Below are 55,638 nucleotides of genomic sequence, written 5' to 3'. Positions count from 1 at the left end.
GAGCCCCCGCCGCAGCCGGCCCTTCGTGGTCGCCGATGCCGGGGTGCTGGCCCACGAGGATGCCGAACTGCTGCTGTTCGGGCGCGATCCGGGGGCGGGGCCGGCGGGCGGGGGCCTGTCGCGCACCGGCCTGATCGAACGCGCCAATGGCGGGACGCTGTTCCTTGACGAGATTGCCGCGGCCAGCAGCGTGCTGACCGCGCGGCTGGCGTCACTGATGGAGAAGCGCGAGGTGTGGCCGATTAGCGCATCGCAGGCGCGGCGGCTCAATATCCGCATCATCATCGCAAGCGCGGGCGAGCAATCCCGCGAAAATGACCGCGATCCGCTGTGGCACCGGCTGGGCGCTGTGCAGATCGCCTTTCCCCCGCTGGCCGAGCGGCGCGAGGATGTGCCCGAGATCTTCCGCCTGTTCGTCGCCGCCCACGCGCGAGAAACCGGCCTGCCCGCACCCTCCATCGGCGAAGCGCAGTGGCGGCATATCCAGTCGCATGACTGGCCGGGCAACCTGCATGAACTGAGCGGCTATGCGCGTGCTTTCGTGCTGGGTCTGTCGGATATCGACACGCCCGGCACATCGCTGGCCGGGCAGCGTCCGTTGCAGCAGATCGTTGCCGATTTCGAACGTACCGTGCTCGAAGACGCGCTGCGCCAGTGCCGCGGCGATATCGCCACGCTGCAGGCGATGCTGCAAACGCCGCGCAAGACCATCTATGACAAGCTGACGAAGTATGATCTCAAGCCTTCGCACTTCCGATGAACGCGGTAAGGCCAGCCGGATTGGATATGGAATGAAGCACGCTGCCTCCTTTGCGCGGTTGCTCCGCACTATGATGGCGATGATCCTCCTCGCCGGGCTGGCTGTGCCGGTGGCCACAACCGCTGCCGGGCCTGTGGCGGAAACGGGTCGTGGGCGCTTCGTCTTCTCGGGCTGGGAAGGGCCGCCGCTGCCGGTGTGGTATCAGCTGCCCGAGGAGGTCACGCCCGAAACGCCGGTGGTGGTGGTGATGCACGGCGTGAACCGCGATGCCGATCGCTACCGCGACGAATGGTCGGAGCTGGCGCGGGAACAGCGCTTCATCGTGATCGTGCCCGAGTTCAGCAATGCCGACTTTCCCGGATCGGGGGGCTACAACACCGGTTTCTTCACCAATGCCGACGGCACCCCGCGCCCGCGCAGCCTGTGGTCCTTTGCCGCGATCGAGCCCCTGTTCGACGACGTCCGCCGCCGCTTCGGCACCGCTGCCGAGCGCTACACGATCTACGGCCATTCGGCCGGCGCGCAATTCGTCCACCGCTTCGTGATGTTCATGCCCGAAGCGCGGATCGAGCAGGCGATTACCGCCAACGCCGGATGGTACACCATGCCCGACCCGGCGCTTGCCTTTCCCTATGGCACCAAGGGCGCGCCGATCACCGGCGAGATACTTGCCGCCGCCTTGGCAAAGCCGCTCACCGTGCTGCTCGGCACGGCAGACACCGATATGGCCGATCCCGATCTGCGCACCACGGAAGAGGCAAACCGGCAAGGACCGCACCGCTTTGCGCGCGGGCAGAGCTTCCACGCCGAAGGGCGCGCGCTGGCCGAGCGTCTGGGGACGCCCTTTGGCTGGCAGATCGATTTCGTCCCCGGCGTCGGCCACAAAAACGGTCTTATGGCGCAGGCCGCTGCCAGGCTCATCGCCGTGCGCAGTGAAGCGCAGGGGAAGTAGAGCGGCCAGAACTGCGTGCTTGCACGGCCCCGCCGCCCCGATTATCTCCCTCGCCACGGGGCCCAGCAACCTCCCGTCCAGGCCGAGAAAAGCCCAAGCGTTGCCTCGTCATCATCCCCTGACGCGCGCGTCAGGGCTCTTTGCGAGGTAGGCATGGCCGAATTGGACGTATCGCATTCCGCGTCTCGGGCGGGGGACACTCCCGAAACCATCGCATTCTCCGATCTCCTGCGCGTGTTCACGCGGATCGGCTTCCTCAGTTTTGGCGGACCGGCCGGACAGATCGCGCTGATGCACCGCGAGTTGGTGGAGGAGCGGCACTGGGTGGCGGAGGAGGATTACCTTCACGCGCTCAATTTCTGCCACCTCCTGCCGGGGCCCGAGGCGCAACAGTTGGCGACGTGGATCGGCTGGCGGCTGCATGGCTGGCGCGGAGGGCTGGCGGCCGGGCTGCTGTTTGTGATCCCGGGCGCTTGCATCATCCTTGCGCTGTCGGTGCTCTACGCACTGGCCGCGAACCTTGGCTGGGTTGCCGCGCTGTTCCTCGGCGTGAAGGCTGCGGTGCTGGCGATTGTGGTGCAGGCGTTGCTGCGGATTGCCGGACGTGCGCTCGATACGAACCTCAAGCGGGGACTGGCGGTCGCAGCCTTTGCAGGGCTGTTCCTGTTCGATCTTCCCTTCCCGCTGATCGTGTTGGGATCGGGGCTGATCGGGATCGCGATTGCCCGGACGCGGCCCGATTGGCTGGCGTTGAAGCCCGGCAAGGCGGGCGGCGCGCTACCCGCGCGGCCATGGCGCACGACCATAATCTCGGTGCTGGTGTGGGGCGCAATCTGGGCCGCGCCGATGGCGCTGATTGCGGCGACGCTCGGGCAGGATCACGTGCTGTGGCAGATCGGCGCGTTCTTCTCACAGCTGGCGATCGTGACCTTCGGCGGCGCCTACGCGGTGCTCGCCTATATGGCGCAGGAGGCGGTGCAGGGCTTTGGCTGGCTTCAGGCGGGCGAGATGGCGGACGGGCTGGGGCTGGCCGAAACCACGCCGGGGCCGCTGATCCTCGTGACGCAGTTCGTCGGCTACCTCGCCGCGTTCCGTGCGCCCGAGCCCTTCTCGCCGCTGGTAGCCGGATTGCTGGGGGCGGGGCTGACGACCTGGGTGACCTTTGCGCCGTGCTTCCTGTGGATCTTCGCCTTTGCGCCATGGATAGACCGGATGGGGCAGGCGGTGTGGCTTAAGGGCGGTCTGGCGGCGGTGACGGCGGCGGTGGTCGGCGTTATTGCGAACCTCACCGTGTGGTTCGCGCTGCACGTGCTGTTTGCCCGCGTCGGCGAGGTCGAGGCGGGGCCGCTGCGGTTCGATTGGCCCGAGCTTGCAAGCTTCGACTGGCGCGCCGGGCTTCTGGCGGCGCTCGCCTTCGCGTTGGCTTTCGGGGCCAGGTGGGGCGTGCTGCGACTGCTCGGCGTGTCGGCGCTTGGCGGCCTTGCGCTCAGCCTTGCTGGTTAGAGCACTTCCCGACCGGAGTGGTCGGGAAGTGCTCTAGATCCAGCCGGCGGCGTAAGCGATCACCACCGCGGCAGGCACCAGCATCACCTGCGCCAGCAGCGTGCCCGCCAGACGGCTGAGCGAGACCCAGATCATCGCACGGCGGAAGGTCGCCTCGCTCACCGAGCCATCGACGACATCGTCGGTCAGCGCGGAAATCTGCGGGTCGATCAGCGCGAACAGCAGGATCGTGGCAAAGCCGTTGACGATCGCGGTCATCTGCGAGGCGGTGACGCGGAATTCGGGGACGAGATAGCCGGCGTAGAGCGATGCGATCACCCCCACCGCCAGCAGCGCCTGCGCCAGCGCGTTGGCGATCAGCACCGACCAGCTCACGCCGCGCGGGCCTTTCAGCGAACGCAGCGTCTCGCCCGAGGGGAGCGCGACTGAATCCCGCAAAGTCCCGAGGCCTGCGGGCGTCATGCTGCGCAGGATCAGCTTGGTGGTCGAACGGTTGGTCTGGAAAAAAGTGATCGCCGCGGCAAAGACCCGCTGCCCGGTCGGCACCAGCACGATCCCCAGCGCCACGGAAGCAGCGGCGGCGAACAGAACCAGTCGCAGTTCCCAGATCAGCGCGTCTCCCCCGCCGCTTGTCAGTGCGGTCTCGATCCGCTTGGCAAGGAAGGGGCCAAGGAACCCGTTCGAGGTGCGCGAGACCAGCAGCAGCACGTTGAACAGCGCAAACGACAGGGCGATGCGTCCGGTGCGCACGCCCGCGATCCGCGCCGCATAGGCGAGCGCGCCAATCAGGTTGATCACGCCGGTCAGCGCGCAGATCAGCAGCAGTTCGGTGTCCATTCCGGCATCCCTCGGCGTGGAAGAGCGGCCCTAGATAATCGGCCCTAGATAATCGGCCACGCCTTGGCGATGCTGTAAGCGCTGGTGATGATCAGCACCAGTGCCACCGCGAGCAAAAGCAGGCGCGGCTGCACCCGGCTCGCCAGCAGCGCGCCGAATGGCGCGGCGACCACGCCGCCGATGATCAAGCCGCCGGTGATGATCGTGAAGGCTGCCGGGCCGAGGGTGATCAGGAAGGTGATCGAGATCGACAGGGTCAGCAGGAATTCGGCGGTGTTGACCGTCCCGATGATCTTCCTCGGATCGCCGCCCTGGATCAGCAGGTTGCTCGTCACAACCGGCCCCCACCCGCCGCCGCCCGCCGCGTCGAGGAAGCCTCCGGCCACGGCGAGCGGGCGGGTGTAGCGCGGGTCTTCGAAGCGGGGCTTGGCCATCCGGATCGCGCGCCACAGGAGGTAAAATCCGATTCCCGTCAGATAGATCATCACGAAAGGCCGCGCCGCCGAGGCATCGACATTCGACAGGACATAGGCGCCCGTCACCCCGCCCAGCACGCCGTAGGGCACCAGCCGCCGGAACAGCCCCCAGTCGACATTGCGGTGCCAAGCATGGCTGAGCCCCGAAGCCCCGGTGGTGAACAGCTCGACCAGATGGACACTGGCCGATGCGCTTGCCGGGGGCACGCCCATGGCGCTCACCAGCAGGGTCTGCGTGGTAACGCCGAAGGCCATGCCCAGCGCCCCGTCGATCATCTGCGCTGCAAAGCCGATGGCGATGAACGGCGCGATGTCGATCAGGAGCTGGATAATGTCGGGCATGAGGCGGTCCTCTCTGCTTGTGGCAGCGGTCAGAAGGTAATGCTGGCGGTCGCGCCCCATGTGCGCGGATCGCCGGGCAGGCCTGCGATCAGCCCGGTATTGCCGGGGCCGACGAACAGCTGCTCGAAGTAGTTCTCGTCAAACGCGTTCCTGACCCAGGCAAAGATGTTGAGCCCATCGTCTGAACGGAAACCAAGGCGGAAATTGGACAGGTGGTAGCCGTCCACGAAGGTATAGGCCGAAGGCGAGGGGTTGGACGAGAAGTTCGACCGGTACGATCCGTCATAACCCAGATAGGCCTCGCCGCTTTTGCCGAGGAAGGTGGCGGGCACATTGCCCTCCGCCCCGAAGGAGAACGCCCACTTCGACACGCCGGGCAGGCGCTGGCCGGAGATGTCGCAATTGGCCGGGCTGATCCCCCCGGGCGTGCCGGGGGCGGAAGGGGTCTGGCCAGCGGTCGCCGTGGTGCCGCCCGCAAGTTCCGGCGGGCAGGGCGCATCGACAAAGCGCACGTACTTCGCATCGGTGTAAGCGCCGCTCGCATAGGCGGTGAAACGCTCGCTCGGGCGGATGTTGAAGTCTGCTTCGATCCCCTGCGAACGCACCTTGCCCGCATTGGCGAGGAACCCGCGCAAAACCCCGAACTGGCCGTTGTTCACCGTCGCCTGATAATCGCGGATGTCGGTGCGGAAGGCGGCCAGGTTGAAGGTCGCGCGGCGATCCCAGAACCGGGTTTTCAGGCCCAGCTCGAAATGATCGACCTTTTCCGGGCGGATCGTCCCTGCCGCTGCAATCGGCTGGCCATTCGCGTCGGTCGGAAGTCCGTTCTGGTTGATCCCGATGGTCTTGAAGCTCTTGGCATAGGTGCCATAGGCCAGCACATCGGGAGCCAGCTCGTAACTCAGCGTGAGGTCGTAAGTGAGGTTCCAGTCGGTGTCCTCAGGGCTGCTCACCTGCGGCTGGAACACCGCCAGCTGTGCGCGGGATCGCGCGTCGGTCTCGGTGCCGGTCAGTTCCGCCCCGGTGCCGGTGAACACGCGGCGTTGATAGAACCCCGCCTTCCTGTCGTAGTTGAGCCGCGCGCCCGGCTGGATGGTGAAGGCGTCCGTCACCTTCCAGCTCAGCTGCCCGAACAGGGCGAGGCTGGTGCTTTCAAGCGACTGCGTGTTGCGCGCGGTCAGCCCGTCGAGCACGGTCGGGTCGAGCGACAGGGCATTGCCCGGCGCGATGTTCCAGCGGCTGGCGGCGCGGCCCTGCGCTTCGGTGCCCTGTGTGTCGATCCGCTGGTCGAAGGCAAAAGCGCCGAGCACGAAGTCGAATGTATCGCCGGTGTAGGCGTAGCGAAATTCCTGCGTGTACTGGTTCTGCTGCGAAGGGTTCTGCGACAGGGCCACGATCGACAGCCCGGTAAAGTCGCGGTCGTTCTCCGGCTTCCAGTCCCAGTACCGCCACGCGGTGACCGAGGTGAAGGTGCCCGGCCCGATGTCCCACACCAGCCGCAGCGATGCGCCCGCGATCACGTTGCCCGCGTTGAGCTGCGAGTCGAGATCGGTCACGCGGTCGAAGGGATTGTCGCTGGGCGGCGCATAGTTCTGCGCGGCGGCGAGTGCGGCAAACTGGCGGTTCAACGGGCGCTGGGTCGCGCCGGTGCGCACGAACACCGATCCGCAGCAATTGGCGTCCTGCTTGTTGTAATCGCCGACCAGCGTGATCTTGAGGTTGTCGGCGGCCTCCCACAAGACCTGCGCGCGCACCCCGAGATTGTCGAGGCTCTGGATGTCCTGCCCGGTGGTAAGGTTGCGGATTGTGCCCCTGCGGCTTGTGCCCGAGAAGGCGACGCGCGCCGCGACATTTTCCGAAAGCGGGCCGGACAGCGCGAGCCGCGCCTGCCGGAACTCGTAATTGCCGAGGCTCAGCTCCGCCCGCCCTTCGAAATCGAAGCTCGGCTGGTTGGTGGTGATGTTGATCGCGCCCGCGGTGGTGTTCTTGCCGTAGAGCGTCCCCTGCGGCCCGCGCAGCACTTCGATCTGGGCGACATCGAGGAAGTCGAAGGTCGCCGAAGCAACGCGCGAATAATAGACGTCGTCGACATAGATGCCGACGCCCTGTTCGAACCCGTCGCTGGTCAGGCCGAACGGCACGCCGAGGCCGCGGATGTTCACCGCCGTGTTGCGCGGGTTCGAGGAATAGAACTGCAACGTCGGGGCAAGCTGCTGGAGCCGGTTGACGTTGAACGCTCCGGTCTCGTCGATTTGCTTGGCGTCGATCACCGACACGGCGAGCGGGATGTCCTGCGCGCTTTCGGAACGGCGGCGGGCGGTGACGATGATGTCATTGCTGTCCTGCTCCTGTGCGTTGGTTTCGGTGTTCGTCGGTCCGGAGGCGTCGTTCTGCGCTGCGGCATGGGTAGCAAGGCTTGCGGCCCATGCCGCGCCGAGCAGCGCGGCGCTGCGGGTGGAAATCGGATACATTGTGTCTCGCCTGAAAAAGCGGGCAATGCATCCGGCTGTCCGGTCTGCGGGTCCCTGTTGGTTGGTTCGTGAAGCGGTGAGGCCTGCCTGTCAGTCGGTCAGCCGCTTCCTTTCGGTAATGTCGATCTGCATGACTTTGCCGTCGTGCACGGTCAGATGGATCGCGCCGTAGCGCAGCCGCCCGAGCGCTTCGCGTACCAGCGCCAGAGCGTCAGGCAGAACCCCGCCTTCGACAGAGCGTTTCTCGCTATGGTCCATGATTGGGCCTTTCGTTGCGCGGGAGGTGCCCGCAACGACCGAATTAAACTCTAGTGATTTGATTGACAATAGGGCGAGCAGGACAGAAATTCTGTTGCAGGCCGAAAGGTGGGCTTTGCGCGCCGGGGCGATCAGCGCGCCTTTGTCAGGCGGTGTCCCCGGCAAAGGACGGCACCGGCGCAATCGGATCGGACAGACGGATAGAGTCGAGAATCTGCGCGGTGCGATCCCTCACATCCAGCAGCAACGCGCGGGTGCGGCACTCGCCTTCCTCCAGGCAGTTCTTGCACTTCTCGTGCGCGTAGCGGCTGGCACAGGGCACCAGCGCAAGGCTGCCACGCATATGCCGGATCAGATCGCCATAGGTGATATCGATCGGCGGGATCGCCAGCCAATATCCGCCATCCCGCCCGCGCTGGGATTCGACCAGGCCCGAACGCGTCAGCTCGGACAGGATCACGGTGAGGAACTTGGCCGGAATCTTCTGTTCATCGGCGATTGCCGCAAGCTGCACCGGGCCTTGTCCGTAAGCATCGGCAAGGTGCTGCATGGCGCGGATCGCATAGCGGGTCTTCTGCGAGAGCATGGAAATTGTCTATCTGCCCGGTAGGCAATGAGGTCAAGATCGGGGCGCGCCCGCAGCAAATAACCCGTTCGTCGCGTAAGCCTGTCGCTTTGCCCCGATGACGCGCTACACCTTGGCACATGGCCACATCCTCCGCCGAATCGTCCGCCGACCCGACAGCCACGGATGCGCCGGATTACTGCGATCTCGATCCGTTCAGCCTGACCGCAGCCGGTCATGATTTCACCTTCTACCCGCATGGACAGGACCGGTTGAAGGGGCTGGTCGATCTGATCGGATCGGCGCAGCAGTCGCTCAAGGTGTTCTATTACCTGTTCGACAGTGATGGTTCGGGCACGATGGTGCGTGATGCGCTGGTCGCGGCGGCGCGGCGCGGGGTGTCGGTCGACCTGATCGTCGATGATTTCGGCAATGACGCCGGCGCGGAGTTCTTCGAACCGCTGATTGAAGCGGGCGGCACCTTTGCAATCTTCTCGCCCAAATGGGGCAAGCGGTATTTCGTCCGCAACCACCAGAAGATCGCCATCGCCGATGATGCGCGTGTGATGACCGGAGGCGCGAACGTCTCGGACCACTATTTTGCGACCCCTGCCGACAACGGCTGGTGCGATCTGTCGGTGGTGATCGAAGGGCCGGTGCTGGAACAATTCGTCCGCTGGTTCGGGCTGCTGCAACGCTGGGTCGCCAACGAGGCAGAGGGGCGGACCCGCCAGCTGCGGGCGCTGCGCGACATCGTCAAGCAATGGGATGGCGGCGACGGACCGGTCCGCCTGCTCGTCGGCGGCCCGCTGGTGCGACAGGGCCACTGGGCCTGGGTCCTGCGCAAGGATCTGGTGACAGCCAGGCGGCTGGACACGGTCTCGGCCTATTTCTCCCCGCCGCGCAGCTTCCGCCGCCTGATTGCGCGCGTCGGGCGGCGCGGACAGGTGCGGATGATCATGGCCGGAAAGTCCGACATTTCCGCCGCCATCGACATGGCGCGCCTGCTGTACGGCAAGCTGCTGCGCGCGGGCGTGAAGATCTTCGAGTTCGGGGTTTGCAAGCTCCACATGAAGCTGATGGTGGTGGACGATGCGAGCTATGTCGGCAGCGCCAACCTCGACAAGCGCAGCTTCCGCATCAATGTCGAGCTGATGGTGCGAATAGAGGATGCCACCCTCGCCGCCAAATTGCGCGAGCTGATCGATCACATGGAAGCCTCGAGCGAGGCGATCACCCCTGCATGGTACGCCCGCCACAGCACCCCGCTCAACCGGCTTCGCTGGCGGATTGCCTACTGGATGAGCCTTGCGGATTACCGGATCAGCAAGGTCAGCGCGTCGTAAGCCAGAATGGTCGGAAAGTGCTCTAAAGGGCAGCGATTTACCAGCTGCTAACCTTGTTCCTTCATAGCGCTGCCCTGAAGAGACGCGGCGCCAACCGGCAAGGGCTGCGATCTCCCCGAGCGGAGCAAATACAGCGTGCGCCAAGCCATCTTGAGCCGTTTTCCCTCGCTCGCTCTGGAGCCTGACGAGAAGGCTGCGCTGGCGCGGTGGCTGCTGGTGTGGGTGGTGCTGGCCAATCTCGCCTTCAGCCTGATGTATCTGGTCGGCTCGCCGCCGCGTGTGTCTTCGATCGTGATCTTCGGCGCTCTCGGCCTGTTCGTCCGGCGTATGCCCTGGCTTATCCAATGCGCCGGGTTCATCGCGGGACTGGCTTATGCGCTCGTGTCGCTGCTGAGCGCGCTGTTCAATTTGCCGATCTACTCACTCAGCCGGTCGGTCGTCTTCATTGGCGAGCTCAACGCGTTCAATTCGCTGGAATACATGCTGATTGGCGTGTTCCTTGCCGGTCTGGTTATCGCGGCCTTCCTTGCCCTGCGAAAGCCCCGTCATTTCGCCGATCCGCGCTCGCTTTTGCTGGCAGCAAGTGCGGTCGCGATGGTCGCGGCGGTCGATTACTACATGACCTACGGGATCAGCGGCCATTACAAGCGCCTGCAGACCGCAGACGCGCCGTTCTCGTCCGCTGTCTCCAACGCGGGACTTGTGCCCGCGAGTGCCGCGCCTCCGCGCCACGTGCTGTTGGTGATGGTGGAATCGCTGGGCGTCCCGGTCGACAATGCGGAAATGCGCCGGCTGATCTTCGAGCGTTACAACGATCCGGCGGTACGCTCGCGGTTCGAGGTGTCCACTGGCACCACCACCTATTTCGGCTCGACCACCGCTGGCGAAATGCGCGAACTGTGCGGGCGCTGGGACGACTACTATGCGCTCGTCGACCAGAGCGATGCGGGCTGCCTGCCTGCCCGGCTTGCTCGCCAAGGCTTCGAGACATCGGCATATCACAGCTTTGATGGCGACTTTTTTGCGCGCAGTGCGTGGTATCCGAATGTCGGCTTCCAGAACCTGATCTTCCGCACGGACCTGTTAAAGGCAGGAGCCGAGGTGTGCGGCGGGGTATTCCCGGGAGCCTGCGACCGCGATGTGCCACGGCAATTGGCCGCGCGCCTGAAGGCTGCCGAAAAGCCGCAATTCGTCTACTGGCTCACCGTTAACTCCCACCTGCCGGTGCCCGCGAACAACAATCTCAACGTCGATGATTGCAAGCGCGTATCCGCCAAGCTGGCAGCCGATTACCCGATGATCTGCCGTCAGATCGCGATCTGGGATTCCATCGACGCGGCGATCGTGAAAGAGATCACCGCCGCCGATTTCCCGCCCACCGATATCCTGCTGGTCGGCGATCACATGCCGCCTTATTTCGACCGTAAGAGCCGCGTGCAGTTCGCCCCGGACCGGGTGCCATGGCTGCTGCTTAAATGGCGCGGCAACTGACGTTGCATCGGTGCGGGTTTGATTAACGCGCATTTTACGGTCTGCCCTTAAGGCCTTTCCAATGAGTGGGGGACTGAGAGCTTTACGGCGGCGGCTGCTGCCGCCGATCCCGGATGCCATCCGGGACGATTTCACCATGCTGCGCGCGCGGCGGGTCGAGACCCAGACGCCGGTGATGTATCTGATGTTGCTTGCCACCACGCCGACCGCGGCATGGGCAGGCTCGGCCGATCTGCACTGGGGTATCAAATACGGGATGCCGGCACTGCTCGCGGTGCTCTGCGTGCTGGGCCTGATCGAAAACAAGATCAGCCGCAGCCGCCACCTGAGCCTTCGGCGAGCGCAGTTGATCGTCAGGAAGACCGCCAGCGTGTCTGGTTGGGTCGGGGTGATGTGCAGCAGTTGGGCGGTGATCAACTGGCTTGCATCGCCGACCAGCAACCACGCGAGCTTCGCCATGATCATCGCGATGGGCGCTTTGGCCACCGCCTATTGTCTTTCGGCGATCCGCTTTGCCGCCGTCCTCAATCTGGTGATCGGGGTCGTGCCGATCTCGGCGCTGATGCTGGCCTCGGGCCGTCCGGCGGAGATGGCAGCGGCAACCAGTCTAATCCTGGGAACCGCGATCCTCGTGCGTTTCATCCTTCAAGGTCATGCGATGCTGGTCGATCTGCTGCAATTGCAGCAGCAGACCCGCGACCTTGCCAACACCGATCCGCTGACCGGGCTGGCCAATCGCCGCGCGCTTGATGCGCGCATCGCGGCCTTGCTGGCCAAGGGCGAGGACGCCCCGGGCTTCCGGCTGGCGCTGCTCGATCTCGACGGCTTCAAACCGGTCAATGACCGCTTTGGCCATGGCTTTGGCGACAAGCTGCTGCGCGCGGTGGCCGACCGTCTGCGCGAGACCATCGGCGATGGCGGATTGGTGGTGCGTCAGGGGGGCGATGAATTCGCGGTGCTGATCCCGCCGCACTCGCCGCTCAGTGCCGCGCCGCTTGCCGAGCGGATCCTGATCGCGCTGGTGCGCCCGCACGTCATCGACGGGGTGCCGGTCAATGTCAGCGCAAGCGTCGGCGTGGCCCAATGGCCGCAAGATGGCGCGCGTGCCGACGACCTTTTCGAATTCGCCGACCGCGCGCTTTACCAGGCCAAGGGCGCAACGCTCTGCGGGCCCACAACTGCCGACCCGGTTGCGGTGACCGCCTGACCTACTCGAACCCGTAGTCCGAATAGTCCTTGTAATTGGGCGAGGTGAACTTGGTGATGTCGCTCTGGAAATGGAGCGGGACGTTGCCGGTTGAACCGTGGCGCTGCTTGGCGACGATCAGCGTCGCGCGGCCCTGAAGGCCTTCGAACTTCTCCTCCCACTGGCGGTACTTCTCCTGCACGTCGGGCGTCGAGGCGGCGTCCGGTGTGTCGGGCTTGACCAGCAGGTGGTAGTAATCGCCGCGGAAGATGAACCACACCATGTCGGCGTCCTGTTCGATCGATCCGGATTCGCGCAGGTCGGACAGCATCGGGCGCTTGTCCTCGCGGCTTTCGACCGCGCGGGACAGCTGCGAGAGCGCAATCACAGGGACCTGCAATTCCTTTGCCAGGGTCTTCAGCCCGCGGCTGATTTCGGAGATTTCGTTCACCCGGTTGTCGTTGGCGCGGCCCGATCCTTGCAGCAGCTGGAGGTAATCGACGATGATCAGCCCGATATCGTGCCGCCGCTTCATGCGCCGCGCGCGGGTGCGCAGGGCGCCGATGGTCAGCGCGGGCGTATCGTCGATGTAGAGCGGCAATTCGGCGAGGCGCTGGCTGGCATAGGACAGCTTCTGGAAATCCTCACGGCTCAGCTTGCCGCTGCGCAGTGCCTCGGACGAAATTTCCGCCTGTTCCGCCAGAATACGCGTCGCCAGCTGATCCGCGCTCATTTCGAGGCTGAAGAAAGCGACCGGCGCCCCGTAATTGAACTCGCCGCCATCACGCTGCCATTCGAGGTGCTTTTCGGCGCAGTTGAAGGCGATGTTGGTGGCGAGCGAGGTCTTCCCCATGCCCGGACGCCCGGCGAGGATGATAAGGTCGGAATTGTGCAGGCCCGAGGTTTTCTGGTCGATGCTCGAAAGCCCGGTGGTCTTGCCCGACAGGCCCCCGCCCGAATTCATCGCCGCTTCGGCAAGCTTGATTGCGTGCATCGCAGCCTCGCGGAAGGTCGCCGCCTCGCGCCCCGTCGCCGCGCCTTCGGCCACGCGGAACAGATCCGCCTCGGCCTGCGCGATGCGGTCCATCGGCGAGGTGTCTTCCGAGGTATCGAGCGCGCCTTCAACCAGCCCGCGCCCCACGCTCACCAGCTCGCGCAGCAAGGCGAGGTCGTAGATCTGCTGGGCCAGTTCGCGCGGCACCAGCAGGCCTGCGCCGCTGGCAGTCAGCTGCGCGAGGTATGACGTGCCGCCCAATTCCTTCAGCGCCTCGTCCGCCTCGAAGAAGGGGCGCAGCGTGACGGGCGATGCGGTGGCGTTGCGCTCGATCAGAGTGAGCACGCGGCCATAGATGCGCGCGTGCAGCGGCTCGAAAAAGTGCTCGGCCCGGATCGGCACCTGCAATTCCTCGATCACCCGGTTGTCGATCAGCACCGCGCCGAGGAACGCGGCCTCCGCCTCGAGATTGGCGGGCAGCTTGCGCACAGGCAGTTCGCCATCGGGGCTTTGCGGTTTGATCGGGGTCACTTTTTCGGGTTCGGCCATGCCGGCCAGATGCGCGCGCTTGCCCCGTTCGCGCAAGGTCTGAAGTGCCCAATATTTATTTCCGACGCTGTGGATAGTGGGGAGAGCGTGTCGAAGTGCTTGAAGTCCGGCCCCCCGATCTGCGAAGGCGTATCCCGATGGCCGATACGCCGCCCGATTCCCTCCCTGTCTCGCCCGCACCCGGTGCTGCGGGGGCGCAGCGCATTGCCCAGGTGACGCTCGACGAGGCGACGATCCTGTGGCGCAATGCCGATGTCGAACAGGAACGCCGCGTCGCGATCTATGATCTGATCGAGGAAAACACCTTCAAACCCGTGCGATCGGCCGAGCGAGGGGCGAGTGGGCCCTATCACCTGCATCTGTCCGTCACCGACGGGCGGCTGGCGATGGACATCCGCGATACCGGCGAGACGCTGCTCGAAACGCTATTGATCGGCATGGCTCGCTTCCGCCGCCCGATCCGCGAATATTTCGCGATCTGCGATTCCTATTATCAGGCAATCCGCAAGGCGACCCCGGCCGAGATCGAGACGATCGACATGGCCCGCCGCGGCATCCACAACAACGCCGCCGAGCTGCTGCTCGAGCGGCTCGAAGGCAAGGTCGAGACCGATTTCGCCACAGCGCGGCGGCTGTTCACGCTGATCTGCGTGCTGCACATCAAGGGCTGAGGGGCATGGCAAAAGGGGGCAAGGGCCGGGCGCGCGCCGGGTCGCGCAATGCGCCGCGCCGCTGGTTGTGGCGGCTTGCAGCGCTGGCGGTGCTGTTCGGCCTCGCCTTTGCCGCGTGGCTGTGGTGGGACATGCGCGAATGGCGCCCTGATCCCGCGCTCTATCCCGAACAGGGTGCGCTGGTTCCGGCGGGCGGATCGCCGGTCAAGTTCGAGACGCTGAAAGCGGTGGGCGCGCAGTTCGCCTATCTCCCGCTGGTTGCAGGGCCGGGAGCGGATTCGCCCGGCGGATTTGCCGACCGTTTCATCCGCGCGCGCGACGCTGGCTTGCAGGTGGGCGTGGTGCTTGAATTCGATCCTTGCGCGGGGGCCGACGCGCAGAGCGGGATGTTTGCCCAGATGGTGCCGCGCGATCCCGAGCTTTTGCCGCCTGCCATCAATCTTGGTCAGCTCGCCACTGACTGCGACCCCAAGGTCAGCGATGCCGCGGTCGAGAGCGAGCTGATGACCCTGATCAACCAGATCGAGATGCACGCGGGGAAGCCGGTCATCCTCAAGCTTTCGCCCGCGTTTCAGGAGCGGCACGGGACCGCAACCACATTGGCGCGAGACCTTTGGCTGGCGCGTGACCGGGCGCGGCCTGACTATGCGGGGCGCCCCTGGCTGCTATGGAGCGCGAATGGTGCGCGCGTGACCGAGGCGAGCGAGGAGCCGGTCGAATGGGTGGTGGTGCAGAAATGACTCTGGATAGCGCACAGGAAAAGGCCCTGATCGGTGCCGCCTTTGCCGCAGCGGAGCATGCTTACGCCCCCTATTCGGACTACCCCGTGGGCGCGGCGCTGCTGTTCGATGACGGGGCGGTGATCACCGGCTGCAATGTCGAGAACGCGAGCTACGGCCTTGCGCTGTGCGCCGAGACAGTCGCCATCGCCAAGGCCATGGGCGAGGGGCGGCGCGGCGGTCTGGTGGCTGTGGCGGTGGTGGGGCTGAAGGCCGATGCCGAACCGATCACCCCGTGCGGCCGCTGCCGCCAGGTCCTCAACGAAGTCGCTGCCTTGGGCGGCACCGATCCGCTGGTGCTGTGCGTGAGCAAGGACGACGTGCGGCGCGTGAGCCTGTCAGCCCTGCTGCCGCACGCCTTTGGGCCGGGGCATCTGGCCTGACACGGGCCGATTTGGATGTTTGAAACCGTCTGACAAACAAGAAACGGGCCGGAAGCGCTGCTCCCGGCCCGTCACTGCGTGGTGTTGCAGAGCTAAACTTAGAACTTGGCGCCTGCAGCAATCATCACCTGGTGGCGGTTGCCGTTCAATCCTTCGCCGAGAACGTCGCTCACGTTGTAGTTCGAATAGCGATATTCGACACGGCCGAAGAAGCCGCCGAAGTTGTGTTCGAAGCCAGCACCGGCGCGGATGCCCTCGAGCTCCTCGTCTTCGTCCACCTCGATGCAGGTGTATCCGCCCTTCAGGTAGATGACGTCGTTCGAGTCCATCTCGTAGCCGAGGCGCAGGCCGAGATAGCCGTCCATGCCGACGCCGTCGCCGATCGACGTGTCGGTCACTTCGGCTTCAACGCCGATAATGCCTTTGCCCGAGACAATGTCGTACCCGGCGGTCAAGCCGGTCACGACGCCGGAGTCGCTCTCGGTCCTGTTGTTTGCTTCAACACCAATCGCGTCAAACCCGAGGACTACGCCGACGGCGAAGCCTCCATTGTCACTCGTTTCTTCCTGCGCCGCGGCGGGCACGGCAAACAGCGACACCCCCAGAGCAAGGGCAATCGAAAACCGCTTCATCTGCATTTCCTTTTATATTGGAATATATTCTTGGCAGAGCGGTCCGCTAGCTCATCGCTTTCACGTTGAGCATCGGTTTCATGTACCAGTTCATGTTAGACTGGCGCTGCATTCCCGGGAGAGCCGCGGCGCTGGCCGCCGGGATTTGATCAGCCTTCGCTGCCCTCAAGCCATTCCACCAGCGCCGCCAGACATTCGCGGCCCAGAAGCTTGCAGCGTTCCGGCGACCAGCCCTGCTCGGGCTCGGGGAAGTCGGCCAGGTCCTTGTATGGCATCTCCAGCGTCATCGCGACCGCGCCGAAGCGTTCGGCAAGCTGATTGGTGCTCATTGTCAGGTTGGCGCGGCCTGCCGGGGCCCTGGGATAGCCCAGCTTCGTCTGGAAATCGGGCGTGCGGCGGTCGAGGATGCGCTGGTAGCGATCATAACCGTCGCCCTGTGCCTGGGTCCACGACGGGATACCGTCGAACCCGGCGATGAACACGGCCGGGATCGCTTCGTCGGCATGGACATCCATCGCGAAATCGACGCCGGTTTCATCCATGCGGTTCCGGATCGCCAGCACTTCGGGCGAGCGTTCTGGGGTGGGCTCGGCCCATTCGCGGTTGAGATTGGTGCCCACCGCATTGGTTCGCAAATGGCCGCGGCGCGAACCATCTGGGTTACAATTCGGAACGATGTGGATGCGGCATTGCTTGCGCAGCGCGCGCGCGACCGGATCAGCCGGATCGATCAGGCACTCGATCGCGCCCTCCATCCACCATTCGGCCTGCGTCTCGCCCGGATGCTGGCGGGCATAGAGCCACACCTTCACATTGCCCTCGCCCATCTCCAGACAATCGATCGGCTGGCCATCGAGCGTGGTGCCGAGACGAACGTAATCCACGCCCTCGCATGACGCCGTCTCGGCAATCAGATCATGGTGACGCTCCATCGAGTAAGGCGCGAAATAGGCGCACCAGAACACGCCGGCCGACGGGACGTAGCGCACTGTCAGCGTGCCGCCGTCCTCATCCTTGTCAAAGGTGCTCGTCGCGCGGGCCCAATAGTCACGGTCTTCGGAGACGCAGGCGTCATAGTCCGGCCAGCCGCCCGGATAGGCGCTGGCATTGAGGCCGGTGAGCTTGAGCACGACCTCCTCGCCCGCAGGTGCGCTGACCCGGAAGTGGAACCACTGGAAGAAGTCCGATGCATTGTCGCGGCGGATCGCAAGGCGCGCTGTGCGTCCGTCAATCCCCAGCACCTCGATATTGCCGCTGTCGAACCCGGCATCGATGAAAAGAGAGGTCATTTGGTTCCTTGAAGCTTCCTGGCGTCGATCGCCACGGTCTCGCCATTGCCACCGGGGAAGTCCCGGAACAACCCGGCCGCGAGCGTGCGCGCGCTGGTATCAACCTGCGAGTAGGGCGATTTCACGCCGGTCGCGATCTGGGAACGGCCTTCCCACAGGGTGTTGCCGTCAGCTGTGCTGATGCGCACCGACAATTCGGTCATGGCTTCCGGGCTTTCGCGCCCGCCGCCCAGATTGATGCCGACACCCATGCCGACACCCGATCCGAAGCCGCCGGTGCCTCCGCCGACTCCGACGTTGACCGGCCCGCGACGGCCTTCGACCGGTGCGGCGGCAATCGGCGCGCGGCTCGTGCGGACTGCTGCGATCTGCCCGGCGGACGAACCTTCCGCGACCACGGTATAGCCGAGCCGCGCCAGCTCGGCACTGACTGCGGCGGCAAAGGCCTGGCGTGCGCCTTCGTTCTTGACCTCGTCAGGGAAGGTGATCGCGATCGTCCCCTTGCCAAGCCCTGCGGGGTTCGGCGCGACAAAGCGCGTGACTTCGACCGGGCCGGTATAGGGAGAGGTCGCGCAGGCCGAGAGTGCCAGCGTAGCGGCGGCAAGGGCGGCGAACGAAGCAGGAAGGGGCAGGCGGATCATGGGGTGGTTCCTTTCGTGGCCTGCACCTTATACGATGCACGGATGAACGTGCACAGACCTCTGCGTTGGAGGGATGTGTGTCTGATTCAGGTTGAGATTTTCTAAGCAGAATTTGTGCTAGAGCGCGCGGCATGACCTCTCAAAGCAAACCATCCGTCCTCGTAACCGGCGGGGCTGGATATATTGGCAGCCACGCGGTGCTTGCCCTGCGCGATGCAGGCTGGCCGGTCGCGGTGATCGACAATCTGACGACCGGCTTCCGATTTGCGATCCCCGAAGGCGTGCCTCTTTATGAAGGCGATATCGAGGATGCGGGCCTGCTGGCGCGGATCTTTTCCGAGCAGAACACCCGCGCGATCATGCATTTCGCCGGTTCGATCGTGGTGCCCGAAAGCGTCTCGGACCCGCTCAAGTATTATCACAACAACACCGCCAAAAGCCGCGCGCTGATCGCAGCGGCGGTGGCAGCGGGCGTGCCGCACGTCATCTTCTCGTCGACTGCGGCAACCTACGGCATCCCCGAGGTCGCGGCGGTGGATGAGGATACCCCGCAGCGCCCGATCAACCCCTATGGCTGGTCGAAGCTGATGACCGAGCAGATGCTCGCCGATGTCGCTGCCGCGCACCCGATGAATTACGGCGTGCTGCGCTATTTCAACGTTGCGGGCGCTGATCCGCAGGCGCGCAGCGGTCAATCGACCGCTGGTGCGACGCATCTCATCAAGGTCGCGATCGAGGCTGCGCTGGGCAAGCGCGAATCGGTCGCGGTGTTCGGGACCGATTACGAAACCCCCGATGGCACAGGCGTGCGCGACTATATCCATGTGAGCGATCTGGCCGCCGCGCATGTGCTGACGCTGGAGGCGCTGATCGCTGATCCGTCGCGCTCGTTGACGATGAATTGCGGCTATGGCCGGGGGTTCTCGGTGCAGGAGGTGCTCGACGCCGTCGACCGGGTGACGAATCGCAAGCTCGACCGCCGGATCGAGGGGCGCCGGGCGGGTGATCCCGATTCGCTGATCTCGAACCCGGCGCGACTCAAGCAGACGCTCGGCTGGGGGCCGCAGCACGCCGATCTCGACACAATCATCGCCCATGCGCTGGCATGGGAGCGCAAATTGAGCGATCTGAGAGGGTGAACGGGTCAGACTCGCATTGACGCCGCAGGCCGGTGTCGCTAACGGCACCCTTCGATTTAACGCGCGTCGGCCTTGTCTGGCGCGCTTCTCTTTTGGAAACGAGCGCCATGAAGATCGTCAACAGCCTCAAGTCGCTGAAGGGCCGTCACCGCGATAACCGCGTGATCCGTCGTCGCGGCCGCACCTATGTGATCAACAAGACCGACCGTCGCTTCAAGGCCCGCCAGGGCTAAGCTGACGCGGCTGCCCGGCATGGGCGGCTGATGGAATTCGCGGCCCGCCTCCTCACCGGAGCGCGGGCCGCAGGCTTTTGGGGCTCAGGCGATTGAGGTTATGATGCGCAAGGCTGCGGTGTTCGATGTCGGGCGGGTGCTGTTCCACTGGCAGCTGGGCGCGTTGTTCGAAAAGCTGATTGATGACCGTGAGGAGCTGGACTGGTTCCTCAGCCATGTCGTCACCGAGGAATGGCATTTCGAACACGACCGCGGCCGCGCGCTGGCTGACATGGTGCCCGAACGGATTGCGCTCTACCCGCAGTATGAAGACCACATCCGCGCTTATGCCTCGCGCTTCAACGAGACCGTGCCAGGGCCTGTCGAAGGCTCGCATGAGCTGGTGGAGCGGCTTGCTGCGGCCGGCGTACCCCTGTTCTGCCTGACCAATTTCGGTGACGAGTTCTGGCAGATGTTCCGCCCCACCCAGGCGATCTTCGATCACTTCGAGGACATCATCGTCTCGGGCGTCGAGAAGGTCGCCAAGCCGCAGGCGCGGATCTACGAAATCGTTGAGGAACGTAGCGGGCGCGAGGGCGCAGCGCTGTTCTTCACCGACGACAACCCCGACAACATCGCCGCCGCCAAGGCGCGTGGATGGGACGCGCATCTGTTTACTGATGCAGGGGCGCTTGAAGCGCAGTTGGTCGCAGCGGGCCTGCTTTAGGCCGCGCGAGTCCCCGCGCAGGCGGGGACCTCAGTCAGCTTCATGCCAGTCCGAACGAGGTCCCCGCCTGCGCGGGGACTCACAGTGGCTCGAGAATCCAAAACCCCCGGCCGCGCCTTGGGGAAAGCGCGCCGGGGGCTCGTGGAGCTCTGTCCGGTTGGAGAGGGGGACGCCGGACAGAGAGGGACTTGTATCAACCGGCCGGTGATCAGCCGTTGCACTTGGCCAGTTCTTCGGCCTCGATCGGCTGACCGAGCACCTTGAAGTTGGCGATTTCGCCCGACTTGCGGTTCAGGCCGCGGCAGATGCGCAGCGGACGCGCGCTTGCCTTGCCGGCAACGCAGGTGGCCCCTTCGCAGGTCCAGGCGACGCCGCCAGCCACGAAGCGGGTTTCGCTCGCCGGGGCAGCCAGGGTGGCGCTGTAATAGGGGGTGCCGGCAGCGTTCAGCGGCGCGCCGCTGGTGGCAACGCCAAAGCTGAGGCCGGTGTAAACCAGCGCCGAAGCGAGGATGGCGAACTTGCCGGTGCGGGGGAGGGAGAGGGTGTTGATCATAGGGGGTATCCTTTGCCTTTTCATTTTCTTGTGGGGCGCCGCCCCATGGTCTCAGTCACCGTCTTTTGCAATGCAACATTTCGATTCGAAACCGGTTGCTATTCGCTACCTAACTAACTAGGTTGTGAGTTGCAACCGAAAACTTAATTTTTTTTGTGAGCCGCGTAAAATCGGTTACACAACACCCCGGAAGGGGAAGGGAAACGATCCATGGGTGAGCTGAGAGAACCGCTGCGCGAACTGATCGAATGCGGATTGCCGCAGGCGCTGGAGGTAATGGGTGAACGCTGGTCGTTCATGATCCTGCGGGCGAGTTTCAATGGTCTCAAACACTTCGAGGAATTCCTGAGCGAGCTCGGGATTGCCCGCAACATCCTCTCCAACCGACTCGCCAAGCTGGTCGAGCACGGCATTCTCAAGCGCGAACCCTGCGCCGATGACCGCCGCAAAATCGAATACCGGCTGACGGAAAAGGGCTTCGATCTGCTCCCGGCGATGCTGGCGCTGCGCCAGTGGGGACAGAAATATGGCGCCGAAACGGTGATCGAGGACCCGGTGCTGGTCGACGAGCATGACCGTCTGCCGATCGGGCCCGTCTCGATCCTCGCGCATGACGGGCGCATTCTCGGCCATCAGGACCTGTGGCTGGTCCGTCCCGAAAACCTCGGCAAGCGGGCGGATGGGACCATCGCGACGCAGGGCGCCAACCTTGGCGAAGGCGATGTCGTCGACCTCGCCTCGAAGAAAGCCGCCCTCCGGTAAGGACGCGCCGGATAATCCGTCGATAGCTTCGCGCGGGCGGGTGCCTTTGCGCCAAGCCATGGGCTAGGGCGGCCCGCATGAGCGTGGCTGCGCCCCCGGAATGTCATGACATCCTGCATCGCACCTTCGGCTTCCCGGCGTTTCGCGGGCAGCAGGAGGCGGTGATCGGGCGCGTGATGCGCGCGCAGCACACCCTCGCGCTGATGCCGACGGGGGCGGGCAAAAGCCTGTGCTATCAGGTGCCGGCGCTGGCGCGGACGGGAACGGCCATCGTCATTTCGCCTCTGATCGCGCTGATGCACGACCAGATCCGTTCGGCCCGCGCGGCGGGCATACGCGCTGCATCAATGACTTCGGCCGATAGCGACAACGCTGCCACCGCCGAGGCGTTTCGCAATGGCGACCTCGACCTGCTCTATGTCGCCCCCGAGCGCGCCTCGACCGCAGGCTTCCACGCGCTCATCGAGCGTGCACCCATCGCGCTCTTTGCCATCGACGAGGCACATTGCGTGTCCGAGTGGGGCCATGATTTCCGCCCGGATTACCGCATGCTGCGCCCGGTGCTCGACCGCTTCCCCGATGTCCCGCGCCTCGCGCTCACTGCCACGGCGGATCAGGCGACGCGGGTCGACATCCTGCGCCAGCTCGGCATTCCTGACGAGGGGCTGATCGTTGCGGGGTTCGACCGGCCCAATATCCGCTACGCAATCACCCCGCGCGATTCGGGGCCGCGCCAGATCACCGAACTACTCCAGCGGCTCGAAGGGGCGGGCATCGTCTACGCGCCCAGCCGCAAGCAGGCCGAAGACCTCGCCGCGCAGATTGCCCGTTCGGGGCGCGAGGCGTCGTTTTACCACGCGGGACTAGAGCCGGAACGTCGCGCGGCGGTGCAGGCGGAGTTCGTCGCCTCGGAAAGCATGGTGATGGTCGCCACGATTGCCTTCGGCATGGGCATCGACAAGCCCGATGTGCGCTTTGTTGTCCATGCCGGTCTGCCCAAATCGATCGAGGCCTATTATCAGGAAACCGGCCGCGCAGGCCGCGATGGCGATCCTGCCGAGGCGCATCTGTTCTGGGGGGTGAGCGACTTTGCCCGCGCGCGGCAATGGCTCGGCGAGGTCGAGCCGGAGCGTCTGCCTGCCGAACAGGCGCGCCTCAACATGCTCGCGCAGCTGGTAGAAGCCCCCACCTGTCGCCGCGCGATCCTGCTGCGGCACTTTGGCGAGCACCCGTCCGCGACTTGCGGCAACTGCGACAATTGCGACAACCCGCCGCAGGTGGTCGACGCCAGCGAGCTGGCGAGGAAGTTGCTGTCGGCGGTCTATCGCACCGGCCAGAGCTTCGGCATCGGCCATATCGAGAAGGTGCTGACCGGGCAGAGCGACGAGCGGATCACCAGCCGCGGACATGATGCGCTGTCGGTATTCGGGATCGTTGGCGCGGGAGAGGCGGCACTGCTGCGCCCGCTGGCGCGCACGCTGGTCGCAAGAGGGATGCTGGCGGCGACCGAGCATGGCGGGCTGATGCTCGGCCCCGATGCACGGCCCGTCCTCAAGGGCGAGGCAGGCGTCACCATCGCTGAACCGCCGCCCAAGCGGGAACGCCGCGGTCGCCGCGCCCGCGCAGGCGGCGAGGCAGCCAACCCGATCGGCAATCCGCTGTTCGAGGCGTTGCGGGCGAAGCGCAAGGCACTCGCCAGCGAGCATGGCCTGCCCGCCTATGTCATCTTCCACGATTCGGTGCTGCGCGACATGGCGCATCAATGCCCCGAGACGCTCGCCGAACTCGGCACGGTGCCGGGTGTCGGGGCGAAGAAGCTGGAGACCTGGGGAGCGGATTTCATCGCGGTGATCAAGGATCACCTGAGGGGTTAGGGCTTGGCTCTGCGCACCGTGTAATCGATCCGGATGCGCACCCAACTGCCGAATTGTTCTCGCCCGCCGACCCGTGCGGGGCGGACCCGGAACTGCCAGGCCGCGGCCAACACCGCCCGCCCGATCTGCGAGCCTTGCGGGCCTTCGCTCAGCAGCTGGCAATCCTCGACATAGTAGCCCGTCACGGTCTTGCAGGCGATCAGCGCATAGCCGGGGCCGTTGGCGGTCGAGAGGTAGCCGCTGAGCTCCTGATCGGAAGGCTCGCGATACCAGCGCGCGGCGTAGAGCGGCTCGCCATTGGCCATCGTTCCGACCTGCTGGCTAACGCCCGCAGTGCGCGGGTTGCCGGTATCGGCCGGGCCGTAGCCCCCTGCATTGGGCCGGATCCGCGCACCGATCTTGGGCGAGGGCCGCGGCTGTGGCGGCTCTGGTTTGGATGGCGGGGCGGCTGGCGGTGGCGATTCAGGCGCGGGCCGGGGCAGCAGCACCTGCGGCGAGGGCTGCGCGGGCTGCGGCAACGGTTGATCGGGCACAGGCTGGGTTTCCTGCGGCGTATCGGCCGCGCTCGCCTCGGCCGCCTGTTCGGGTTCCGGCGCGGGCGGCGCGGCGAATTCGACCGCCGTGAGGTTTGTCACCTTCTCCTTGCCATCCTCGTCCCCCGCAATGGTCACGCCGAGCGTCAGGAGCAGAAGAAGGATCAGCGCCTCGATCGCGAGGGCGATTGCCAGACCCGCCAGCTTGCGCCGCCGCGATGCATCGCGGAAAGCGGCGATCAGCGCGGCAATGCCCCGGGGTTGGTCGTCCACCCAAGCTGTCGAATCGTCCGAAATCGCCGCTGCGCCTTTGATCGGCCGCGTGGAGGGGGCGGCTTGCGCTGTCCCTTAACCTGTCATCAGCCGGTAGGATAGCGCCTCGGCAATGTGGGCCCGGCCAACCGTGTCGGCACCGGCAAGATCGGCGATGGTACGCGAAACCCGCAGCATCCTCGTATAGCCGCGCGCCGAGAGCCGCAGCTTCTCCGCCGCTTGCAGCAACAGTTTGCGCCCTGCCTCGTCAGGATTGGCGAAGGTGTCGAGCTTCTCGCCCTCCAGCTCGGCATTGGAGCGGACGCCGCGTGCCGTCTGCCGCGCGCGAGCGGTCGCGACGCGGGTGGCGACCTCGGCGCTGCCTTCGGCAGGCGGAGGCAGCGCCATGTCGAGCGCGCTGACCGCTGCCACGTGAACGTGGAGGTCAATCCGGTCGAGCAGCGGGCCGGATAGCCGCGACTGGTAGTCGCCGACGCAGCGCGGGTACTTGTTGCAATTGCGCGCGGGGTCGCCCGCATAGCCGCAGCGGCACGGGTTCATCGCCGCGACCAGCTGAACGCGGGCCGGGAAGGTCACATGGGCATTGGCGCGGGCGACATCGACCTTGCCGGTCTCGAGCGGCTGGCGCAGCGAATCGAGCACCGGACGCTGGAACTCGGGCAGCTCGTCGAGGAACAACACGCCGAGATGCGCGAGGCTCACCTCGCCCGGGCGCACCTTCAACCCGCCGCCGGTGAGCGCGGCCATGCTGGCCGAATGGTGCGGCGCGCGGAACGGGCGGGCGCGGCTGATGCGGCCCGCTTCCAACGTGCCCGCCACTGACTGCACCATCGAAACCTCCAGCGCCTCGGGCGGTGTCAGGTCGGGGAGGATGCCGGGCAGGCAGCTGGCGAGCAGGCTCTTGCCCGATCCCGGCGGGCCGACCATCAGCAGATTATGGCCACCCGCAGCGGCAATCTCGAGCGCGCGCTTGGCGGTTTCCTGCCCCTTGACCTGCCTGAGGTCATTGCCCCCGGCCGCATCGGCGACCCCGCCGCGCGGCGGCTCGGGCAGGACGAGGCTGCCTTTCAGATGCCCCAGCAGGCTCGTCAGATCACGCGGGGCAAGCACCGGCACACCGCTGGCCCAACGGGCTTCGGGGCCTTGTTCGGCAGGGCAGATGAGGCCCGCGCCGACCTCGCTGGCATGGAGCGCGGCGATCAGCACACCGGGGCTGGCAACCACCCTGCCATCCAGCGACAGCTCGCCCACTGCGATCCAGTCACCCAGCTGCTCGGCATCGGTTACGCCCATCGCTGCGAGCAGGGCCAGCGCAATGGGGAGGTCGTAATGCGACCCGTCCTTGGGCAGGTCGGCGGGCGAGAGGTTGACCGTGATCCGCTTCGGCGGAAGCGCAAGCCCCATCGCGGCGAGCGCGGATTGCACCCGCTCCCGGCTCTCGCTCACTGCCTTGTCGGGAAGGCCCACCACGTTGAACCGGGGCATCCCCGGCGCGACCTGGCATTGCACCTCCACCGCGCGCGCCTCCAGCCCGAGGTAGGCAACCGTTCTTACCAGCGCGACCATCTGCTTGACCCCTGTCCGCCCCTAGAGGCTGATTGTGCAGGGTTGTGAGGGGCTTGTCGAGCGGTTCGGGCAGGTGCCGCAAGTTCGCGATCTTGGCGCGTATCCGCACCATTGCCCGGGATTAAGGCTTTTCTAAAGCATAAATCTTGGCGAATTCGGAAGGCGCGGCGGGCGACAACGTGGGCCATGACCCGCGCTCTTGCCCTTCTGCTGGCCGCTCTGGCGCTGCTGCTTCCCGGCGGCGGCGCGCTGGCGCAGTCGGGCGCCCGCGTGGTTTCCACGGTCAGCTGGGTCGAGGAATGGGACCCGGTCAGCCAGCAATGGGTGCGCGTCGAGGAGAGCCCCGCCACCATCGCCCCCGCCAGTTACGAGACCGCGACCACCACCGTCGCGCGCGCAGGCGGCGTGACCATCACCGAGACGATTGTCGAGCAGCCGGTGCGCTTCATTGCTCAAAGTCCGGCGGTTTCGGCTCGCATGACCGCGCAGCTCGCCGGTGTCGCCGCCTTCGGTCCGTTCCGCGTGATTGACGGCAAGCGCGCGGCTCTTGTGGCCGCGACCGACGCCGCATCGCCGCAAGCCTTCATCGCAATGCTGGCGGCCTATCCCGGCCTTGAAGTGATCGAATTCGCCGATGCGGCTGGCACCAGCAACGATATCGCGAACTTGCGCCTCGGGCGCGCGATCCGCGCTGCGGGCCTCGCCACTCATGTCCCGGCGGGCGGATCGGCGCGATCGGGCGCGGTCGAGCTGTTCCTTGCCGGAACCCGCCGCACGGTCGATCCGGGCGCGCTTTTCGCGGTCCATTCTTGGCGCGACGAGGCCGGGCGCGAGCCGGCCGATTTCGCCCCTGATGCGCCGGAAAACCGCCTCTATCTCGACTACTATGCCGAAATGGGCATGAGCGCCGATCAGGCGCGCGCCTTTTACGCTATGACCAATTCGGTGCCGCACGCAGGCGCGCTATGGCTTGAGGGCGCGCAGATGGCGCAATGGATCGCCTCTGAGAGCCGCGCCCCTGCTACCCGCTCGCTCGACCCGTGGCTCGAATCCGGACTGCGACTGGCGCTGGCGCGGTCGGGCGAGGCGCTGGCCGGTGCCCTGCGCGCTCCTTGGCGCCTCCCGCACGCGCCTGCTGGCGCACCGATCCTTGCCCCGCGCCTTGCTTACGCCGATCCGGGCGCGGGTTTGCTTGACTCATTGACGGCTTTCCCATAACGGCCCCGGTCTGTTTCGAGGTCGCTGGTGTGCGGCCCCGGTTGGTGTGCGGGTAAACCGATACGATCCGGCCGGTCACATTTTTCGAGGATGATATGAAGCGTACCTTCCAACCCAGCAATCTCGTGCGCGCCCGTCGTCACGGTTTCTTCGCACGCAAGGCGACTCCGGGTGGCCGCAAGGTGCTCCGCGCCCGCCGCAACCGCGGCCGCAAGAAGCTCTGCGCGTAATTTGGTTTCGCAGCCCCTCCGGGCTGCGGCATCCTCGCTCACGCGATCTGAAGATCGCGTCGCTGCGGGCGGCCGGTCGGCCTTGCGGGCTCCCTTCGGGAGCCCGTTGACGTTTGTCGTAAGGTGACCCGCGTGATTTCTGTCCTCACCAAGCGTAGCGACTTTCTCGCGGCGAATTCCGGGCTTCGCAATGCGCGCTCGGGCTTCGTGCTGCTGACCCGGCCCAATGACGGGCAGGGTATCCGCTTCGGGATTACCGTCACCAAGAAGATCGGCAACGCTGTGGTGCGCAATCGCATGAAGCGGCGGTTCCGCGAATTGCTGCGCGCGGCGCTGCCCACCTTGGGCCTGCCGGATCACGATCATGTGCTGATCGGCCGCGCGGGCGGCGTCGAGCGCGATTTTCATCTGCTGGCGGATGAACTCGCCAAGGCCCTGGAACGCGCGCGCGAAGGGCGGGGCGATCCTTCCGGTGGGCGGCGTCCCCGCAAGGGGAATCGCCGCAAATGAAGCAGCTGCTTATCCTCATCGCGCGCGGCTGGCAGATCGGCCCTTCGCGCATCCTGCCGCCCACCTGCCGCTATCACCCGTCGTGCAGCCAGTACGCGATCGAGGCTCTCGGCAAGTATGGCGCGCTTAAGGGTGGATGGATGGCATTCAAGCGGCTAATGCGCTGCCACCCATGGGGCGGGCACGGTCACGATCCCGTTCCCTAGGGCCGAATTTCGTGGGGTCTGGAAACGGGACCGCCTTAACCCCATAATACACCCAACCGTCGCATTCTCTCGGGGCATACACTTGGACAATCGCAATCTTCTGCTCGCTGTCGTGCTTTCGGGCCTGCTTATTCTCGGGTGGGACGTGGGCATGCGCTACTTCTATCCCGAAGCGGCGATTTCGGCGCAGGCCGATCCGATCAAGCCCGCCCCCGCTGGGAAGACCGCTGCTGCGGGCGGTGCTGCGCCAGCTGCGGGCGGTGCCGGCACGCTTGGCGGAGACGTTGGCACGCCGCGGGTCGATCTGAAAGCCGCGCTCGCCAGCCCCACACGCGTCGCGATCGATACCCCGCGTCTGTCGGGTTCGATCAACCTCGTCGGTGCGCGGATCGATGATGTCGAGCTGAAGGATTATCGCGAGACGCTGAAGAAGGACTCCGGCCCGGTGCGCCTCTTCGCGCCCGAAGGCACGCCCGGACAATACTTCGCCGAATTCGGTTTTGTTGCAGGCGGCGCGCGCCAGCCTTCGAACCTGCTGTGGCAGGCGGACGGCGCGAAGCTGACCCCGGCCACGCCCGTCACCCTGACGCGGACCGATGCCAACGGCGTGACCTATGCGATCAAGTTCGCGGTCGATGCCAACTACATGATCACCGCCACCCAGACCGTCACCAACGCGGGTGCCGCGCCCACTGTCATCCAGCCCTTCGCGCTGATCAAGCGGACCAGCAGCAACGCGACGCTCGACCAGTTTGTCGCCCACTCCGGCCCAGTCGGCGTGTTCGGCGGCACGCTGTGGGATCCGCATTCCTATGACGAACTGGCCGAACTGGGCGGCGAGACACCCGAAGGCTCGCCCGACTGGCTGGGCTTTACCGATCAATACTGGCTTGCCGCGCTGGTGCCGGGTGATGGCAAGGGCAACGTGAAGGTCGATGATGCGGGCTTCCGTTCGCTGGGGACCAACCTGTTCCGCACCGATCTGCTCTATGGCGCCAGCACCGTTCCGGCGGGCGGCAGCTTGACCCAGCAGACCCGCCTTTATGCCGGGGCCAAGGATAGCCAGATCCTCGATGTCTATCAGGATGCCGGCATCACCAATTTCGGTCTGGCGATCAGCTGGGGCTGGTTCGCGCTGATCGAAAAGCCGATCCTGTGGCTGCTGCGCACGCTCAACGGCCTCGTCGGCAATTTCGGCGTCGCGATCATCCTGCTCACGGTCATCATCCGCGGGCTGATGTTCCCGGTCGCGCAGAAGCAGTTTGCTTCGATGGCGCAGATGAAGGCCGTGCAGCCGAAGATGAAAGAGATCCAGGAGCGCTTCAAGGACGACAAGCAGCGTCAGCAGCAGGAGATCATGAAGCTCTACAAGGATGAAAAGGTGAACCCGCTGGCCGGGTGTCTGCCGCTTGTCATCCAGATCCCGATCTTCTTCGCGCTCTACAAGGTGCTGGTTCTCGCCATCGAGATGCGGCACGAGCCGTTCATCCTGTGGATCAAGGATCTGGCCGCGCCCGATCCGGCGCATATCCTCAACCTGTTCGGGATGCTGCCTTTCGAAGTGACCGGGTTCTTTGCCATCGGCCCGCTCGCGGTCTTGCTCGGGATCACCATGTGGCTGACCTTCAAGCTCAACCCTTCGGCGATGGATCCGGTGCAGCAGCAGATGTTTGCGATCATGCCGTGGATCCTGATGTTCGTGATGGCGCCGTTCGCGGCAGGCCTCCTGCTTTACTGGGTGACCTCGAACATCCTCACCGTCGCGCAGCAGAGCTACCTCTATTCGAAGCACCCGCAGCTCAAGGCAGCGAATGCGGCGGCGGATAAGCAGAAGGCAAAGGGATAGCAGCGTGATCGATCCCGACGACTGGCAGGCGCGTGAGGAAGCCGCATCGAAGCTCTTTTCCGGGCCGGTGGACTTCCTGCGTTCCGCGCCGCAGCTGCAATTCCTGCCCGATCCGGTGGTGCCGGAAATCGCGTTCTGCGGGCGGAGCAACGTCGGCAAGTCGTCGCTGCTCAACGCGCTGACGGGCCGCAAGGCGATCGCGCGTGCATCGGTGACGCCGGGGCGCACGCAGGAGCTGAACTTCTTCGATGTGGGCCGCCCGCAGGAAGAAGACGCGCTGCCGCTGTTCCGGCTGGTCGATATGCCCGGCTACGGCTTTGCCAAGGCGCCGATCAAGGTGGTCGACAAGTGGAAGGCGCTGGTGAACTCCTACCTGCGCGGGCGGCAGGTGCTGGTGCGCACGCTGGTGCTGGTCGACAGCCGTCACGGCCTCAAGGAGGTCGACCGGGTGATGATGAAGATGCTCGATGACGCCGCCGTCGGCTACCGCGTCGTCCTGACCAAGACCGACAAGATCAAGGCGAGCGAGCTTGACGCGGTGGCCGAAGCGACCGCCGCCGAAGTGCGCAAGCATGTCGCCGCCTATCCCGAACTCCACCTCACCAGCAGCGAAAAGGGCATGGGCATCGAAGCCCTGCGTGCCGCCGTGGTGTCCGACGCTCTGGGCGAGGGCTGGGCGGGGTAGCCGCCAGTCTCTACTGCATCCGCGCCCGGAACCGGATCGTGAAGCTTGGCTGGCTGGTCGCGCTGGTCGCGGCGGCCATGGTGCCGGTGGGGGCGATACGGATGCCGCGCACGTTCACATCGAACGCTCCCGTCGGCGTGTAGGTATAGGGCGCCACCCCGCCGCTCGCCGAAGAGAAGCGCACCATGCTCGATTGGCTGAAGGTGTTCAGACCGCTCGTCGGCGTGCCGTTGGTGAAGGTCACCGGAGTGCCGACCGCAAAGGCCATTTCCTGCGGCATGATGTCGGTGATCACGATCGAACTCGAATCCACGGGCTGCGTGCCCACGTTGCGCACGCTTATGGTGTATTCCACCACAGCGCCGGGAATCAGCTTGGGATTGGTCGTCCCGTTGACCGGATCGGAGATGACCTGACTGGTCTTGTCGATGACCAACACCGCCGTGGCGCGGCGGGTGTTGGTAATGGCGCAGGTGATCGAATCCCCCGGCCGCAGCGTGATCGATCCGCCCACGGTGGTCGGCAGCACGGTCGTCGATCCGCTGGTGGCATTGGTGCAGGCGATCGTCGCGGTGTAATTGCCGAGTGAGGTGGTGCCTGCGGCGACTTCATCGAGCGTATAGGCCTGCTGGTTCACCACCTGAATCAGGTTTGTGTCGCCAGCCGTCACCGTCCCGCTGGTGCCGGTGGTGGTGGAGGAAGCGACCACAGTCGTGCCATTCATGATGCGCACCGTGAACTGGTCGGTGTTGAACCGCCGTCCGCCCGTTCCCAGCAGCTTGCGCAGGCGCAGGCGCGGCTGCGCTCCGGCCTGGAAGGTGCAGACCAGGAATTCGCCGAATTGCAGCTGTCCGATGTTGGCGCTGGTTGCCGACAGGTTGTTGGGCAGGGCGGCGCGCGTCGCCCCTGCGGTGTTCACGCAGGTCAGGTTCGCGGTATAGTCCGTTATCGCGCTGACGCTGCCCCCCGCCATGCCGAGCCGCAGCGTGATCGGCACACCGGCGGACATGTTGAGCGGGACCGTGGTGAAAGGCCCGGTGCCCGTCCCGGTGGTGGTACCTGTGGTGATCGCCGTGGTGGTGGCGGTCGAGGCGATCTGGAAATTGAGCTGGTCGGCGGCATTGATGCGCGTGCCGAGGATCTGGGTCTGCAGCCGGATTGTGGCAAAGCGGATCGCGAACATCACGCCTTGCAAGCCCCCCGCCTGCGTTTCCACCGTCACGCTCGTCGGGCTGTTGCTGCCGAGGATATAGGCCCCGACCGTGCCCGAGGCTCCGGTGATGTTGACGTTGCTGCTGCCCACGCCGGTGATCGGCGGCATCGTAGAGCCCGAGATCGGCGGCACCGAATCCAGCAGCTGCCACGCGCCGCCATTGGTGCTCATCCGCAAGGCTTCACTATCATTGCTGGATTCGGCATCGGCGACGACAAAGGAGAACACCGTCACGCCCCCGCCAGCAGGCGGGGTGACGGCGATGTTGGTCAGCGCGATCCTGCTCGTCCCCGCTTGGGCGGTGTAGAGCACCGGCCGTCCGGGAATGCCGACAAAGGCGGAATTGCCCACTGCCGACCCGCTCCATGAAGGCGCGGTCACGGCGTTATAGGCGGGGTTGGTTCCGGTAACGCGCGCGTTGAAGGTCAGGGTTGATCCGTCGGGCAGGGTGAAACTGAGGTTCTGCCCCGCTGTGCTGCGCGCGGTGGCATCGTTGTAATTGCCCATGTTGAGCCAGCAATAGGTCTGCCAGCTGGCCGGTGCGGTGCCCTGGGTGGTCGCCTGCCCGCAGTTCTGCGCCTGCGCCGCGCCGCTCCACATCAGCCCGCAGACCATCAGCAGCACAGCCAGCAAGCGGCGGAGATTGGACGGCACGGCGGACATCGCCCCGCTATAGGAAATCGTGGTAAACACGCGGTTAGCAAACCGGCTTTTACGGGGGCCGGCCATGATCAGCGCCCCAGCCCGAGGAAGCCGAAGCTGTCGGCATCGAACTTCATCCGCACCGCCGCAAACGCGCCCTTGTCGCTGTTGCGCGCCGCGCCGAAATCGCCGTCGCGGAAGCCTTCGACATTGTAGCCCACGGTTACCAGCATTCCTTCGACCGGGACGACGCCGATGGTCGGGCCGTAGGCGAAGCTGGTCACGTGGTCGGTGATGTTGCTGCGCACCGTGGTGCTTGCCCCGATCTCGAAGCGCTCGCCGATGCCGAAGCGGGCATCGCCGCCGACCAGCACCGAGGTGCCGGCAAATTCGGTGCCTTCGAACCGGTCGAGATTGTGCCGCGCGCCGAGGAACAGCGCAAATTCGTGGCGGCGCACTTCGGCGCCGTTGTCTTGCCCGCGCGGGGAGAGATTGGCTGAGAAACTGCCGACGAGGCGGCGCGAGGTGGCGTTGCCGTCGACCACCAGCGCAGTGCGTCCGGCCCCGCCCGCGCCGCCGATCTCGCCTGCGACGCCCCCGGTGATCCGGTCGCTGCGGAACTCCACCCGGCCAAGCAGGGCGAGCGGTGAGGCGTCGGGGCGGTGGGCAAAGGCGATGCTCGCGTCGAGGATTTCGGCCTTGGCCCCACCGGCGCTTTCGGACAGCGTCCAGGTGAAGCCCGATCCGACGAGGCTGCCTTCGCCAAGCTGGCGGATCGCGCCAAGCAGCGCGCCCTTGCGGTCGGCAGTTTCGCCATCGCGCACTTCGCCGCGTGCGGTGATGCTCCAGCGGTCCTTGCGCCAGGCTGCGCCGAAGGTGGCGGCGGTGAAGTCCTCGAACAACAGCCCGCCGGTGATCTGCCCGCCGCTGGCCGGGGGCTGGGCTGGGTTGATGACGCCGCCGGTTCCCGGGTTGCCGCCGAGGGTGCGGTTGCCGTCAATCGTGGCGTCGATGGTCAGACTGGGGCTGATCTGCAGCGTCTGCGACAGGCCGAAGGCAGCAAAACTGCGGGTGCCGCTTTCGCCGATGGTTTCCTCGCCCAGCGTGGTGACGATCTGGCCGCCCTGCCACGGGGCGACTTCGATCCCGCCGCGCAGCTGGCGCGCCTTGAGCGTTTTGCCGTCGGACAGTTCATAGGTGCCCACCAGCCGCACATCCTGCGTGATCGCATAGCGCACGCCGAGGCGGTGCCGTGCGGGCAGATCGAGGCTTTCGGCCTTGTCGAGCGCGATGGCGGTTCCGGCGGAGAGTTCCAGCTTGTTGTCGAACAGGCGCTGGGTCGCGCCCGCTTCCAGCACGGTCGAGGCGGCGTTGCTGCCATCGACCAGCCGGTCGTTGAAATGGGTGATGCCGAAGCGCAGGTCGGTGCGCTGGCGGGTCAGCATCAGCTGGCCCTGCGCGGCGCGGCGGCGGGCGGTATCGGTCAGGCTTTCGTCCTGCCACAGGCTGCCCACGAAGCTCAGATCCTGGCTCAGCAGCACGCGCCCGTCGACGCCTAGCTTGCGGCGGCCGCGCTCGGCGGCGTTCTGTTGGCCGATGCCATAATCGCTGTCGATCTGGCGAGCATAGGCGAGCAGATCGATGGTGCCGGTCTGGTGCTGGACTTCGGCGATCCAGCCCGTCGCCGCATCGCCTTCGCGGCGGCTGACGCCAATTTCGGCGCGGATTTCGGTGTTGTCGCCAACGCGGGCGAGCAGGTCGACCGCGCCGATATCGGTGCGCTGCGTCTGGCCGGCTGCGCCTTCAAGTCCGGCATCGCTAATCGCACTCGCACCGATCCGGATCGTGCCGTTGGCGCTGGTCCAGTCGGCGCGCAGGCCTGCGTTCATCTCGGCTTCGCCCGCGCCATCGGTTTCGAATTCGATGACGATGAATTGCGGGTTGAGGTTTTCGTCGCGGCTCAGCACCGGCGCGGCAAAGCGGATCGTGCCCGCCAGCAGGTCGATGTCGTAATCGGTGAAGCGGGTCAGCACCCGGCTCGACACGATCTGTTCCGGGCGGAAACGGTCGCGCACTTCGATGGTCACGCGCTCGGAATTGGCGAGGATGCGGCGGCTCGACAGGCTGTAGGGGCCGGAGATGCCCTGACCCTGGATTTCCTGACGCTGGAAGCGGCTCGAAATCTCGGCGGCAAAGCCCTGCGCCTTGACCCGGCCGAACCGCGCCTCGGCCTTCACGCCGGTTGCCGTGCGGTTGTAATTGGCGAGGCGGGTCTGGTTGAAGGCGGTCTGGAAGTCGCCATAGAGCGCGTAGAACGTCGCGGTCTCGATCCGGACATACAGATTCTCGCGGCTCGCCGCGTCGAACTGGCGGGCCGAGGCATCGCCGAACACGGTGTAATAGGCGGTCGGATCAATCGCGCCGAGCACCTGCTGGTCGTCCCGCTGCTTGGCGCTGTCATAGGCGAGGGTCAGCAGGTATTTGCCCAGAACCCGCCCCTTGGCATAGAGCGCGACGCGCGCATCATCGCCCAGATCGCTGTCGAACTGGCCGGCGCGTTCCATGTTATCGGCGACCGAACGTGCGCCCAGCGTGCCTTCCGCAAGGCCGACGATGGTCCACTCCACTTCGCCCGGCTCGATCCATGCTTCCAGCTCCTGACGACGGGTGATCTCGCCATCGTCGAAGGCAAAATCGAGGCGGAGCGAGCCGCTGACCATGGTCGGGGCGAGTTCGATCAGGGCAATGCCATCAGTCCCCTTGACCACCCAGCGCGCGGTGACCGGCGCGGTGCCGGTCAGCTGGTTGAGCTGTTGGCGGTCAATCAGCTCGGCGCTCTGGTAAGGGGCGTTGAGCGTGAAGCTGCCCGAAATGCCTTCGCGCAAGGGGCGGTTGTTGCGGTCCAGCACGCGGATCGCCACCACCGGACGGGTGCGGCCATCGGCAACAAGCTGGGACTGGGCAGGCAGAAATTCGACCTTGGCGGGCGCGCGGGTGAAGAACACTTCGCGGGTGAAGGTCTTGGAGACCTCGCCGAAGGAGTTGATGATCCTGGCTTCCAGCACGGTGCGGTCGGTCAGCAGCTGCACGCCGCGCCACTGGCTGATCGCCCACTTGCCGCGCTCGGGCGTCTGGGTGCCATCGAAGGCGAGTGGGTCGACAGGCTTGCCATCGACCAGCAGTTCGACCGTCTGCCCGCGGCGGTGGCGGATCGCGACGCGGATCGCCGGGGCGCGCGGGTTGGCGTCGATGGCGGGGGCGATGAAGCCATCCTCGCCATCGCCCAGCGACAGGAAATCCCCGGCGGAGGGGCCGGTTTCGGCGGGCGCATCCTTGGCTTCGTCCTTCGCGCCATCCTCGGTCTTCACCGCGGCGGACGGAGCGACCGGAAGCGCGCCTTCAGGCACCACGGCATGGAAATCGGCGACCACCAGGCTGCCGCCCTGACCGATCGCAAAGCGCGAGAATGCGCTGCCCGCGCTGCGGGTCGATGCGGTGCAATCGGTCATGCGCGCGCCTTCGGGCAGGGTCATGCGTGCGACCTGCACCACGTGGGTGCCGGGGACGACGCCTTCGAAGTGATAGCGCCCGTCGGCATCCGTGATTGCGAAGCTACCGTCTTCCAGCATCACCCGCACGCCCGCGATCCCGCGGCGCTCGGCCTCGGCAAGGGTGCAGGCTCCTGCGGTGACACGGCCGATGATCGTCATGCGGTCGGCAATGCCATCGCGCACCAGATCGACCGCCGCGCTCGCGCGCGCCTGACGACCCAGCCCGTCGCGGGCAATCGCCGCGTTGAGCACCCGACCCGGAGGCGCATCGGGGCGCACGGTCATGGCATAGGTCACGCGCGCGCTGGTGCCGGCGGCCAGATCGCCGAGCGCAATCGTCACCACCCGGCCATCGGGCGAAATGCTTGTGGCCGCCTGCGGGGCGGCTGCGCCGTTGATGCGGATGCTGTCGGGCCGCAGGCGCAGCCATTGCGAGGGCGTGTCGGTCAGCGTCACGCCGCGGCGCACACGCGCCGGATCGCTGTTGCCGACGGTGACAGTGTAAAACACGACATCGCCCGGCGCAGCACGGGTGCGCGAGGCGGTTTTGGCAATCGCCAGATCCTGCACCGGACGGTCGACCGGCAGATCGACTTCGAACGGCACGGGATTGTCGAGCAGGAAGACATCGCCGAACGATCCTTCGCGGATCACATAGGGCCGCCCGTCAGGTCGCAACACGCGCGCCAGCAGCTCGCGCGGGGCGGTGGAGGGCGCGGTGTAGGGGGTCGGCGGCTCGACCACGAGGCGGAAGCGCCCTTGCGCGGTGAGCGGGAACCAGAACTCCCCCGGCCCCATAGGCACGCTGCGGCCCGAACCATCGATGATCGGCTGACCGGAAATAACGCTGGACGGCCATGCGGTTATGCCATCCTCGGCAAAGACTGTGGCGGGCGCATTGGTATCGGCATTGACCAGCGTGACCCGCGCGCCATCGACCGGCGCGCCGGTTTCGCTGTCGAACACCACGCCGAAGGGATCGACCAGCACGGTGACATCGGCGGACACCATCACCTCGTCACTGCCCGGGCGGCGCGCGGCGATGGTGATGCGCGAATCCGCCCCCACGCTCAGGCGGCAGTCTTCCTGGACCAGCGGCGGGGGGATGCGCAGCGTGTCGATCACGCCGGTGAAGATGCCGCTATCGGGCGCGGTCTCGAACACCGTGATCGTTTCGCGGTCGCCCTCCACCGTGGTGAGCACCACGGCGAGGCTGTCGATGACGGTGGAGTCGCGGTTCGCCGCAGCGGCGGTGATCTGGAAAAACAGGGGCTCACCCCCGCGCAGCCTGTCGGTCTGCTGGACGGTGGCGGTGGCGACCGAGGAAATGGCGGAGCCGCCGGGCGAGATGCTGGCGGTCGCGGTATCGGCCAGCCGCTGGACGGGGCCGTTGGCCGGGCCGCAGCGCGGCTGGCGGTACACCAGTTCCGAACCCGATCCGGGCGAACGGCGGAAAACGCGGATGGAGGGGGGCGTAAGCGGGAGCGCGGAAACATCGAAGCGCACCGGATTGCTGGACACGCGCTGGCGCGATCCATCGGCCTCCCAGCTTGCTTCGGCAATATTGGTGACGGTGCGCGCCGATGCGGCACCACCCGTCTGGGCGTGAACCCCCTCCTGCGGCACGCCGAATGGCAGCAGCACTGCAAGCAGTGCCGCAGCCACGCGCCGCAAGGAGGGGGAAACACGCAAGACCCAGTTCCCGATCGAAGATCAGTCGATCACGACCTGGAAGTAGAGCGAGCGGGTTTCGCCGGCAGCGACATCGCTGAGGCTGCCCGTCACCCGGTCTTCACCTGCCGGTCCGGCGCCGACGGTAAAGGTGCCGCCCGGCGTTCCGCTGGTGCAGGTCGCATTGCCGTTGACGAAGATGCCGAAGGCCGCGTCATAGGTCACATCGACCGGCAGATCGTCGGTCACGGCCACGTTGGTCGCCGTTGCTGCGCCCGAGGCGTTGGCCACGGTGATGCAGTATTCGACCGTCGCGCCGGGGATCGCCTTGGGGTTGGTCGACCCGTTGACCGGATCGCTGACCACGCGGCTTGCCTTGGTCAGGGTCACGACCGCGCCCGCAACAGTGTAGCGGCCGGTGTCGGAGAAGGCCCCGTCGTTGGCGGCATCGGTGTCGCCCTGACCGTCGAACAGCACGGTATCGATGCCCGCAGTGTTCGCGCCCGAGGTGCCGACCAGTTCCGCGCCCAGCGAACCGGCGGTGCCGGCGAGGTGCGAATTGGCGGTCAGCGTAACGTCGAAGGTGTTGCCGTTCACGGCGTTGAGGCCGATGTCGGACACAACGAGCACTGCCACGGTCGCATCTTCAGCGACTTCATCGAGGTAGGTGATCGGGCCTGCCGTCACTTCGGCTGCATCGAGCACGCGGTCACCGTCGAGGTCGCGGTAGATGCGGAAGTTGCCGATATTGACCGGGTTGCCGCCGGTCAGTGCCGAAGCGAGCGCAAGGTCAACCGTGTCGTTCGACAGGTTGGTCACGTCGAACGCGACAACCTGATCGTCTGAACCCGGCGCGACCGAGGTGGCTGGGCCGATATAGTTGACATTGACGTTCACGCGCCGGTCGACGGTGAAGCTGTTGCTTGCGGTCTGGGCGTTCTGCGAAACGCCGTTGACGTTGAAGCTGACGGAGACATTGTTGGTGATCGTTGCGCCTGCATTGGTCCCTTCGGCCATGGCAGGAGCGCTGGACATCGCGACGAGCGCAAACGCACTCACCGCACCCAGCAATTGCTTGGTGGTCTTCATTGGTCTGGTCCCGAGTGTTAGTCCTGCGTGATGAATTCCGCCCGCAGGACGTGGCGGTTATCTCCCGCTGGTCAGCGGATGATGGCAGGATAGGTGAGCCGCCCCGATGCGCCGGGGGCGATGCTCGCCAGCACCCAGCGGACGTGGGTCACGTCGGCATGGGTGGCGGGGCGCGATGTCCCGTCGGAATTTGCGATTGTGAGCGCGCCGAGCACGCCCCAGGTCTTGCCCCCGTCGACCGACAGCTCGAGCGCCGGATCGGCTTCTGGCGACAGGCGCACGGCGGCGGGCAGCGGGTTGGTAACGGTGAAGTTGGTCACCGCATCTGCGCCCTTATTGGCGTAGTCGGTGCCGAACACCAGCCGGTCACCCGGCACGATCGTGGTCGGATCGACCAGTTCGGTGCGTTCCTTGCCATCGGCGTCGGTGACGACTTTCACCGCCTTCACGTCGCCGGTCAGCGCGACCTGGCTGGTGTTCTGCGCGCCCAGCGGCACGGCGGGCAATGCAAGCGTGGCTGCCACAGCGAGCATCAGTTTCGTGAGTGACTTCATGGTACTGCCCCGATTTTCGTTTGTTTTTATTGAAGAAAGCTGAGATTCTTACTGGTTGACGGTGACGTTGAAGGTGACAGCGCGGCTGGTTCCCGCAGCCACGCTTCCAAGGTTGACGGTGATTCCGCTCGCATTCGAAGCCGCGCCCGCGTCGCCATCGGCAGCATCGGTCAGCGCGGTGGCATCCAGTGCGAGTGTGCCGGGCACGTAGGTCGTGCCGGCGGGAATGGCGTCGGTCACCACAAGGTTGTTGACCGATCCGGTGCCGCTGACGCGGGCTTCGATGGTGAAAGTGGCAATGGTTCCGGGCACGGCGCTGGTCCCGCCGAAGGGATCGCGCAGAGCAACCGACTTGACGAGCTGGACGCCTGCGACGGCATTGATCAGCGCCCCGCGCGCGGTGGCAGCCGCGCCGGTGGTGCCGATGATTGCATCGCCACCATCCACGCCCGCGCCCGCAAAGGAAGTACCGGGGGTGCCGGTGCCGGTCACGGCTTCGGTGGCCAGATCGACATTGCTGCGCTGGCCGTCCCTGGCGGTCTGCGGCACAGTGACGAGCACGAACACCGTCAGCCGCGCATCGGGCGCGAGCACGGCGGTGGTCTGCGGCTGGCCGAGGATCTGGTCGATCCCGTCCTCGTAGGTGCCGTTGCCGTTGCTATCCACGGCGACCGCGCGGACCACCGTGTCGAAATCATTGCCGGCCACCGCGGGATTGGCGAGCAGGCGGAAGGCTTCCGGGCCGTTGCCCTGATTGGTGAGTTCGAAGGTCAGCACCGCATCGCCCGGGCGCGCGGTCACCGGGCCGGGGTCGAGCGAAGTCAGCGTGACATCCAGCAGCTCGTCAACGCGCACCGTCACCGTGTTCGAATTGACGCTGCGCGGCACGCCCGCTTCGTCGTAGTTGGCGACAGCGGTATTCTCGATCAGCGTGCCCGCGGTCACCCCCCCCAGCCAGCACAGGCGCGGGCGCAAATGCGCCAGCCAGCATGGCAGGGACGAGAACCGTGGCTAACGAAGCGTAAAGGCGGGCATTGGTGGTCATGCCCCGGGGAATTACGCAGGAATGGTTATTTTTCCGTTAGTGATAATTTTCGCAAAGGATTGCAGGAGCGCGTTTTAGGCTCAGGTAGCAAACAGGTTAGCCGGGTCGGCAAATGCCTTGAACTCGAGCGCATTTCCCGCCGGATCGCGCAGGAACATCGTCGCCTGCTCACCCGGTTGGCCTTTGAAGCGGATGGTCGGCGCGATCACGAATTCGCATCCCCCCGCCTGCAAGCGTTCCGCCAGCGCCTCCCAAGCCTCCATCGCCAGCACCAGCCCGAAATGCGGGACTGGCACGCCGTGGCCGTCGACATGGTTGCTCGCCCGGTCTCCCGCCTGCCCGGGCGCGAGGTGTGCGACAATCTGGTGGCCGTGGAAATCGAAATCGATCCACTCGTCGCTCGAACGCCCTTCGGGGCAGCCCATCACTCCGCCATAGAAACGGCGCGCCTCGGCAAGATCATCGACCGGGAAGGCGAGGTGGAAGGGGGGAAGGGTCATCATGCTCTCCTGTTCCTGCACGTCTAATCCGTTCAGCCTCGACAGGGGAAGCCTTAATAACTACGGCGGCCTTCAATCAGTCTTGCAGGTGGAGCAGACCGACATGAAACTCATCATCGGCAACAAGAACTATTCGAGTTGGTCCCTGCGCGGCTGGCTCGCGGTCAAGCAGTCGGGCCTTCATTTCGAGGAACTGACCGTTCCGCTGCTGGGCGAGGAGTGGGACCGGATCAAGCAGGACATGGGCGAGGTCCAGCCCTCCAGCGGCAAGGTGCCGGTCCTGTGGGATGACGAGACCGTGGTGTGGGATAGCCTCGCCATCCTCGAATATTGCGCCGACAAGGTCGGGCGTGAGCGGTTCTGGCCCAAGGATGAGGCCGCGCGCGGCATGGCGCGGGCGATGGTTGCCGAAATGCACTCGGGCTATCTCTCCCTGCGCCGCGAGCTGCCGATGAACATCCGCCGCCGCGTGGAACTGCCGGGCGTTTCCGAAGGCGCGAAGCACGATATCGTCCGCATCCTCGGCCTGTGGGCAGAAGCCCGCGCGCGCCATGGCAGCGCGGGGCCCTATCTGTTCGGAACCTTCGGCGCGGCGGATATCTTTTATGCTCCGGTGGTGACGCGCTTCGTCACCTACGGCATCGGCGTCCCCGGCTTTGCGCAGGCCTATATGCAGGCGATCCTCGAGCACGACTGGATGCGCGAATGGATCGGGGCTGCCGAGGCAGAGGAATGGGTGATCGAGCAATGGGAGAAAATCGCATGAGGGGCATCGCCGCATTTTTGCTGGGCCTGCTGGCGCTGGTGCCTGCCCCGGCAAGCGCCTGGGGCTTCTACGCCCATCAGCAGACCGCCAGTATTGCCGAGGCGAATGTCTCGCCCGAAGCGCGCGCCAAGATCCGCGCATTGCTTGCGCGCGAGAAGGATCTCGGCACGCCCGATTGCCCGCTCAAGACCTTGCAGGATGCCGCTGTATGGGCCGATTGCGTGCGCAACGAAGGCTGGCGCTGGGGCTACACTTCGGCATGGCATTACCGCACCGCGCCGATCTGCGAAGCGTTCAACCCGCGCGCCAATTGTGCGGGCGGCAATTGTGTGACCGCGCAGATCACCCGCGCGCATCGCGTCCTTGCCGATGAAAGCCTGCCCGCCCCCGTCCGGCTCGAAGCGCTGGCCTTTATGGTCCACTTCGCCGGTGATGTGCACATGCCGCTGCATTCGGGCGACAACGAGGACCGCGGCGGCAATGACCGCGAGACCGATTACGGCATCATCCCCAGCCTCAACCTGCACTGGATCTGGGATGGCCCGCTGGCCGAACGCGCGATCAGCGATCCCGCCGATCCGGTGGTGCGGCGCTATTCTCCCGCCGAGCGTTCGGAGCTGGGCGGCGGATTGCCCGACGACTGGGGCCGCGAAAGCTGGGAAATCGCGCGCAGCTTCGTCTATCCCACCGCCTTCGATACCGAGAACGTCTGCGCGGCGCCGCTGCCGGCAAAGACGGCTCTCAGCCAGGAGGACATCGTGCGCGGCGTGCCAATTGCCAAGCGGCGGGTGCAGCAGGCGGGCTTGCGGATCGCCGATCTGCTCGAAAGCGCCTTTGCGCCGGGGCCGCTGGTGGTGCCGGACGAACGCCGCCGCTAGGCGACGAAGGCCTTCGCAAGGAACCACAGGCCCACGCCCAGCATCGCCAGCGCCAGCACCCGCCGGACGATCCGCGCGCGCGCTTCGGCCATGAGCACGCCGCGAGCTTGCTCGGCCAGCAGCACCAGCGTCAGGTGGATCGCGGTGGCTATGCTCACGCTGATCGCCGCCAGCGTCAGGCCTTCGCCGAAACCCGGCTGACCATCGGGGATGAACTGCGGCATCACCGTGATGAAAAACAGCGCCGACTTGGGATTGAGCAGGTTGATCGCGAAACCCGCGAGGGCATGACGCTCGGTGCTCTGGCGCGGGGTGGCGGCGGGTGAACTCTCGCCTGAACCTTTCCACGCTTCCCACGCCAGCCACGCCATCATCGCCGCGGCCAGCACCGAAACCGCCTTGGTCAGCGCCGGGCCCTGCGCAAGGATCAGGCTGGCCGCAAGCACGCTCAAGGCGGCATTGGCGGTGAGGCCGAGCGCCACCCCGAAGATCGCCCCAAGCCCGGCGCGGCGCCCTTCGGCCAGCGTCAGCGTGACCAGCCACGCCATGTTGGGTCCGGGCGTCATCTCGATCAGCAACACCGCCAATGCAAACCCGGCCCAGTTGACTACGGGGTCGATCACGGGATGCGCGTTGCCTCGTACCGAGTGCCATCCTTACGGGCGTAGCCTTCGGCATCGAACACCATGTCGATATCGGAATACTCGCCGCTGTCAGCCTCCCGGCTGCCGGCGCTGATGGCGACGAAGACACAGGGTTCATCCGAGCGGTTGTGCAGGCAATGCCCGTTTTCCACGCCCGCGGGGAACGTGAGCACATCGCCGGGGCCGACCGGGAGTTCGCCGTGGTCGTCGATCAGCACCGCTGCGCCCGACAGCATCACCACCAGCTCGTCCTGACCGCGATGCCAGTGCCGCTGCGAAGAGAAAGCACCGGGCAGCAGGGTGACGTGGCTTGCGCCCATCATGGTCAGGCCCGCGACCGGGGCAAGGCGGCGATACCAGCGCCCATCCACCGCCGCATCGAATGGCGGCGGATAGCCGGTCACATTCGTCTGGGGAATGGCGGCAAGATCAAGCTTGGGCATTGGCGGCAACTCCTGCTAGGCCTTGGACAATGCTTGACGTAGCCGACCTTGCCAAGCGCCTGATCGCCGCGCCTTCCGTGACGCCAGCGACCGGTGCGGTGTTCACTGAACTGGAGGCCATGCTGGTCCCTCTGGGCTTTGCCGTCCACCGTTTTACGCGGGGCGACGGGGCCGAAGGGAGCGAGGAAGCGCCGGTCGAGAACCTGTTCGCCCTGCGCGCCGGTCCTGCGGGATCGAAGCACTTTGCCTTTGCCGGGCATCTCGACGTCGTCCCGCCGGGAGAAGGCTGGGCGAGTGATCCTTTCGAGCCGCAGGTGCGCGGTGAGTTGCTCCACGGACGCGGCGCAGTCGACATGAAGGGCGCGATCGCCGCGATGGTCGCCGCCGTGGCCGAGGTTCCGCAAGAGGCCGGGACGATCAGCTTCATCATCACCGGCGACGAGGAAGGCCCCGCGCTCCACGGCACTCGCGCGCTGATCGATTACATGACCGAAGCAGGCATCCAGCCTGACCTGTGTCTGGTGGGCGAGCCGACTTCGGTGAACCGCCTTGGCGATATGGTGAAGATCGGGCGGCGCGGGTCGGTCAATATCTTCATCGACGTCGAGGGCACGCAGGGCCATGTCGCCTATCCGCACCTTGCCGATAATCCGCTGCCCAAGCTGGTTGCGATCCTCGGAGAACTGGACGCGCTGACGCTGGATACAGGGACAAAGTGGTTCCAGCCTTCCAACCTGGAGATCACCGATATCAATGTCGGCAACCGCGCGCATAACGTGATCCCGGCAGCGGGCGCGGCGCGCATCTCGATCCGCTTCAACGACCTGCACACCGGCAAGAGCCTGTCCGACCGGGTGTGCGCGATCGCAGAAAAGCACGGCGGCAAGGCCCGTCCCGTCATCTCGGGCGAGCCCTTCCTGACCGAGCCGGGGGCGTTCTCGAAACTGGTCGCGGCGGCGGTCGAGGCTGAAACGGGTGTGGCGCCTGAACTCAGCACCACCGGCGGCACGTCCGACGCGCGTTTCCTGCGCGCCGTGTGCCCGGTGATCGAATTCGGCCTGTGCAACGCGACGATGCACAAGCGCGACGAGGCGGTGGCGATACCCGATCTGGATGTGCTCGCGCGCATCTACGCCCGCATTGCGCACAACGCGCTGGCCCTCGCCGAGACGGAAAACTAGCGCCTCCGGGCGCGCGGGAGAGAACCGGAAATCATGGACCGCAAGCTGACCCTCTATATCCTTGCCGGCATGGTGCTGGGCGTGATCGTTGGGCAGACGCTCAACCAGATGGTGCCCGCCGACGTGATCAAGGAATCGATCGCGCCGTGGTTCAAGCTGCTGTCGGACATCTTCCTCAATCTCATCAAGATGCTGGTTGCGCCGCTGGTGCTGTCGACCATCGTCGTCGGCATCGCGCATATGGGCGATAGCGCCGCGCTGGGCCGCATCGGCGTGCGCGCGCTGGCGTGGTTCATCACCGCGAGCCTCGTTTCGATCGGGTTGGGGTTGGTTTTGGTCAACATCTTCCAGCCTGGCATCGGCGCGCCGATCCCCGATGCCGCAGCTGCAACCGCTGCGGTGGGCGAAGTGAAGGAGCTGAAGGCGACAGAGTTCATCCTCTCGATCTTCCCCAAGAACGCGGTCGAGGCGCTGGCGACCAATAATATCCTGCAAATTCTGGTGTTCTCGATCTTCGCAGGCGTCGCCCTGTCGGCCATCGGGGAGCGCGGCAAGGCGCTGGTCACCGGCGCGGATGCGCTGGCCGAGATGATGCTGCAGGTCACCGGCTATGTGATGCGCTATGCGCCCATTGCGGTGTTCGGCGCGCTGGCCAACGTGGTCGCGGCGAGCGGGCTGGCGATCCTCGGCACCTATCTGACCTTGTTGGTCGAATTCTATCTGTCGCTGGTGCTGCTGTGGGTCATCCTGCTCAGCGCAGGCGCGGTATTCCTCGGCAAGCGCATCTGGCAGCTGATCCGTTACATCCGCCAACCGCTGATGATCGCTTTCTCGACCGCTTCGTCGGAAGCCGCGCTGCCCAAGCTGTTCGAACAGCTCGACCGCTTCGGCGTGCCGCGCCGCATTTCGGGCTTCATGCTGCCGCTGGGGTACTCGTTCAATCTCGATGGCTCGATGATGTATATGAGCTTCGCGACTTTGTTCATCGCGCAGGCTTACGGGATCGATCTCCCCATCGGCACGCAGATCATGATCCTGCTGACGCTGATGATCTCGTCCAAGGGCATCGCCGCCGTGCCGCGCGCCAGCCTCGTGGTGATTACCGGCACGCTGGCGATGTTCGGGCTGCCGGTGGAGGGCGTGGCGATCATCCTCGCCATCGACCAGTTCCTCGACATGGGCCGCACCGCGACCAACGTGGTCGGCAACGCGGTGGCGACCGCGGTGATCACCAAGTGGGAAGGGATGCTGGAGGTCGAAGAGCCCGAGGTCGTCGAGCACCCCCACGCACCCGCCCACACGGCGGCCGATGGCCGCGCGGGGCTGGAACTGGACCCGAGCAATTTCGACGAGGGGAAGGGGTAGGGCTGTCCGCCCCGCCTACTCCTTCACATACTCCACCGGCACAAACTCACCCAGTGCGCAGCCCGCGCCGCGTTGCGGGACGCCGCCGATGTTGGTGAGGCTGTAGACGATCTGCTGCGTGCACAGCTGGTTGATCGAGGTTTCGTAAGTGATTGCGCGGTCCCAGCCGAGGCCGGGGCAGCGGTTGGTGAGCGTGCTGCGATAGACCTTGCCGCCGATCATCTCGAAATCGATCACCCTGTCGCTGCGCACCACGGAGTTGCGCACCTGCGAGCGGTCGATGCAGTTCTGCCCGGCACCCAGCACTCTCACCGCAGGCGTGCGCGCGGCATCGGCTTCGGCACGCGCGGCGGGATCGGATGGCGCGCAGGCGGCAAGGATCAACGGCGCAGACACGAGAGCGAGCAAGCGGGGGATCATGGCATGTCTCTCCACCAAAAGAGCCGCCATCATCGCCCCGCCGCTTGAACCGCGCCTTAATCCATGCGGGGATCAGGTCGCGTCGCGCTCCATCAGGATTTCCACCCCGTCACGCGCGTTGCGCAGGAACAGGCGGTCGCCGCTGACACTGTAATTGAATACGAGGTCCGTTCCCTCGATGTGCAGCTGCTTTTCGTTGATCGCGTAGCCCTGATAGATTTCTTCTCCGGCATCGCGGCCGCTGTTGCGCTCGGTGATGAATTCGCCGTCCTGGGTGATTGCGATCAGATCGCCGCGCGACACATCGTCCACGCCCTTGTGGCGCACAACCTTCCATTCGCCGAACACTTGGCCGATCTGGCCCGGCAGGGTGGTCTGCGGCAACCCGGCGAGGCGCGTGGCCTTGGCCTGAAGCCCGGCGACAAGCTGGACCTCGCCATCGATGCCGGTCACGCCCGAGGCCGCGATCCGCTCCGAAAGACCTGCCAGCAGCTCCGCCGCGCGCTTGGCATCACGGTTCTGGTGATAGGCCGCCAGCGCCGCGCGGGTGGTGACATATTGATCGACCAGCAGCTCGGCCTTGGCGAGGTTGGCGGGCACGCCTTCTTCCGAGAGCGCGACCCGGTCTGTATCGCTCTCGCGCTTCTGGGTGACGGCGTTGGTGTAGCTGACCGCAATGTCCGCAAGCGGAGCGCCCCTAGGGTCACCTTCCAGCGTAGCGAAAATCCCGCCGCCATTGTTCGACAGGAAGGCGCTGCCGATGGTGACCGTCACCGTGCCATTGCCTGCATCGGCGATCAGCTCGCCCGGCACGCCGTAAATCGTGCCGACCTTCACGCCGTCCGCCGGGTCGATGGAGATGACCAGATCCTGCGCCACCTCGCTCACCATGTTGCCGAATTCCTTGGCGAACAGGTCAGTGGCAGCGCCTTCGCGCGGGACGAAGAACAGGTTGCCGCCGCGCACGCTCGATACCTTGGTGGCGAGCGCGCCGTCGAAATGGGCGCCTACGCCGATGGTGGTGAGGCCCACGCCCTTGCGCGATCCATCGATGGCTTGCGCCATGAAGCCTTCGGCGCTGGTGTTGCCGGTATTCGGGTTCTCGTCAGTGAACAGCATCATGCGGGTCTTGCCGCGGCTGTTGGGCCGTTCGGCAAAGGCGGTGGCAAAGCCCAGCTTCATGCCCGCTTCCATCGAAGTCGATCCGTCAATCCCGATCGCATCGACCGCGAGGTGCAGCACATCCTTGTTGCCCGCAACCTCGATCACCGGCTGATGCACCAGCGAGGTGGTGCCGTAGATAACGATGCCGAGCCGGTCACCTTCGCCCAGCAGGTCGATCACGGCGTGCAGGCCTTCCTTGACCCGCGCCATCGGTTCGCCCGTCATCGAGCCCGAGCGGTCGATCACCGCAATCAGGCTGATCGGTTCGGCAGCATAGGCCGCGCCGTCGATCCCGCTTTCAAAGCCGATGCCGACGAAGTGCTCGCCCGTCGTCCGCGCCGAAGCCTTGGCGTGGGTGGCGACGCAGAACAGCTGCGTGCAGTCGCGCTTGGAGGGCAGCACCAGATCATGTTCGCTCAGCAGACCTTCGACCGTGAAGCTCGATGCCTGCGGGAGACCTCCGTCGTCGGACTCGCCAAGTGCGATGGAGCGGAAATGCTTCACATCCTGCGCGCCGCCCTGCGTGATGCGCGTGCCGGTGACGATCACGGCGTCGTAGTTTTCCTCTTCGTCTTCAGGCGGGGGAGAGGCGTCCTGCGCAAGGGCGGGCGAAACCGCGAGCGACAGACAGGCGCTCAACATCAGAGCGCGGCGGGACGACATGGTAAAGCGCATGGCTCATCTCCCCTGTTATGGAAGGGGAGCGTAACGCGATTCGGGCCACACGCCTAATGGTATGGTTTTGCAACGGGATTGCGGCGTGTCAGACGCGCGGGTTCTCGAGAACTTTCTTCTTGAAACTGCAAAGGTCCACGACCGTGCAGCGCCAGCATTCGGGCTGCCGCGCCTTGCAGACGTATCGCCCGTGCAGGATCATCCAGTGGTGCGAATCCCGGCGGAAGGGCTGGGGCACGCGCTTTTCCAGCTTGGCTTCGACATGATCGGGGGTCTTGCCCTTGGCCATTCCGGTGCGGTTTCCTAGGCGGAAAATGTGCGTATCGACCGCGAAAGTTTCCTGCCCGAACCAGCAATTGAGCACCACATTGGCCGTCTTGCGCCCGACGCCGGGGAGCCGGACCAGCGCCTCGCGCGTGTCAGGCACCGCGCCGCCATGTTCGTCGACGAGGATTTGGCTGAGCGCGATGACATTCTTGGCCTTGGAATTGAAGAGCCCGATGGTCTTGATGTGCTCCTTCAGCCCGTCCTCGCCGAGATCGAGCATCTGCTGCGGCGTTTCGACCTTGGCGAACAGCGCGCGGGTCGCCTTGTTCACGCCCACATCGGTCGCCTGCGCGGATAGCGCCACGGCGACGAGCAGCTGGTAGGCATTGCCATATTCCAGCTCGGTCTGGGGCGAGGGATTGTCCTCGGCCAGACGGCGGAAGAATTCGAAGATCTGGTCCTTGGTCATCGCCTTGCGCTTAGCGGCCGAAGAGCCTTTGCCACAAGTCGCTTCCCGCAGCGGCACCGCGCGGGCGCCTTGGTGGCGGTGGCGGGGGCGGGGGAAGAGGAGCCGCGGGGCCAGCCGGGCGCACCCAGTCGGTGCGCTTGTGCCATACGATCCCCGGCACATCGAGGCGCGTTTCGGGATCGCCGTTCCACGAAGGCGCAAAGCCTTCCGCCTTGAGCGCGGCGACGACCGACTCGCCGATCCCCCGCTTGGCCTCGACCCCTTCTGCCACCGCGTCGAAGCCGATGAACAGCGCGTGCCCGCCGAGCACCCGTTCGATATCCTGACCGTGATAATAGGCAAAGCCGCGCCAACTGTCCGGCGGATCGCGGCCAATCAGGTCCCATGCGTCGCCATGCGCGTCGCTGGTTGTCATCCCGGCATTGTGAAGCGCGAGGATGCCGTCTGCCTCCAGCGCATCGAAGGCGCGGGCAAGGCGGTCCCAGTCGGTCACCGCTGGCCATGTTGCCTCGGCCGCGCGCTTGGTAGCCAAGGCAGCAAGCGCATGTTGCCGTACTACGCCCGCGTGCGGCGCGCTGTGGGGGTCGAAGGCAAGGTCGGCGATGTAGGTTTCAAGGTCGTCCTCGTTGAAGAAACCCGATTCCACCAATGTGCTCACCTGATCGCGCAGATAGGCCAGATCGTCAAAGTCGTCCTCCATCGTCTTTCCGCCCTTGCTTATTTCGTGACCTCAGGGGGATGCGTCGCCTTCCACTCCATGGCCATGAGCGCGCGCTTTTCGACCGAGGGGTGGGTATAGAACAGCGCCTCCTGCAGCGCGCTGGGGCGCGGGTAGCGGTATTCGGCGGTCTTCACCAAGGCTGTGGCCAGCGCGTCCGGCTCGTTCACCGTCTCCAGCGAATAACGGTCCGCCTCGGTCTCGCCGACGCGGGTAAGGGTGTTGGTGACGGGGGTGACCAGCAGGCCCAGCACCGATCCCACCACGGCAAAGACCGGCAGGCCGCGCGGCTCGTCAAGCCGCGCATCGCTGCCCAGCGCCCGCGCGGTGGGCGCGAACAGGCGGTTCATCAGGAAGAAGAACACCATCGCCAACACCGGGAAGATCACAGCATAGCGCCAGATATGGCCGAGCTTGTAATGCCCGGCCTCATGCCCGGTCACAGCGCGCACCTCGGCGACCGAGGCTTGTTTCAGCGCCACGTCCGAAATCGCGATCCGCGCCGTGGGGCCGATGCCGGAGACATTGGCGGTGAAGCGGTCGGACTGGCGCGAGCCATCATACATGAAGATGCGGTCGTGCGGGATGTCGACGTCGTCGGCGATCTCTTCCAGCGCGGTGCGCACTTCGCCCGGAGGCACGGGCTTGTATTCGTTGAACAGCGGCTCGATCAGGGCCGGGCCGGCCAGCAGCCCGACCAGTGCGGCCACGCCGGCAAGGCCGCCGCTCCACAGCCACCAGCGCTGGCCGGTGCGGCGGATCAGCGCATAGACCCCGGTCAGGAACAGCCCGCCCAGCACCATCCCGATCAATTCGCCCGTCGCCATCTGCCCGAGGAAATCGCCAAGCGGCTGGCTCGACAGGCTATAGGACCGCTCACGATACCAGTTGGTGTAGATCGTCCAGGGGAGAGCGATCAGCGTGGAGATGATCAGGAAAGCGGCGCTGATCGTGAAGGTGGAAAGCCACGGCTTGCGATGCGCCATGCGATCGGCAATCCGGTCGAGCAGCCGCAGGCGGACCATGATGAAAGCGACCAGCAGCGACACACCGACGTTCAGGAACAGCAGCCAGTGATTGCCGGTGGTGTAGGCCTGCGCCTGTGCCAGCGCGTCAGGGCCAAGACTGTCGACCAGACGCGCGGCCTGCTGCGCGGGGGTGAGGTTGATGGCCATGGCGATGATCGCTCCCCTATGGATCAATGTGCATTAGTCGCGCAGTACACCGCGCGCCGAACTGTTCAAGGCTCAGAGCCCCAGCACGTCGTTCATGGTGTAGCGTCCGGCGCTTTGACCCGTCAGCCACTGCGCCGCTCGCACCGCCCCGCGTGCGAAGATCATGCGATTTTCGGCCGAGTGGCTGAGGGTCAGCCGCTCTTCGCTTCCTGCAAAGATCACGCTGTGTTCGCCCGCCACAGTGCCGCCGCGCAGGGTGGCAAAGCCGATTGCGCCTTCAGCCCGCGCGCCGGTCATACCGTGGCGGCCGCTTTCCATGTTGTCGCCGAGCACGATCCCGCGCCCTGCCGCGGCCGCCTCGCCGAGCAGTTTGGCCGTGCCGGACGGCGCATCGACCTTCATGCGGTGGTGCATTTCCAGCACCTCGATATCCCATTCCGGCCCCAGCCGCGCCGCGGCCTCGCGCACCAGATGCGCCATCAGCGTCACGCCCAGCGAGAAGTTGCCCGATTGCAGTACCGGCACGGCGCGCGCGGCTTCGGCCAGCATCACGAAATGTGGCTCTTCAAGTCCGGTCGTGCCGATAACGATCGGCTTGCCCGCCACCTTTGCCGCGCCAAGGTTCGCGGCGAGGGCATCCGGCGCGGAGAAATCGATCAGCACGTCGCACTGGCTGGCATGGGGGCCGATGCTGCCTCCGGCATCCACGCCGACACACATCGCATGGCCCGCGTCAGCAATCGCTGTCTCCAGCGCCTGTCCCATCCGGCCCTTGTGTCCGATCACCCCGAATTTGAGCTGTGCCATTGCCTTGCCTCTATGCCCCATGCTTGAAGGCCTCATGGCAGAGATTAAACGCATCGTCATCCTCACCGGCGCAGGGATTTCCGCCGAAAGCGGGATCGATACCTTCCGCTCGGCGGGCGGACTTTGGGAGCAGCACCGGGTCGAGGATGTCGCCACGCCCGAAGGTTTCGCCCGCAACCCCGACCTTGTTTTGAACTTCTACGACATGCGGCGCGCCGCGTTAGGCAATGTGGCGCCCAACCCTGCGCACATGGCGCTGGCGCAACTGGAGCGCGAATTTCGCGGCGATCTGCTGCTCGTCACCCAGAATGTCGACGACCTGCACGAACGCGGCGGATCGGCGCGGGTGCTGCATATGCATGGCGAGCTGAAATCGGCGCTGTGCCAATCATGCGAGACCCGCAGCCGATGGGACGCGACCATGATCGACCGCCCGCCATGCCCCGTCTGCCGCGCGCCGACCCTGCGCCCCGATGTCGTGTGGTTCGGCGAGATGCCTTATGAAATGGGCCGCATCTACCGCGCGCTTGAAAGCTGCGATCTGTTTGTCAGCATCGGCACATCCGGCGCGGTCTATCCTGCCGCCGGCTTCGTGCAGGAGGCACGGGCGGCCGGTGCGCGAACGCTCGAACTCAATCTCGAACCGAGCGAAGGCTCTCGCCTGTTCGACGAAACCCGCCACGGCCCGGCCAGCGCGCTGGTGCCGCAGTGGGTTGGCGAAGTGCTCAGTTCCGGGGCGGCGTAGGCGTGGGCGGATTGGCGCCGCGCTCTTCGGTCCAAGTGCGCCCTGAACCATTGGCAGCGGTGAAGCCTTCGTTCTGGGCATCGGCATCGGGGACGGCGTCTTCCTCGCGCTGGCGCTGGGCCACCGCCGCGTCTTCATGATTGGCCTGCGCCTTGTTGGCGCGCATCCACGAGGCGATGCCGTACACCAGCGCCGAGCCGATCGTGAACAGCGCCAGGACCATCACGATATCAAAGTCGAAATTCATCGGGTCAGCCTCCTTGCTTGGGGAAGGGGGCGACCGTGAAGGAGGGATGCTTGTTCCGCGCCGGGGCGAAGTTTCGTGCCGTGCCGTGGCGGGCGCAGGTCAGGCCGAAGCCGGGCCGCAGGTTCGGCAGCCGGGGTCCTTGCCGATGCGGATGGTGCGCAAGGATGGCTCCATGCCGTCGAGAATATGGACGCGGCCCCATTGCGGATCGCCCAGCGTGCTCACCCCCGCCAGCAGCACTTTGACCGCCTGCATTGCGGCAAAACTGCCCGCCCAGCCCGCCATCGCGCCGAGCATTCCGTCATCCGCGCAAGTGTCGCAATCCTCGGCATCGAAGGCATCGCCGACGAAGCAACGATAACAGGACTCTCCGGCAAGGTGTCCGGCAAAAGCGCCGACCTGCCCCTGAAAGCGGCCCACGGCGGCTGACAGCAAGGGAATTCTCGCCGCGACGCAGGCGTCCGATACGGCGAGGCGGGTGGCGAAATTGTCGGTACCGTCGAGCACCAGGTCCGCGCCTGCGATCAGGCTGGCGGCGTTTTCGGGCGTGATCCGCGCGTCGGAGACGTCGACCTGCAAGGCATCATCGAAATTGGCGAGCCAGCGCCGCGCCGATACCGCCTTGCCATAGCCGACATCGCGCTGGGTGAAGATCGTCTGCCGCTGGAGGTTGCTGACATCGACCACGTCATCATCGACCAGCGCGAGCCTGCCGATCCCGCTCGCGGCGAGATATTGCAGGGCAGGGCTTCCGATCCCGCCGAGCCCGATCACCGCCACGCGCGATTCGGCCAGCCGCACCTGCCCTGCGCCGCCCACTTCGGGCAGCACGATGTGGCGGGCGAAGCGGTCAAGCCGGGCGGAAGAAAGCGTCACGGCTTGTCCTCCGGCGCGCGGCGCTCTTGCCGGAAGGCACCAATGCCATGCCACCACAGGAAGCCGATCACCGCGCCCTTGGTCGGCTGGAGCGTCACCAGCAGCAGCCCAATCGCCACCGGCAGGATGATGGCAAGGGTCAGCCAGGCCGACATGCCGAAGGTGCCGATCATCGCGATCACCACCGGTGCGAGCAGGTGTCCAACCACGAAGATGCCGATATAGGCCGGGAAATCATCGGCCTGCTGCACAGACCAATCCTGCTTGCAATGGCCGCAGCGATCGACGGGTTTCAGCCATGCGCGGAACAGCGCAGCCTCGCCGCAGCGCGGGCACTTGCCCCGCGCGCCGCGGACAAGCGCGGGAATCCACCCGGCAGGCAGGTCGATACAGTCGGGAGAAAGGCGCTGAGAAGGCATGGACAGGCTGTTTACAGCCTGTGCACAGCCTGTCGACAGGGCTGTGGATCAGCCTGTCGAAAGCGCGGTGCAAAGCCGGTGGCCAGATTGTGGGTAATCAGCTCTCCAGCTGGCGCAGCAGGCTGCGCACATCACCGTCCATGTCGGCGTCGCGCTGACGCAGATCCTCGATCAGGCGCACCGCGTGGATCACCGTCGAATGGTCGCGCCCGCCGAACTTGCGCCCGATTTCGGGATAAGAACGCGGGGTGAGCACCTTGGACAGATACATCGCCACCTGCCGCGGGCGAACCACGGCGCGTGCGCGCCGCTTGGAGCTCATCTCCGAACGGTCGATACGGTAGAACTGGCAGACGGTGCGCTGGATCTCGTCGATGGTGATCCGGCGGCGGTTGGCCGAAAGGATATCGGTGAGCTGCTCTTCAGCCAGCTGGAGCGAGACTTCCTGCCCGGTCAGCTGGGCATAGGCGATCAGCTTGTTGAGGCCGCCGACCAGCTCGCGGATGTTGCGGGTGATGGTGCGGGCGAGGAATTCGACCACGTCCTCGGGCACGGCGAGCGGCGCGAAGCGCACCAGCTTGGAGACGAGGATCTTCTTGCGCAGCTCGATATCGGCGGGCTGGATATCGGCGACGAGGCCCATCGACAGGCGGCTGAGCAGGCGCGGTTCAACCCCGTCCAGCGCCTGCGGAGCGCGGTCGGCGGCGAAGACCAGCCGTTTGCCTTCGGCCAGCAGCGCGTCGATCGTATAGAGCAGTTCTTCCTGCGCGCTCGCCTTGCCGATGATGAACTGGATATCGTCCACCAGCAGCAGGTCGAAGCTGCGCAACCGGGCCTTGAACTCGATCGTCTGGCTCGACTTCAAAGCCTGCACGAACTCGACCATGAACCGCTCGGCCGAGCAGTAGAAGATCCGGGCGCGCGGGTGGGCCTGCAGATAGGCATGGCCGATGGCGTGGAGCAGGTGGGTCTTGCCCTGTCCGGTCGCCGCCTTGAGATACAGGGGCGAGAACTGCGGCTGTTCCAGTGCCGCCATGCGCTGCGCCGCGTTGCAGGCGAGGATGTTCGCTTCGCCCGTGACGAAGGCGGTGAAGGTCAGCGACGGGTCGAGCCCGACGGAGGAGGTGAAGGTCGCATCGCCCAGCGCGCCGGCGGCCATGGCAATCGCGCTCGCGCCATCATTGGCGGGGCGACGACCATCGTCGAGGCGCAGGTCGGGCAGCTGGCGGCGGCCCGGGTGGACGATGATGTTAACCTTGCGCACTTCGCTGCGCGCAATGCTCCAGGCGAGCTGCAAGCGGTCGTGGAAGCGGTCACGCACCCAGTTGGCGGAGAATTCGGTCGGCAGGTACAGATCGAGGGTGCCGGTATCGCGGGTCAGCGCGCCAAGCTGGATCGGCTTGATCCACTGGCTGTGCAGCTGGTGCCCCAGATCCTTGCGCAGGCCCTGACTGATATCGGCCCAGTCGGCCGCGAGATTTACAGCTTCGGAATCTTCCATCAGATGTTCGTCGGCCTGGCGGCCAGTCGTCCGCGCCTTGTCAGTCCTGTGCACAAGCTCATCCCCAATTCACCCACAGCCTGCCGGACACGGGTCCGCAGACTTATTTAATCCCATTGCGACAGGTACTGCCTTCCCCTTCCGCAGAATCGAT

General features: G+C 65.7%; 55 protein-coding genes (1 of these 55 only partly in view). 25 read left to right on the top strand and 30 right to left on the bottom strand.

Going from position 1 to position 55,638, the window contains the following annotated elements; all coding sequences use genetic code 11:
* The 3 genes from KVF90_RS00275 to chrA all read left to right on the top strand — a co-directional run.
* Positions 1-760: the 3' portion of a sigma-54-dependent transcriptional regulator gene (locus tag KVF90_RS00275; RefSeq protein WP_264392850.1), read on the top strand. It extends 572 nt beyond the left edge of the window; the window shows 760 of its 1,332 coding nt (coding positions 573-1,332); its start codon lies off the left edge, out of view; the stop codon is at positions 758-760.
* A gap of 31 nt (positions 761-791) precedes the next feature.
* A complete protein-coding gene (locus KVF90_RS00270; RefSeq protein ID WP_264392849.1) occupies positions 792-1,712 on the top strand; it encodes a hypothetical protein in 921 nt (306 codons plus the stop codon).
* A 153-nt stretch (positions 1,713-1,865) separates the two neighbouring features.
* On the top strand, positions 1,866-3,215 hold the full coding sequence (gene chrA / locus KVF90_RS00265; protein ID WP_264392848.1) for a chromate efflux transporter: 1,350 nt from the start codon (positions 1,866-1,868) through the stop codon (positions 3,213-3,215).
* A 33-nt stretch (positions 3,216-3,248) separates the two neighbouring features.
* On the opposite strand, the gene KVF90_RS00260 is transcribed toward chrA, so the two are convergent.
* The 5 genes from KVF90_RS00260 to KVF90_RS00240 form a co-directional block, all read right to left on the bottom strand.
* Positions 3,249-4,052 (bottom strand): lipid II flippase Amj family protein, encoded by an 804-nt coding sequence (locus tag KVF90_RS00260; RefSeq protein WP_264392847.1) that lies wholly within the window; start codon positions 4,050-4,052, stop codon positions 3,249-3,251.
* 44 nt (positions 4,053-4,096) lie between these two features.
* Positions 4,097-4,870 (bottom strand): sulfite exporter TauE/SafE family protein, encoded by a 774-nt coding sequence (locus KVF90_RS00255; RefSeq protein WP_264392846.1) that lies wholly within the window; start codon positions 4,868-4,870, stop codon positions 4,097-4,099.
* Between the two features lie 29 nt (positions 4,871-4,899).
* A complete protein-coding gene (locus KVF90_RS00250) occupies positions 4,900-7,341 on the bottom strand; it encodes a TonB-dependent receptor (RefSeq protein WP_264392845.1) in 2,442 nt (813 codons plus the stop codon).
* Positions 7,342-7,431: 90 nt separating this feature from the next.
* A complete protein-coding gene (locus KVF90_RS00245) occupies positions 7,432-7,599 on the bottom strand; it encodes a YezD family protein (RefSeq protein WP_264392844.1) in 168 nt (55 codons plus the stop codon).
* Positions 7,600-7,744: 145 nt separating this feature from the next.
* A complete protein-coding gene (locus KVF90_RS00240) occupies positions 7,745-8,185 on the bottom strand; it encodes an RrF2 family transcriptional regulator (protein WP_264392842.1) in 441 nt (146 codons plus the stop codon).
* Between the two features lie 119 nt (positions 8,186-8,304).
* Here KVF90_RS00240 and KVF90_RS00235 point away from each other — a divergent pair, with 119 nt between their 5' ends.
* The 3 genes from KVF90_RS00235 to KVF90_RS00225 all read left to right on the top strand — a co-directional run bounded on the left by KVF90_RS00235 (position 8,305) and on the right by KVF90_RS00225 (position 12,208).
* On the top strand, positions 8,305-9,510 hold the full coding sequence (locus tag KVF90_RS00235) for a phospholipase D-like domain-containing protein (protein WP_264392841.1): 1,206 nt from the start codon (positions 8,305-8,307) through the stop codon (positions 9,508-9,510).
* Between the two features lie 135 nt (positions 9,511-9,645).
* Positions 9,646-11,001, top strand: a complete 1,356-nt coding sequence (locus tag KVF90_RS00230) for a sulfatase-like hydrolase/transferase (protein ID WP_264392840.1) — start codon at positions 9,646-9,648, stop codon at positions 10,999-11,001.
* Positions 11,002-11,062: 61 nt separating this feature from the next.
* On the top strand, positions 11,063-12,208 hold the full coding sequence (locus KVF90_RS00225; RefSeq protein WP_264392839.1) for a sensor domain-containing diguanylate cyclase: 1,146 nt from the start codon (positions 11,063-11,065) through the stop codon (positions 12,206-12,208).
* A gap of 1 nt (position 12,209) precedes the next feature.
* Here the strand turns inward: KVF90_RS00225 and KVF90_RS00220 are convergent, their stop codons facing one another.
* Positions 12,210-13,730, bottom strand: coding sequence for a replicative DNA helicase (locus KVF90_RS00220; protein ID WP_264394592.1), 1,521 nt, complete (start codon positions 13,728-13,730; stop codon positions 12,210-12,212).
* A gap of 137 nt (positions 13,731-13,867) precedes the next feature.
* On the opposite strand from KVF90_RS00220, the gene KVF90_RS00215 reads away from it, so the two are divergent.
* The 3 genes from KVF90_RS00215 to KVF90_RS00205 are packed head-to-tail and all read left to right on the top strand — an operon-like array spanning position 13,868 to position 15,563.
* Positions 13,868-14,401 (top strand): UPF0262 family protein, encoded by a 534-nt coding sequence (locus KVF90_RS00215; RefSeq protein ID WP_264392838.1) that lies wholly within the window; start codon positions 13,868-13,870, stop codon positions 14,399-14,401.
* A gap of 5 nt (positions 14,402-14,406) precedes the next feature.
* Positions 14,407-15,141 (top strand): lysozyme M1 precursor, encoded by a 735-nt coding sequence (locus tag KVF90_RS00210; protein ID WP_264392837.1) that lies wholly within the window; start codon positions 14,407-14,409, stop codon positions 15,139-15,141.
* Positions 15,120-15,563: a cytidine deaminase gene (locus tag KVF90_RS00205; RefSeq protein WP_413676996.1), complete on the top strand. Its 444-nt coding sequence runs from the start codon at positions 15,120-15,122 to the stop codon at positions 15,561-15,563. Before KVF90_RS00210 ends, KVF90_RS00205 begins: the two co-directional genes overlap by 22 nt.
* Before the next feature lie 98 nt (positions 15,564-15,661).
* Here the strand turns inward: KVF90_RS00205 and KVF90_RS00200 are convergent, their stop codons facing one another.
* The 3 genes from KVF90_RS00200 to KVF90_RS00190 form a co-directional block, all read right to left on the bottom strand.
* Positions 15,662-16,195: an outer membrane protein gene (locus tag KVF90_RS00200; protein WP_264392836.1), complete on the bottom strand. Its 534-nt coding sequence runs from the start codon at positions 16,193-16,195 to the stop codon at positions 15,662-15,664.
* A gap of 149 nt (positions 16,196-16,344) precedes the next feature.
* Complete coding sequence (locus tag KVF90_RS00195; protein WP_264392835.1) at positions 16,345-17,484, bottom strand: M14-type cytosolic carboxypeptidase; 1,140 nt, start codon at positions 17,482-17,484, stop codon at positions 16,345-16,347.
* The gene (locus tag KVF90_RS00190) at positions 17,481-18,125 is read right to left on the bottom strand and encodes a hypothetical protein (protein ID WP_264392834.1); all 645 of its coding nucleotides are present in this window, start codon (positions 18,123-18,125) and stop codon (positions 17,481-17,483) included. Before KVF90_RS00190 ends, KVF90_RS00195 begins: the two co-directional genes overlap by 4 nt.
* A 131-nt stretch (positions 18,126-18,256) precedes the next feature.
* Here KVF90_RS00190 and galE point away from each other — a divergent pair, with 131 nt between their 5' ends.
* The 3 genes from galE to KVF90_RS00175 all read left to right on the top strand — a co-directional run bounded on the left by galE (position 18,257) and on the right by KVF90_RS00175 (position 20,203).
* Entirely contained in the window at positions 18,257-19,264 is a 1,008-nt protein-coding gene (galE, locus tag KVF90_RS00185; protein WP_264392833.1) for a UDP-glucose 4-epimerase GalE, read from the top strand.
* Between the two features lie 107 nt (positions 19,265-19,371).
* The gene (gene ykgO / locus KVF90_RS00180) at positions 19,372-19,497 is read left to right on the top strand and encodes a type B 50S ribosomal protein L36 (RefSeq protein WP_017666014.1); all 126 of its coding nucleotides are present in this window, start codon (positions 19,372-19,374) and stop codon (positions 19,495-19,497) included.
* Positions 19,498-19,600: 103 nt separating this feature from the next.
* Entirely contained in the window at positions 19,601-20,203 is a 603-nt protein-coding gene (locus KVF90_RS00175; protein ID WP_264394588.1) for an HAD-IA family hydrolase, read from the top strand.
* A 208-nt stretch (positions 20,204-20,411) separates the two neighbouring features.
* Here KVF90_RS00175 and KVF90_RS00170 read toward each other — a convergent pair whose 3' ends face one another.
* A complete protein-coding gene (locus tag KVF90_RS00170; RefSeq protein WP_264392832.1) occupies positions 20,412-20,756 on the bottom strand; it encodes a CC_3452 family protein in 345 nt (114 codons plus the stop codon).
* A gap of 210 nt (positions 20,757-20,966) precedes the next feature.
* On the opposite strand from KVF90_RS00170, the gene KVF90_RS00165 reads away from it, so the two are divergent.
* Together KVF90_RS00165 and recQ are read left to right on the top strand one after the other, a co-directional pair.
* The gene (locus tag KVF90_RS00165) at positions 20,967-21,518 is read left to right on the top strand and encodes a winged helix-turn-helix transcriptional regulator (RefSeq protein ID WP_264392831.1); all 552 of its coding nucleotides are present in this window, start codon (positions 20,967-20,969) and stop codon (positions 21,516-21,518) included.
* A gap of 77 nt (positions 21,519-21,595) precedes the next feature.
* Complete coding sequence (recQ, locus tag KVF90_RS00160; protein ID WP_264392830.1) at positions 21,596-23,392, top strand: DNA helicase RecQ; 1,797 nt, start codon at positions 21,596-21,598, stop codon at positions 23,390-23,392.
* Here recQ and KVF90_RS00155 read toward each other — a convergent pair.
* Together KVF90_RS00155 and KVF90_RS00150 are read right to left on the bottom strand one after the other, a co-directional pair.
* Complete coding sequence (locus tag KVF90_RS00155; RefSeq protein WP_264392829.1) at positions 23,389-24,198, bottom strand: hypothetical protein; 810 nt, start codon at positions 24,196-24,198, stop codon at positions 23,389-23,391. The two genes, recQ and KVF90_RS00155, sit on opposite strands and share 4 nt — an antisense overlap.
* Positions 24,199-24,273: 75 nt before the next feature.
* Complete coding sequence (locus KVF90_RS00150) at positions 24,274-25,764, bottom strand: YifB family Mg chelatase-like AAA ATPase (RefSeq protein ID WP_264392828.1); 1,491 nt, start codon at positions 25,762-25,764, stop codon at positions 24,274-24,276.
* Positions 25,765-25,950: 186 nt separating this feature from the next.
* Between KVF90_RS00150 and KVF90_RS00145 the strand changes: the two genes are divergently transcribed.
* The 6 genes from KVF90_RS00145 (at position 25,951) to yihA (ending at position 30,459) form a co-directional block, all read left to right on the top strand.
* On the top strand, positions 25,951-26,982 hold the full coding sequence (locus KVF90_RS00145; RefSeq protein WP_264392827.1) for a hypothetical protein: 1,032 nt from the start codon (positions 25,951-25,953) through the stop codon (positions 26,980-26,982).
* Between the two features lie 95 nt (positions 26,983-27,077).
* On the top strand, positions 27,078-27,212 hold the full coding sequence (gene rpmH, locus KVF90_RS00140; protein ID WP_036801591.1) for a 50S ribosomal protein L34: 135 nt from the start codon (positions 27,078-27,080) through the stop codon (positions 27,210-27,212).
* Between the two features lie 123 nt (positions 27,213-27,335).
* Positions 27,336-27,722: a ribonuclease P protein component gene (gene rnpA / locus KVF90_RS00135; protein WP_264392826.1), complete on the top strand. Its 387-nt coding sequence runs from the start codon at positions 27,336-27,338 to the stop codon at positions 27,720-27,722.
* Entirely contained in the window at positions 27,719-27,928 is a 210-nt protein-coding gene (gene yidD / locus KVF90_RS00130) for a membrane protein insertion efficiency factor YidD (protein ID WP_264392825.1), read from the top strand. Before rnpA ends, yidD begins: the two co-directional genes overlap by 4 nt.
* Before the next feature lie 82 nt (positions 27,929-28,010).
* Positions 28,011-29,774 (top strand): membrane protein insertase YidC, encoded by a 1,764-nt coding sequence (gene yidC / locus KVF90_RS00125; protein WP_264392824.1) that lies wholly within the window; start codon positions 28,011-28,013, stop codon positions 29,772-29,774.
* A 7-nt stretch (positions 29,775-29,781) separates the two neighbouring features.
* A complete protein-coding gene (yihA, locus tag KVF90_RS00120) occupies positions 29,782-30,459 on the top strand; it encodes a ribosome biogenesis GTP-binding protein YihA/YsxC (protein ID WP_413677036.1) in 678 nt (225 codons plus the stop codon).
* Between the two features lie 10 nt (positions 30,460-30,469).
* On the opposite strand, the gene KVF90_RS00115 is transcribed toward yihA, so the two are convergent.
* The 6 genes from KVF90_RS00115 to KVF90_RS00090 all read right to left on the bottom strand — a co-directional run bounded on the left by KVF90_RS00115 (position 30,470) and on the right by KVF90_RS00090 (position 40,724).
* Positions 30,470-32,401, bottom strand: coding sequence for a CshA/CshB family fibrillar adhesin-related protein (locus tag KVF90_RS00115; RefSeq protein ID WP_264392822.1), 1,932 nt, complete (start codon positions 32,399-32,401; stop codon positions 30,470-30,472).
* A 2-nt stretch (positions 32,402-32,403) separates the two neighbouring features.
* Positions 32,404-37,557 (bottom strand): hypothetical protein, encoded by a 5,154-nt coding sequence (locus KVF90_RS00110; RefSeq protein WP_264392821.1) that lies wholly within the window; start codon positions 37,555-37,557, stop codon positions 32,404-32,406.
* A gap of 21 nt (positions 37,558-37,578) precedes the next feature.
* Entirely contained in the window at positions 37,579-38,625 is a 1,047-nt protein-coding gene (locus tag KVF90_RS00105; protein ID WP_264392820.1) for a DUF11 domain-containing protein, read from the bottom strand.
* Between the two features lie 71 nt (positions 38,626-38,696).
* On the bottom strand, positions 38,697-39,179 hold the full coding sequence (locus tag KVF90_RS00100) for a hypothetical protein (RefSeq protein WP_264392819.1): 483 nt from the start codon (positions 39,177-39,179) through the stop codon (positions 38,697-38,699).
* A 48-nt stretch (positions 39,180-39,227) separates the two neighbouring features.
* Positions 39,228-40,124, bottom strand: coding sequence for a hypothetical protein (locus tag KVF90_RS00095; RefSeq protein WP_264392818.1), 897 nt, complete (start codon positions 40,122-40,124; stop codon positions 39,228-39,230).
* Between the two features lie 180 nt (positions 40,125-40,304).
* Complete coding sequence (locus tag KVF90_RS00090) at positions 40,305-40,724, bottom strand: VOC family protein (protein WP_264394586.1); 420 nt, start codon at positions 40,722-40,724, stop codon at positions 40,305-40,307.
* Between the two features lie 103 nt (positions 40,725-40,827).
* On the opposite strand from KVF90_RS00090, the gene KVF90_RS00085 reads away from it, so the two are divergent.
* Both KVF90_RS00085 and KVF90_RS00080 read left to right on the top strand, forming a co-directional pair.
* On the top strand, positions 40,828-41,490 hold the full coding sequence (locus KVF90_RS00085) for a glutathione S-transferase family protein (RefSeq protein ID WP_264392817.1): 663 nt from the start codon (positions 40,828-40,830) through the stop codon (positions 41,488-41,490).
* Entirely contained in the window at positions 41,487-42,368 is an 882-nt protein-coding gene (locus tag KVF90_RS00080; RefSeq protein ID WP_264392816.1) for a S1/P1 nuclease, read from the top strand. The genes KVF90_RS00085 and KVF90_RS00080 overlap by 4 nt, the downstream gene beginning before the upstream one ends.
* Here the strand turns inward: KVF90_RS00080 and KVF90_RS00075 are convergent.
* On the bottom strand, positions 42,365-42,991 hold the full coding sequence (locus KVF90_RS00075) for a LysE family translocator (RefSeq protein WP_264392815.1): 627 nt from the start codon (positions 42,989-42,991) through the stop codon (positions 42,365-42,367). The genes KVF90_RS00080 and KVF90_RS00075 overlap by 4 nt on opposite strands.
* Complete coding sequence (locus KVF90_RS00070) at positions 42,988-43,455, bottom strand: cupin domain-containing protein (protein WP_264392814.1); 468 nt, start codon at positions 43,453-43,455, stop codon at positions 42,988-42,990. Before KVF90_RS00070 ends, KVF90_RS00075 begins: the two co-directional genes overlap by 4 nt.
* A 29-nt stretch (positions 43,456-43,484) precedes the next feature.
* On the opposite strand from KVF90_RS00070, the gene dapE reads away from it, so the two are divergent.
* Together dapE and KVF90_RS00060 are read left to right on the top strand one after the other, a co-directional pair.
* Entirely contained in the window at positions 43,485-44,636 is a 1,152-nt protein-coding gene (dapE, locus tag KVF90_RS00065) for a succinyl-diaminopimelate desuccinylase (RefSeq protein WP_264392813.1), read from the top strand.
* Positions 44,637-44,669: 33 nt separating this feature from the next.
* Positions 44,670-46,001: a dicarboxylate/amino acid:cation symporter gene (locus KVF90_RS00060; protein WP_264392812.1), complete on the top strand. Its 1,332-nt coding sequence runs from the start codon at positions 44,670-44,672 to the stop codon at positions 45,999-46,001.
* Between the two features lie 15 nt (positions 46,002-46,016).
* Here the strand turns inward: KVF90_RS00060 and KVF90_RS00055 are convergent, their stop codons facing one another.
* From KVF90_RS00055 to dapB, 6 genes are all read right to left on the bottom strand, one after another.
* Entirely contained in the window at positions 46,017-46,421 is a 405-nt protein-coding gene (locus tag KVF90_RS00055) for a hypothetical protein (protein WP_264392811.1), read from the bottom strand.
* Positions 46,422-46,493: 72 nt separating this feature from the next.
* On the bottom strand, positions 46,494-48,260 hold the full coding sequence (locus KVF90_RS00050) for a vWA domain-containing protein (protein WP_264392810.1): 1,767 nt from the start codon (positions 48,258-48,260) through the stop codon (positions 46,494-46,496).
* Between the two features lie 88 nt (positions 48,261-48,348).
* Positions 48,349-48,996, bottom strand: a complete 648-nt coding sequence (nth, locus tag KVF90_RS00045; protein ID WP_264392809.1) for an endonuclease III — start codon at positions 48,994-48,996, stop codon at positions 48,349-48,351.
* Positions 48,997-49,006: 10 nt separating this feature from the next.
* Entirely contained in the window at positions 49,007-49,696 is a 690-nt protein-coding gene (locus KVF90_RS00040; protein ID WP_264392808.1) for a DUF6891 domain-containing protein, read from the bottom strand.
* Between the two features lie 17 nt (positions 49,697-49,713).
* Positions 49,714-50,889: a M48 family metallopeptidase gene (locus KVF90_RS00035; RefSeq protein WP_264392807.1), complete on the bottom strand. Its 1,176-nt coding sequence runs from the start codon at positions 50,887-50,889 to the stop codon at positions 49,714-49,716.
* 72 nt (positions 50,890-50,961) lie between these two features.
* Entirely contained in the window at positions 50,962-51,696 is a 735-nt protein-coding gene (dapB, locus tag KVF90_RS00030) for a 4-hydroxy-tetrahydrodipicolinate reductase (RefSeq protein ID WP_264392806.1), read from the bottom strand.
* A gap of 34 nt (positions 51,697-51,730) precedes the next feature.
* On the opposite strand from dapB, the gene KVF90_RS00025 reads away from it, so the two are divergent.
* Entirely contained in the window at positions 51,731-52,441 is a 711-nt protein-coding gene (locus KVF90_RS00025) for an NAD-dependent deacylase (protein ID WP_264392805.1), read from the top strand.
* On the opposite strand, the gene KVF90_RS00020 is transcribed toward KVF90_RS00025, so the two are convergent.
* The 4 genes from KVF90_RS00020 to dnaA all read right to left on the bottom strand — a co-directional run bounded on the left by KVF90_RS00020 (position 52,422) and on the right by dnaA (position 55,484).
* Positions 52,422-52,688 carry a hypothetical protein gene (locus tag KVF90_RS00020; protein WP_264392804.1) on the bottom strand — a complete coding sequence of 89 codons (267 nt, stop codon included), beginning with the start codon at positions 52,686-52,688 and terminating at the stop codon, positions 52,422-52,424. The two genes, KVF90_RS00025 and KVF90_RS00020, sit on opposite strands and share 20 nt — an antisense overlap.
* 99 nt (positions 52,689-52,787) lie before the next feature.
* Positions 52,788-53,564, bottom strand: coding sequence for a HesA/MoeB/ThiF family protein (locus tag KVF90_RS00015; RefSeq protein ID WP_264392803.1), 777 nt, complete (start codon positions 53,562-53,564; stop codon positions 52,788-52,790).
* A complete protein-coding gene (locus tag KVF90_RS00010; protein ID WP_264392802.1) occupies positions 53,561-53,983 on the bottom strand; it encodes a DUF983 domain-containing protein in 423 nt (140 codons plus the stop codon). The genes KVF90_RS00015 and KVF90_RS00010 overlap by 4 nt, the downstream gene beginning before the upstream one ends.
* Positions 53,984-54,080: 97 nt before the next feature.
* Complete coding sequence (dnaA, locus tag KVF90_RS00005; protein WP_264392801.1) at positions 54,081-55,484, bottom strand: chromosomal replication initiator protein DnaA; 1,404 nt, start codon at positions 55,482-55,484, stop codon at positions 54,081-54,083.
* Between the last annotated feature and the right edge of the window lie 154 nt (positions 55,485-55,638).

The sequence above is a fragment of the Porphyrobacter sp. ULC335 genome, assembly GCF_025917005.1.
GTDB lineage: Bacteria > Pseudomonadota > Alphaproteobacteria > Sphingomonadales > Sphingomonadaceae > Erythrobacter.
Note: the sequence above shows the minus strand (reverse complement) of the source record. Positions and strands in the feature narration are given on the sequence as shown.

Coding starts and splice junctions, on each gene's coding strand:
- dapB (WP_264392806.1), bottom strand. CDS start 51,696: ATGGCACAGCTCAAATTCGGGGTGATCGGACACAAGGGCCGGATGGGA.
- KVF90_RS00190 (WP_264392834.1), bottom strand. CDS start 18,125: ATGATCCGCCTGCCCCTTCCTGCTTCGTTCGCCGCCCTTGCCGCCGCT.
- rpmH (WP_036801591.1), top strand. CDS start 27,078: ATGAAGCGTACCTTCCAACCCAGCAATCTCGTGCGCGCCCGTCGTCAC.
- ykgO (WP_017666014.1), top strand. CDS start 19,372: ATGAAGATCGTCAACAGCCTCAAGTCGCTGAAGGGCCGTCACCGCGAT.
- KVF90_RS00205 (WP_413676996.1), top strand. CDS start 15,120: ATGGGTGGTGGTGCAGAAATGACTCTGGATAGCGCACAGGAAAAGGCC.
- KVF90_RS00105 (WP_264392820.1), bottom strand. CDS start 38,625: ATGAAGACCACCAAGCAATTGCTGGGTGCGGTGAGTGCGTTTGCGCTC.
- KVF90_RS00170 (WP_264392832.1), bottom strand. CDS start 20,756: ATGATCAACACCCTCTCCCTCCCCCGCACCGGCAAGTTCGCCATCCTC.
- KVF90_RS00195 (WP_264392835.1), bottom strand. CDS start 17,484: ATGACCTCTCTTTTCATCGATGCCGGGTTCGACAGCGGCAATATCGAG.
- KVF90_RS00080 (WP_264392816.1), top strand. CDS start 41,487: ATGAGGGGCATCGCCGCATTTTTGCTGGGCCTGCTGGCGCTGGTGCCT.
- KVF90_RS00200 (WP_264392836.1), bottom strand. CDS start 16,195: ATGAAGCGGTTTTCGATTGCCCTTGCTCTGGGGGTGTCGCTGTTTGCC.
- KVF90_RS00040 (WP_264392808.1), bottom strand. CDS start 49,696: ATGGAGGACGACTTTGACGATCTGGCCTATCTGCGCGATCAGGTGAGC.
- KVF90_RS00220 (WP_264394592.1), bottom strand. CDS start 13,730: ATGGCCGAACCCGAAAAAGTGACCCCGATCAAACCGCAAAGCCCCGAT.
- KVF90_RS00100 (WP_264392819.1), bottom strand. CDS start 39,179: ATGAAGTCACTCACGAAACTGATGCTCGCTGTGGCAGCCACGCTTGCA.
- KVF90_RS00060 (WP_264392812.1), top strand. CDS start 44,670: ATGGACCGCAAGCTGACCCTCTATATCCTTGCCGGCATGGTGCTGGGC.
- KVF90_RS00050 (WP_264392810.1), bottom strand. CDS start 48,260: ATGCGCTTTACCATGTCGTCCCGCCGCGCTCTGATGTTGAGCGCCTGT.
- dapE (WP_264392813.1), top strand. CDS start 43,485: ATGCTTGACGTAGCCGACCTTGCCAAGCGCCTGATCGCCGCGCCTTCC.
- KVF90_RS00055 (WP_264392811.1), bottom strand. CDS start 46,421: ATGATCCCCCGCTTGCTCGCTCTCGTGTCTGCGCCGTTGATCCTTGCC.
- KVF90_RS00235 (WP_264392841.1), top strand. CDS start 8,305: ATGGCCACATCCTCCGCCGAATCGTCCGCCGACCCGACAGCCACGGAT.
- KVF90_RS00255 (WP_264392846.1), bottom strand. CDS start 4,870: ATGCCCGACATTATCCAGCTCCTGATCGACATCGCGCCGTTCATCGCC.
- KVF90_RS00215 (WP_264392838.1), top strand. CDS start 13,868: ATGGCCGATACGCCGCCCGATTCCCTCCCTGTCTCGCCCGCACCCGGT.
- chrA (WP_264392848.1), top strand. CDS start 1,866: ATGGCCGAATTGGACGTATCGCATTCCGCGTCTCGGGCGGGGGACACT.
- KVF90_RS00020 (WP_264392804.1), bottom strand. CDS start 52,688: ATGAATTTCGACTTTGATATCGTGATGGTCCTGGCGCTGTTCACGATC.
- KVF90_RS00010 (WP_264392802.1), bottom strand. CDS start 53,983: ATGCCTTCTCAGCGCCTTTCTCCCGACTGTATCGACCTGCCTGCCGGG.
- recQ (WP_264392830.1), top strand. CDS start 21,596: ATGAGCGTGGCTGCGCCCCCGGAATGTCATGACATCCTGCATCGCACC.
- KVF90_RS00225 (WP_264392839.1), top strand. CDS start 11,063: ATGAGTGGGGGACTGAGAGCTTTACGGCGGCGGCTGCTGCCGCCGATC.
- KVF90_RS00115 (WP_264392822.1), bottom strand. CDS start 32,401: ATGGCCGGCCCCCGTAAAAGCCGGTTTGCTAACCGCGTGTTTACCACG.
- dnaA (WP_264392801.1), bottom strand. CDS start 55,484: ATGGAAGATTCCGAAGCTGTAAATCTCGCGGCCGACTGGGCCGATATC.
- KVF90_RS00270 (WP_264392849.1), top strand. CDS start 792: ATGAAGCACGCTGCCTCCTTTGCGCGGTTGCTCCGCACTATGATGGCG.
- KVF90_RS00165 (WP_264392831.1), top strand. CDS start 20,967: ATGGGTGAGCTGAGAGAACCGCTGCGCGAACTGATCGAATGCGGATTG.
- KVF90_RS00035 (WP_264392807.1), bottom strand. CDS start 50,889: ATGGCCATCAACCTCACCCCCGCGCAGCAGGCCGCGCGTCTGGTCGAC.
- galE (WP_264392833.1), top strand. CDS start 18,257: ATGACCTCTCAAAGCAAACCATCCGTCCTCGTAACCGGCGGGGCTGGA.
- KVF90_RS00250 (WP_264392845.1), bottom strand. CDS start 7,341: ATGTATCCGATTTCCACCCGCAGCGCCGCGCTGCTCGGCGCGGCATGG.
- KVF90_RS00085 (WP_264392817.1), top strand. CDS start 40,828: ATGAAACTCATCATCGGCAACAAGAACTATTCGAGTTGGTCCCTGCGC.
- KVF90_RS00210 (WP_264392837.1), top strand. CDS start 14,407: ATGGCAAAAGGGGGCAAGGGCCGGGCGCGCGCCGGGTCGCGCAATGCG.
- KVF90_RS00070 (WP_264392814.1), bottom strand. CDS start 43,455: ATGCCCAAGCTTGATCTTGCCGCCATTCCCCAGACGAATGTGACCGGC.
- yidD (WP_264392825.1), top strand. CDS start 27,719: ATGAAGCAGCTGCTTATCCTCATCGCGCGCGGCTGGCAGATCGGCCCT.
- nth (WP_264392809.1), bottom strand. CDS start 48,996: ATGACCAAGGACCAGATCTTCGAATTCTTCCGCCGTCTGGCCGAGGAC.
- KVF90_RS00260 (WP_264392847.1), bottom strand. CDS start 4,052: ATGGACACCGAACTGCTGCTGATCTGCGCGCTGACCGGCGTGATCAAC.
- KVF90_RS00090 (WP_264394586.1), bottom strand. CDS start 40,724: ATGACCCTTCCCCCCTTCCACCTCGCCTTCCCGGTCGATGATCTTGCC.
- KVF90_RS00245 (WP_264392844.1), bottom strand. CDS start 7,599: ATGGACCATAGCGAGAAACGCTCTGTCGAAGGCGGGGTTCTGCCTGAC.
- KVF90_RS00175 (WP_264394588.1), top strand. CDS start 19,601: ATGCGCAAGGCTGCGGTGTTCGATGTCGGGCGGGTGCTGTTCCACTGG.
- KVF90_RS00150 (WP_264392828.1), bottom strand. CDS start 25,764: ATGGTCGCGCTGGTAAGAACGGTTGCCTACCTCGGGCTGGAGGCGCGC.
- KVF90_RS00240 (WP_264392842.1), bottom strand. CDS start 8,185: ATGCTCTCGCAGAAGACCCGCTATGCGATCCGCGCCATGCAGCACCTT.
- KVF90_RS00145 (WP_264392827.1), top strand. CDS start 25,951: ATGACCCGCGCTCTTGCCCTTCTGCTGGCCGCTCTGGCGCTGCTGCTT.
- KVF90_RS00025 (WP_264392805.1), top strand. CDS start 51,731: ATGGCAGAGATTAAACGCATCGTCATCCTCACCGGCGCAGGGATTTCC.